Genomic DNA, 57,671 nt, shown 5'->3' on the forward strand with positions numbered 1-57,671 from the left:
ACGAGCCGAGCATAGGCGGATGCCTCGGCCAGGTCGCTGGCATTAATGGCCCCACACCCGCCCAACCCGGCGAAGGTATGCGGTCAGAGCACTAGCCGCATACCGATACGGCCCCACGCCCCTGACAGGGCGCTTCAGCGCGCCTCTTTCTCCAAAGCCGCCGAATCCGCAGCCGCAGTCGCCGCAGCCGCAGTCGCCGAATCCGCAGCCGCAGCCGAACCCGCAGCCGCCGAACCCGCAGTCGCCGCGTCCAACGCCCCCGTCAGCTGGTCCAGCCGGGCCTTCAGGTTCCGGATCTCATCGACGTCGAAGCCCGTCGCGGCCATGATCCGTCGCGGTACCTCGAACGCCCGCTCCCGCAGCTCGGCGCCCTGCTCCGTCAGCCGTACCTCCACCGAGCGCTCGTCGCGGGCGCTGCGCTCCCGGTGGACGAGGCCTGCCGCCTCCAGCCGCTTGAGCAGGGGCGACAGCGTGCCGGAGTCCAGGCGCAGGTGTTCGCCGAGCTTCTTGACCGGCAGGTCGCCCTGTTCCCACAGCACCAGCATCACGAGGTACTGCGGGTAGGTGAGCCCGAGGTCCTTGAGGATCACGCGGTAGACGCTGTTGAAGGCGCGGGACGCGGCATGCAGGGAGAAGCAGATCTGGCGGTCCAGGCGCAGCCACTCTGCCTCGGGGGCGGGGGTCGGGGTCGTCGCGGTCATGGCTCGATCGTACCTCTTGTGAGTCATTTAGTTGTGCGCAATTTAATTGTGTGCTCTACTTGGCGTCGTGAGGGCGGTGGAACGGAAGCCGCCGGAACACCGAACTTCGAGAGGGATGGTCTTCCATGGACGCGATCTACACCGCAGCCGCCACCGCCACCGGCCGGGAGGGACGGGCGGTCAGCTCGGACGGGCAGCTGGACCTCGCGCTCGCGTTCCCGCCCGCGCTCGGCGGCAACGGCCAGGGCACCAACCCCGAGCAGCTCTTCGCCGCCGGTTACGCCGCCTGTTTCGCCAGCGCCCTGGGCGCCATCGGCCGCCAGGCCAAGGTCGACACCGGCGAGATCTCCGTCACCGCCGAGGTCGGCATCGGCAAGGACGAGTCCGACGGCGGCTTCGCGCTCAAGGTCACCCTGCGCGTCGAGCTGCCCGAGGAGCTCTCCAACGAGACCGGCGAGAAGCTCGTCCACCAGGCTCACGACTACTGCCCCTACTCCAAGGCCACCCGGGGCAACATCCCGGTCGAGCTCATCGTCGAGTAGTCAGCCGAGCAGGTGGCCGAGTGGCCACCGGTACGTCCCTGGTCCGGGTGAGCCGCGCGAGCACCTCCCCGGTCCGCCGGCTCCAGTCCACGGCCACCGCGTCTCCGGGCAGTCGCTCCCACCGGGTCAGCAGCAGCCAGCGCACCCGGGGGCGGTGGTCGTGGGCGTCGGCCAGTTCGATGCCGTATCCGGGGAGCAGGCGGACGGCGTAGTAGGCGTCCGTGATCACCGGTTCCCCGGGGCCGATGTGCCGGGCCGCCCAGTCGTACGACGGCCAGCGCGGCGGCTGGACGAAGCCGACCGGATCCAGTGAACGCGGTACCACCGCTCCGGCCTGCGCGGCCAGAAAGCCCAGGCAGGCCCCGCCGGCCGCGGCCCAGCCGAGCGCCCGCCGCCGGCCCGGCCAGGGCCGCTCCGCCGCCAGCTCCACCGCGAGCGCGCACTGCGGTGCCAGGAGGGCAGGACCGAGCAGTTCGCCGAAGCCGTGGCGGCCGCCGTATCCCGCCAGCAGGGACTCCAGGACGAACAGCAGCACGAGCGGGTCGCGCCACCCCTCGGCCCGACCCGCGGCCCAAGCCATGCCCCGACCCGTGACCCGAGTCGCCTGCCCGGACGCCTGCCGCGCCCGCAGCCACAGCGCCGGCACCCCGAGCAGCGCCAGCCAACACCGCCCGACCACCCCGTCGTGGACCCCGTACGTCCCGTACACCCCGTACCCCTGGGGCAGCACCCGCGCGTGCGTCCCGAAGACGATCAACCCGGTCGCCACCGCGCACATCAGCCCCCACCGCCCCCACACCGCGCCCCGCCACACCCGCTGCCACCCCGCCACGAATGCCACCGCCCCGGCCGCCGCCGCCACGCCGATCACCGGGTCGACCAGCGCCACCACCCCGTACAGCACCCCGAGCGCCGCGTATCCGGAGAGGCTGCGCAGGCCGCTCGGACCGACATAGCGCACCCGGCGCAGATCGCGGGCGCGGGTGCCGGTCAGGGCCCAGGCCCAGAGGGTGAGGCCGAGGGCGAACGCGGACGGGTAGCCGAGGCTGCCGGTCAGGGGCAACAGGGCCAGCGAGCCGCTGCCCCAGCCCGGTCGAGTGCCCCACAGCACGGACATGAAGGCAAGCGCCAGTACCGGCGCCCAGGGACGCGGGGTGAGTGCGCGGACCAGCCGGCCCAGGCCGGTCAGCAGCACCAGCAGGTTCAGCGGGCCGCACACCCGCAGCAGCTGCCACCCGCCGAGCCCGGTCAGCCGTGCCAGCGTGTCCTGGGCGAGCACGTACGGCGACGCGGTGACGTCCGCCAGGGCCGCCCTTAGCCGTTCCACCGCCGCCGCGTGCTGCGCGGCCTCGCAGCACGGCGGCACCCGCCAGTACGCCAGGGTCATCAGCAGCCAGAACAGCAGGCCGAAGACCTGGTAGGGGGTGAGTCTCCGGTCGCGGCCGCCGTGCAGGGCGGTGGAGCCGCGCGCGGCGCGCCGGACCAGGGCGCCGGTGCTCACCGGAGAGAACGGACAGGGTGGACCATCTGCCGAGTGTTCCCGCGCGTCTTGCTGGTGTCCCGGCGGCTCTGCCGCCCGTCACCTCATCGAGTGAGTCTCCGGCAGGTCCCCGCCGCTCACCTCGTCGAGTGACCCCTGCACGGGAACGGGAACCACCCGGCGCACCAGCGGCTCCAACAGCAACGGCAGCCCCACCACCGGCAGCAGCCAGGCCAGCACGATCAGCCGGTCGCCCCAGATGTTGATGTCCGGATGCCCGGCCTGGGTCAGGAACCCGGTGGACGCGGCCGCCAGCAGGAAGACCCCGAAGGCCGGGCGCCGACGCGCTCCCCACACCCCGGCCGCCAGCGCCGCCGGGAACAACGGAGCCAGCAGCTGCCGGCGCAGCCACTCCACCCAGAAGTTCCACTCCAGATGGAGGAACTCCAGCCAGGGACGGACCCGGTCCGGGTGGGTGTAGTGGTTGGTCAGCAGGTCCTGCATGCTCTCCGCCTCGGAGGGATAGCGCAGCAGCCGGGCCAGGAGAAGGGTGCCGGCGACCGCCACGCAGCCCGCCGCCGTGATCGCCACCACCCCGCGCCCGGCCGCCCGGCCGTGCCGTCGCCGCCACACGGCGATCGCGGCGCCCGCCCCGGCCAGGCACACCCCCAGGAACAGCGCCTGTGAGTGCTTCACGGCGAACAGCGTGAGCAGCGCGCCCGCCACCAGCGCCGTTCCCGCCCGCGCCCGCCGGGTGAGGGCCAGCGCACAGCCCCACACCGCCGTCAGGGTCAGCGCCAGCATCAGGCCCTCGGTCATCGGCCGCATCGCGGTCGTGCCCACCGGCAGGACGTAGTACAGGGCCTGCCCGGTCAGCGCGAGCGGCACCGGTACCGACAGCGTCCGCAGGACCAGGAAGGCCAGCGCCCCGCCCGCGACCGTGACCAGCACGCTCGCCAGCCAGACCCCCCAGGTCACCCCGAACACGGTGACGAACGGCAGCAGGAACACCGGATAGCCGGGGCGTACCTCGAAGATCGCCCGCAGTCGGGGGGCCACGAAGGGCACGACGTGCCCGTCCGTCTGCCCGGCCGCCAGCCGGCGCTCCACCCGCCGCAGTTCATCCTCCCGGCACTCCGCGAAGACCCGCCCCGCCGGGCTCGGCGCGTGGAAGTGCACCACGTTCACGCTCTGCGCGCGCTCCGCCGCCGACGCCTTGCCGGCGCACGCCCAGTCGACCGTCCTGCCCGCCGCCTGCCGTTGATCCGCCCCGCCCAGGGTCAGCGCGTAGGACACGTAGTTCTTGGAGTCGGGGGTGTCCCGGCCGGTGACGTTGGCGAGTTGCAGCACCGCGAACACGGCGGCCAGGACCAGCACCCAGGTGCGCGGTCTCATGTCGACGCCAGCAGGTCGTGACCCGCGGCAGGTTCCGGCACCCGCGCACCGGCAACCGGCATCGACTCGCCGAGCAGCAGCGTCCGTACGACCCGTTCGGCGGCCCTTCCGTCGTCGAACTCGCAGAAACGGGACCGGAAGTCGGCCCGCAGCCGCGCCGACTCCTCGTCCTGCCAGCCGCCCGAGGCGAACAGCCACGCCAACTCCCGGTAGGAGTACGACACATGGCCCGGTGCCTCGGCGGTGATGTCGAGATAGGCGCCCCGGCTCGCGGTGTACGCGGCCCAGTCGTCGGCGTGCACGACGATCGGGCGGTCCAGGTTGGCGTAGTCGAACATGACCGATGAGTAGTCGGTCACCAGCGCGTCCGCCGCCAGCAGCACCTGCTCTGCGTGCGGTTCGCCGGTCGCGTCGACCACGATCCCGCGCCGGTGCAGCTCGGCCAGGCCCATCCCGCGCGCCGGACCGGTCGCCAGCGTCGGATGCAGCCGGACCACCAGGGTGTGCCCCTCACCGAGGTCGGCGGCGAACCGGGCCAGGTCGATCCGGTCGACATGACCGCCCCGGACGTAGTCCCGGCGGGTCGGGGCGTAGAGCACGACCGTGTGGTCGGCCGGAATGCCGTACCGGGCCCGGAAGTCCGTGTGACCGCCCTCGACCAGCACGTCGTTGCGCGGGCTGCCCGTGCGGGCCGACGCGAAGTGGCAGGGGTAGGCCCGCTCCCACACCAGTTCGGAGTGGCGGTTGGCGACCAGGCTGTGGTCCCAGCGGTCGGCCCGGCGCAGCATCTGCGGTACGTCGAGGCCGAGCCGGGCGCCGGGCTTGCCCAGCAGGTCGGCGCCCAGGTACTTGAGCGGGGTGCCCTGGTGAGTGTGGATGTGCACGCTGCCGGGCCGCTTCACCAGCGTGCCCGGCCAGTTGACGTCGTTCACGAAGAACTTCGCGCGGGCGGTGAGCCGCCGGTACTCCGGGGAGTCCAGCAGCACATGCTCCACATCGGCGGGCAGCCCCGCCGCCACCTCCTCGTCCTTCACCACCCAGACGCCCCGCAGCCCCGGCGCGATCTCCCGGGCCTTGCGGTAGACGGCCGCCGGGTCGCCCAGCAGGCCCTGGTGCGCGGACGCCGAGTACAGGACCAACTGCTCGTCCGGCGCGCGGTGGCCGCTCAGCCCGGTCAGCGCGCGCCGGGCCCGGGCGCCCGCCGCCCGCCGCACCCGCAGCGCCTGCCGCCCCCCCTCCCGGCCGATCCGCGCGGCCTGCTGCCGCAGCCGGTACGACGCGTAGGAGCCGCCCAGCAGCCCGAGGTCGGCACCCTCGGGCCGGTACGCCCGGTACAGCTCCGCCGTGCGCCGGAAGAACTCACCCTTGGCGGCGGGCGGCAGCCGGTCCGGCTTGGCGAGGATGTCCAGGCAGTGCTCGCCCATCCTCCGGTGCAGATACGGCCGCCAACTCGCCAGATCCGGGCGCGAGTCGACGTAAGCGAACACCCTCTTGTACTGGTCGTGGATGTCGAAGTGCTTGCGGCTGGTGGTGGAGAGGATGTTGCCCTGCCGGCGCTGGCGGTAGTTCAGGCAGATCCGGTCGAGGGTGGCGATCCGGCCGGCGCCGAGCAGGACCGGGAAGGTCCAGGGGGTGTCCTCGTAGTAGCCCGGCGGGAACCGGAAGCCGTTCTCCTCGACGAAGTCACGCCGGTAGACCTTGTTCCACACCACCATCAACAGGTCAAGGATCTCGGGGTGTTCGGCCGCCGTGAACACGTCCGACCTCGCGCTGAGGACCTCGGCGAGGGCGTTGCGCCGTGTCCCGCCCCACCAGTAGGTGCGGGCGTAGTCGAAGACCAGCACGTCCGGGTCGCCGGTCTCGGTCAGCCGGTCGGCGATCGCGCTCAGCGCGCCCGGGGTGAGGGTGTCGTCGCTGTCGAGGAAGAGGAGGAAGTCGCCGGTGGCGTGGGGGAGTCCGGCGTTGCGGGCGCGGCCGAGGCCGACGTTCTCGGGCAGGTGCAGGACGCGTAGGCGCGGGTCGCGGGCCGCGTACTCGTCGAGGATGGCGCCGGAACCGTCCGGGGAGCGGTCGTCGACGGCGATCACCTCGATGTCGTGGAAGGACTGCTCCAGGACCGAGTCGAGGCACTCGCGCAGAAAGCCCTGCACTTTGAAACAGGGCACGATCAGACTGAATCGGGGCACGGGTCAGCTCCTCACTGAGTCACGGAGTCACGGAGTCACGGAGTCACGAGTGACGCGGCGGCCGGGGCGGGCAGGCGTTCCGCGAGGGGGATCAGCGGCGGGAGCGCGTCCGGCGACTGACCGAGGAACACCCGTCGTACGACCCGTTCGGCGGCCAGACCGTCGTCGAACTGGCAGAAACGGGCCCGGAACTCGGCCCGCAGCCGCTTGGACTCCGGGCCCCGGTAGGAACCCTCGCGGAAGATCCGGGCCAGTTCCTCCGGGGTGTGGGCGACCGGGCCCGGGGGCTCGGCCATCAGGTCGAAGTAGACGCCCCGGGTCTGCCGGTAGACCTCCCAGTCGTCGGCGTAGACGACGATCGGCCGGTCCAGGTTGGCGTAGTCGAACATGATGGAGGAGTAGTCGGTGATCAGCGCGTCCGCCGCGAGACACACGTCCTCGGCGGAGCGGTGCGCGGTGACGTCGATGATCCGGCCGGTGCCCTGGCAGGCCCCCCGGTCGTAGAAGTAGTGCGCGCGCAGGAGGACGACGACGTCCTCTCCGGCCGCCTCACAGAACGCCTCCAGGTCGAGGCCGGGCTCGAAGCCGGTGCGGTGGTCGCGGTGGGTGGGGGCGTACAGCACGGCCGTCCTGCCGTCCGGGACACCCAGCCTGCGGCGGACCCGGATCACGTCGTGGGCGGACGCCGTGTAGTAGACGTCGTTGCGCGGATAGCCGTACTCCAGCGCCTCGTACGAGCCCGGGAAGGCGCGCTCCCAGGTCTGGGTGGAGTGGCGGTTGGCGGAGAGGTTGAAGTCCCAGCGGTCGACGCGGCCGAGCAGCTTGGTGAAGCTGCCGGTCCGGGCGGCGACCACCGGGTACGCCGCCTGGTCGACGCCCATCTTCTTCAGCGGGGTGCCGTGCTGCGTCTGGAGATGCACGCTGCCGGGCCGCTTGACGACTCCCTCGGCGAAGTTGGCGTTGTTGACCAGGTACTTGGCGCGGGCCAGCACCTGCCAGTAGCGGCGGCTGCCAATCACCGCGTACTCGACGTCCTTCGGCACGGTGTGTTCCTGACCGGCCTCGACCAGGAACACCGAGCGCAGCCACGGGGCGAGTTGGCGGGCCGCGGCGTGGATGGCGGCCGGGTTGCAGGCGTAACCGCGCCCCCAGTAGGCGCAGTACACGGCGAGGTTCTGGTCGAGCGGGCGGCGCAGGTCGAGGGCGTAACGCAGCCGGGTGAGCGGCAGACGCGGTCGGGGCAGCCGCTCGGCCGCCCCGACCGCCGCGCGGTTGGTCCCGCGCAGCGCCCGGAACGCGGTGTACGCGCCCGCTGCGAGGAGCCGGTGCTGCACCCCGAGACTCCCGCCCGGCATCCGGAACCCGGCCGGGCGGTACGTACGGTGCAGCCACCCCGCCCGCCGGAAGAAGGCCCGGTGTCCGGACGGCAGCCGCTGCGGGCGTGCGGCCGTCCTCAGTACGGCCTCGAAGACCTGCTCGAACAGCGGCCGCGCCCGCTCGCCCGGGAGCCCCGCCGCCAACGACCGCGCCAGCACCAGCTCCACCTGGTCGAGGAGGTCCCCCTGATGCGGGCCCGGCAGGTTCAGCCGGCTGCCCTGCCGGCGCAGCCGGTGCCGTACGACCACCGAACGCAGCACCGCGACGCGGTCGGCGGCGATGCCGGTCAGGCCGGCCCAGCCGAGGTCCGTGAAGTGACCGTCGGGGAACCGCAGCCGGCGGTCGGCGAGGAAGGTGCGGTGGTAGGCCGCGCTCCACGCCGGCAGCGTCACTCCGGTCAGCGCGGGTGCCTCGTCCGGGGGGAAGGCGCCCTGCGGGGCGACCGCCAGCAGCGGCGCCGCCGGGTTGGCCGGCTCGCCCTCCCACCAGGGCGTCCGCTCGTGCTCGAAGTACAGCACGTCCACGTCACCGGTCCCGGCCAGCCGTGCGTCGAGGAGCGCCAGCGCGCCCGGGACCAGTACGTCGTCGCCGTCGAGGAACAGCAGATACGTGCCGTTCGCCGCCCGCATCCCGGTGTTGCGGGCCCCGCTGAGCCCGGCGGACGGCGGTGAGTGCACCGGGGCCACCCGGGAGTCCCGCTCGGCGTATCCGTCGGCGACCGCGGCGGCCGGGGTGTCCGGCGCGTCGCAGACCGGGATCAGCTCCAGGTCGCCGAAGGACTGGGCGAGGACCGAGTCCAGCGCCTGGGACAGCCGGCCGGCGACCCCGTGGGACGGGACGATGATGCTGAAGCGGGGCATGCTGCTCTTTCTCAGGTGTCCATGCGACCCGGCCTCCCCGTGGGTCGCCAGGGGGACGGCCGCGACGGAGTGGGCCGCGAGGTGTTCGGGGGCATGAAAGAACTCCCTGAAAGGCAAACGGCGTTCAGCGGCTCTAGGTGACGGGCAGATGACCAGAAGGTTGCGGAACGGTGGCCAGCGGGGAGTGGGCGAGCCCTGAAGCCGCCGACGGCACGGGATGCCGCGCGTCCAGCGGGATGAACTCCGGCAGCCCGGCCGTCTCGCCGAGCACCACATGCCGTACGACCCGCTCGGCGGCGCGTCCGTCGTCGTGCCGGCAGAACCGCTCGCGGAACGCGGCGCGCAGCTGCGCGGAACGGGAGCCGCGCCAGTGGCCGCTGGCGAAGATGTCGATCAGCTCGTCCTCGGTGCGGGCGACCGCGCCGGGTGGGGCCGAGCGCAGGTCGAAGTAGGTGCCGCGGGCCGCGTGGTAGGCGTCCCAGTCCTCGGTGTGCACGACGATCGGGCGGTCCAGGTTGGCGTAGTCGAACATGATCGACGAGTAGTCGGTGATCAGCGCGTCCGAGGCGAGGCAGAGGGACTCCACGCTCGGGTGGTCGCTGACGTCGATCACCCGCCCTCCGGCCGCGAGCGGGCCGCCGTGCCAGTAGTGGGCGCGGGCCAGGATCACGAAGCGCGGGCCGAGCCGGTGCACGATCCGGTCCAGGTCGAGCGCGGGGCGCTGGGTGCGCCGGTAGTCGCGGTGGGTGGGCGCGTACAGCAGCGCGACCGTGCCCTCGGGGACGCCGAGCGACTCACGGATCCGGGTCACGTCGGCCGAGGTGGCCTGCTGGAAGACGTCGTTGCGCGGATAGCCGTATTCGAGGGTGGTGTAGCCGCCCGGGTAGACGCGTTCCCAGGTCAGGGTGGTGTGGCGGTTGGCGGACAGGACGTAGTCCCACTTGTCGACGCCCCGCAGGAGTTCGTCGAAGTCCGTGTCGGCGGCGGCCGCCGGGTGTTCCTGGAGGTCGAGGCCCATGTGCTTGAGCGGGGTGCCGTGCTGGGTCTGCACGAAGACCTGGCCGGGGCGCTTGCGCAGCCGCCGGTCGAAGTTGACGTTGTTGACCAGGTACTTGGAGCGGGCCAGCGCGGTCCAGTAGCCGAAGGTGCCCGGACGCAGCCGGCGCGGGCCCGGCGGGACGGTGTGCTGGTATTCGGGGCGGGCGATCCAGGCGGTGCGGATGTGCGGGGCGTGGCTGCGGAACGCCGCCTCCAGGGCGCCCGGGTTGCAGCCGTGGCCGCGGTTCCAGTAGGCGGCGAAGACCGCGCGGTCGGCGCGCAGCGGCAGCCGCAGCTGGACGCGGTAGTGCAGCTGGAGGAGGGCCGAGCGCAGGCCGCGGGCGGACTTGACGGCGGCCTTGGCCGTGCGGCGGCCGGCGTACTGCGCCAGCTGGAGAGCGCGGTAGGTGCGGTGCAGACCGTAGTGGACGAGGCCGTGGCGGAGCCGGGTGGGCAACGGGACGGGCGCGCCCTTGGCCCGGTAACGGCGGCAGTGGGCGCGGGCCCTGCGCAGGAACTCGGCCCGGGTGCCGCGGGGCAGCCGCTCCCGCCTGGTGAACACGGTCGAGAAGTGGTCGATCATCCGCCGGAACAGCACGGGCCGCCAGTGGGCCAGTTCGGGGCGCTCCTCGATGAACGCGAAGACCCGGTCGTACTGTTCGAAGATGTCGAAGTGACCGCGGCTGGTGGTGCCGAGGATGCTGCCCTGCCGTCGCTGCCGGTAGTGCACACAGACCCGGTCCAGGGTCGCGAGGGACCCGGCGGTCATCAGGACCGGGTAGGTCCAGGGGGTGTCCTCGTAGTAGCCGGGCGGGAAGGCGAAGGCGTGCTCCTCCACGAACTCCCGCCGGTACGCCTTGTTCCAGGCCACCATGAGGACGCGGAGAAGACCCGGCCGGTCCTCGAGCCGGAAGGGTGCGGGGCCCTGCTCGGTCAGCTGCGAGGCGGCCTTGTTGCGCTCCGCCCGGCCCGTCCAGAAGGTCCGCGCGTAGTCGTACACCAGCACGTCCGGCTCGCCGGTCTCCTTGATCCGGTCGGCGACCGCCCGCAGCGCGTCGGGGGTGAGCGTGTCGTCACCGTCCAGGAAGAGCAGGTAGTCGCCGCGCGCATGCTCCATCCCCGCGTTGCGGGCGGCGCCCAGACCCTGGTTCTCCGGCAGATGGACGGGCCGTACGCGCGCGTCGCGGGCCGCGTACTCGTCGATGATCGTGCCGCAGGCGTCCGGCGAGCAGTCGTCGACGGCGATCAGTTCGAGATCGGGGTACGACTGCGAGAGCACCGAGTCCAGGCACTCGGGCAGATACGCCTGGACCTTGTACGCGGGGACAATGACACTGAACCTGGGCAAGGGGCATCCATGGGTCGGTCGGCGCGGGCGTTCTGCCCGGGAACGGCCAATGGAGTGATTTGGTTACGGTTCGCTACGTCATGTGGGGGAACTTCCGTGAACGGCGAAGGGCGACCCGGTGACCGACTCGCCCTCCTTTGGTATGTCTCGTACGGTTATTTGACCGCGCCGGCCATCACCCCGGTCACGAACTGCCGCTGGAACGCGAAGAAGACGGCCAGTGGGATCACCATCGAGATGAAGGCGCCGGGCGCGAGCACGTCGACGTTGTTGCCGAACTGACGTACCTGGGTCTGGAGCGCCACCGTGATCGGCTGGGTGCCCGACTTGGTGAACACCAGCGCGACCAGCATGTCGTTCCACACCCACAGGAACTGGAAGATGCCCAGGCTCGCGATCGCCGGCCCGCCGAGCGGCATCACCACCCTGGTGAAGAGCCGCAGTTCACCTGCGCCGTCGAGGCGGGCCGCCTCCAGCAACTCCCGCGGGATCTCCGCGAAGAAGTTCCGCAGCAGGAACACCGCGAACGGCAGACCGAAGCCGACATGGAAGAGGACCACGCCGAGGATCGTCCCGAACAGACCGATCTTGCCGAAGAGTTCGGCGATCGGGATCAGCGCCACCTGGACGGGGACCACCAGCAGGCTGACCACGATCAGGAACCACCAGTCCCGGCCCGGGAACTCCATCCACGCGAAGGCGTAACCGGCCAGCGCGCCGATGATCACGACCAGGACCGTCGCCGGGACGGTGATCAGGACCGTGTTCCACAGCGAGTGGGTGATGTCGCTGTTCGCCAGAAGGTTCTGGTAGCTGTCGAAGGTGAGTTGGGACGGCTTGGCGAACACGTTCCACCAGCCGCTCGCGCTCATGTCCTCCGGGGAACGGAGGGAGGAGGCGAGGAGTCCGATCGTCGGCACCAGCCAGAACAGGGCGACGACGATCAGGAAGACGCGGACCAGACCGCCGTTGATCTTCTCCAGCAGCCAGCTCATCGCCGCTCCTCCCGTCGCAGTCTGCGGACGTTACTGCGCCATCCCGGGGGATAACCCCCGGACCCCCAGCCGAAGGACAGGCGGTGCGTGCTCATCGCCGCTCCTCCCGTCGCAGTCTGCGGACGTTGAACCACATCACCGGGATCACGAGCAGCAGCAGGAACACCGCGATCGCGCTCGCGATGCCCGGCTGGCCCTCCGAGAAGCCCTTGCGGTACAGCTCCAGGGCGAGCACGTTCGCGTCGTCCTGCGAGGAGCCCGGCGCGATGATGTACACGAGGTCGAAGACCTTCAGCACATTGATCATCAGGGTGACGGTGACCACCGCGAGGACCGGCGCAAGCAGCGGCACGGTGACCTTGCGGAACACCTGCCACTCGGTCGCCCCGTCGACCCGCGCCGCCTCGAGGAGCTCGCGGGGCACGCCTGCCAGTCCGGCCGCGATCAGCACCATCGCGAAACCCGCCCACATCCAGATGTACGACCCGATGATGGCGGGCGTGACCAGGGACGGGCCGAGCCAGTCGATGCCGTTGTACGGCTGCTTGAAGTTGCTCGCGGGGAGCCGCAGCAGGGCCCCGTCGGCCGCGGCGGGGAGGGTGAAGGTGCCGTCGGCGGCGGCCTTGGCCGATGCCACCACCTTGCCGTTCTTCACCGCCTCGATGCGCATCCCGTCGTAGCCGAGCTCGGACGGATCGGGGGCGCCGAGCCTGCCGACGCCCTTGCCGCGGGTGAAGTCCTGCCAGGCGGTGCCGGTGATCTTCCCGGGGTCGGGCTTGGCCGCCACGGCCTTCCTCGCGCCGCCGGGCATCTGGTCGGGTGCCACACCGACCAGGGGAAGGGTGACGGTCTGCCCGGTGTGGACGGCGGCCGTGGTGACGAAGCCGCCCTGGTCCGGCTTCAGGGGCGACTCGCGGCCCGGGTGGGCGTTCGGGAACGCGGAGGACTGGGCGAAGGTGTCGTGGATACCGACCCAGACGGCGTTGGCGACGCCCTTGCCCGGGTCCTGGTCGTAGACGAGCCGGAAGATGATCCCGGCGGCCAGCATCGAGATCGCCATCGGCATGAAGACGACCAGCTTGAACGCCGTCCCCCAGCGGATCCGTTCGGTCAGCACCGCGAAGATCAGACCGAGGGCGGTGGAGACCGTCGGCGCGAACACCACCCAGATGATGTTGTTCTTCAGGGCGGTACGGATGCCGTCGTCCGTGAAGATCGCCTTGTAGTTGTCGAAGCCGGCGAAACCGTCGCCGGAGGCGTTGTAGAAGCTGCGGATCAGCGAGTACCCGATCGGATAGACCACCAGCGCGCCGAGCAGCACCAGGGCGGGGAGGAGAAAGAGGAACGCCACGCTCCTGCGGGTGCCGGTCACGCTCTTGCGGCGGCCGGGGGGAGCGGGGGCCGTGGTTGCGGGTGCGGCCATCGCCGGGTCAGCTTCCGCTGCCGTAGGCGGCCGCCGCGTCCTTCTCCAGCTGCGCCTGGGTGCCCGCGACGTCCTTCGGGTTCTTCAGGAAGTCCTGCAGGTCCTTCCACTCGCCCTTGCCCGGGGTACCGCCGAACGCCTGCGGGGCCTGGTCGGACATGTCGAAGCGGAAGTCGTCACCGGAGGCGATCAGGGACTGGGCGATCTTGCGCTGCACATCGTTCGGATACGCCGAGTTCGGCACGTTCTTGTTCGGCGAGAGATAGCCGCCGAGCTTCGCCTGGATCGTCGCCGCGTCCGGGGAGGCCAGGAAGGTGGCCAGCGCCTGCGCCCCCTTGGAGTCCTTCAGGATGACAGCCGCGTCACCGCCGGAGACCACGGGCGCGGCGGAGCCGACCGCCGGGAACGGGAACACCTTGGCGTCGGTGCCCACCTTCGCTTTGGTCTCGCCGATGTTGACCTGCACGAAGTCGCCTTCGAAGACCATCGCCGCCTTCGGCTGGTCGCTGCCGGTGAAGGTCTGGGTGACCGAGGCCGGGAACTCCGTCTGCAGCGCACCGTCCGCGTCGCCCGCGATGTACCCCTTCTTGCCCCAGATCTGGGCGAGCGTGGTCAGCGCCTGTTTCACGGACGGGTCGGTCCACTTGATCTTGTGCTGGGCGAGCTGGTCGTACTTCTCCGGGCCCGCCTGGGAGAGATAGACGTTCTCGAACCAGTCGGTCAGCGTCCAGCCGTCGGCGCCGCCGACCGAGAACGGGGTGACGCCCGAGTCGTACACCGCCTGCGCGGTCGTCTGCAGGTCCTGCCAGGTCTTGGGATCCTTGGCGCCCGCGTTCTCGAAGACCGTGGCGTTGTACCAGATCAGCGACTTGTTGGCGGCCTTGTAGTAGACGCCGTACTGCTTGCCGCCCACCTTTCCGATGTCCTGCCAGCCCTGCGAGTAGTTTTTCTGCACTTCCTTGATCGCATCCGCGTTCAGCGGCTTCGCCCAGCCCTTCTGTACGGCCTGCTTGATCGCGCCGGGCTGTGGCAGCAGCGCGATGTCCGGCGGCTGACCGCCCGCGATCTTCGAACCGAGAAAGTTGATGATCGGGTCCTGGGCGGGCACGAAGGTGACCTTCGCGCCGGTGCGCTTCTCGAACTCCGCGAGCACTTGCTTGAAGTTCTTCTGCTCCTGCCCGGTCCAGACGGCGGCCACCTCAAGCGTGGTGCCGTTCAGTTTGGGGAGGGTGAGGGTGGAGCCGGACGTACTGGCACTGCTCTGGGAGCCGTTGTCGTTCTTCTTGTCGTTGCTGCCTCCGCACGCGGCGAGCGTAAGGGCTCCCGCGAGGAGTGCGGCAAGTGTGGTGAGGGCCCTGCCTGTCCGGATGGCGTTGCTCATGGTGCGCATCACTTCCCCGTTCGTCGTTCCTCGTTGAACGTCAGGACTCTGTCCCGTGCGCTCCGGTGTACGCGGGGGCCGCCTGCGCGGCAAGGGTGCGTACAGGTGACGGACGGGGATCGTGATCGCCTCGTGATCAACGACCCGGGGTACGTGGGTGCCACCGGGGGTCGCCGACTACAGAAGCGAGGGGACCTCCGCCGCCGAGACCTCTCTTGCCGCCCTCTCCACCGCGCTTGCCAGCAGCGCCAGGTCCGTCGGGCCGTTGCCCAACTCCCGTACCGGGCGGCGGGTCGGGGGGTCGCCCATGCGGGGCCAGTCGAGGGGGACGACCGTGGGGCGCTGGGTTGCCGTGCGGGGGATGCGGCCTGTGACGCGGCCCGTCTGGAACGCCGTGGTGCGGCCGTCAGGTGTGCTCAGGCGGCCGCGGCCGGGAGCCGGTTCGTCGGGGCCTGCGGCCGGTGGGTCCAGCGTGATGCGCAGGGTGGCCTGCCGGGCCGGTTCCGTCTCCGCGGTACGGCCGCCCGTGCCGGCCGCCGCGATCAGGTGGACGCCGAGCCGCTCGCCCTCCTTCGCCACCGCCTCCAGCGCCCGCATCACGGAACCGGCGGCCGGGCGGCCCGGTGAGCCGAGGGCGGGGGAGACCAGGGCGTCCAGGTCGTCGACCACGACGACCAGGCGCGGCAACGGCGGCGGCGCCTCCGTGCGTTGACGGGCGGCGGCGGCCCCGGCCGACGGGCGCAGCCGGAGCGTCGAACTCGGCGGTGCCTCTATGTCGGCGGCGCCCGAGGCGGCGGGGTGGCCACGCTGGGCGACGATACGGCCCGAGATCTCCCGCTGGGCGTGCCAGTCGGTGAAGTCGGAGCGGCCCAACAGCTCGGCCCGCCGTTTCAGCTCGGCGCTCAGCGACTGCGCCAACTCGCGCATCCGTACGGGGTCGTTGGCGGTGAGGTGGGTGGTGACATGCGGTATGTCGGTGCACACCCGCAGGCCCTCGCCGGCACCGGCGCCGGTTCCGACGCCGTCGCGGCCGTCGATCAGGACGATCCCGAGCCGGTCGGGGCGCTCGGCGGCGGCCAGCGAGGCGACCATCGCCCGCAGCAGCTCCGTACGGCCGCTGCCGGGCGGGCCCTCGACCAGCACATGCGGTCCCTCGGTCACCAGGTCGGCGCCGAGCGGGCCGCGCGGTCCGGCACCGAGCACTGCACGGGCCCGGCCGCCCAGCGACTCGGCGTCATCGGCCGCGTCCGCCCAACGGGCCATCAGCGACGCCGGGGTGGCCCGCGCCAGCCCCAACTCGTCCAGCAGACGGGCGGACTGGGGGAGCGGGGCGGCCACGCGCGTGTGCCGGTCGCCGACCGGGCCGTCGGGGCGGAGCGGGGCCAGCGCCCTCGCGAACCGCTCGGCCCAGGCGGCGGACACCGCGTCCACCGCGGCGAGGGTGCCGGGGCCGACGGGACCCGTCGCGTCGGTACGGGCCACCCGCAGCAGATGCAGGGCCGTCGCCACGTCCCCGCTGAGCAGGGCCACGGCCCCGCACTCCCGGAACGTCGGCGTCACCGCGCATGCCGCCTCGTAGGTCTGGGTGACCGGCGAGACGGGCGAGGTGGGCGCCGTCTCCGCCAGGCAGATCACATGCACTCCGGCGCGCGGTCCGGCGACGGTCAGCCGCGCCACCGCGTCGCGCAGCGCGGAACCACCGGGGTCGCCGTCCACGACGACGACCGTGTACGGCCCCGGGAAGCGGCCCTTGCCGCCCTTGTCGTCGTCGCCGTCGTAGTCGGCGCCGAGGTCCTCGCGGGCCCAGGAGGGGCGGTGCGCGGCATCGGCGGGCGGGGCGTCCGCGGTCGTACCGGCCAAGCTCGGGCGGTCGGACGGGGCGGCCGGCCGTCGGGGCGCGGACAGGTCCTCCACCCTGCGGAGCAGTTCCTCCACGCGGGCCGCGGCCTGTTCACGGTCGTAGGCCAGCAGGAGGCGGCAGTCCTGGCCGTGCCCGGGACGGACGTGCGGGAGCCAGCCGAGCCAGGCCCACTCGGCCGTCCGCTCCTCCACGGGGCGGGCCCGGTCCGCGCTGATCAGCACGATCTCCAGCAGGTCGGGGGAGTGCAGCGCGGCGAGCTGCGCCAGTACCGCACGGGCGAGACCGGCGAGGCGGGTGCGCGGGCCCGCGAGGCCGAGGGCGCCGGCCTCGCGCAGGTCGGCGGTGACCGGCACGGCGGGGAGCAGCCCCGGGCCGTCGGGCGCGGCGCGGTCCGCCGTGCCGAGCCGGACCGTGAGCGTCTCCGGGTGGCCGGGGGCGCGCTCCCAGAGGCGGGGGCCGGGGCCGAGCGCGGTCAGCAGCAGGGCGGCGGGATCCGGCCAGGTCTCGGCCTGGGCGGGGACACCGGCCGGCGTCGGGCCGCCGTCCTCGGCCGCGGGCTCGCCGTCGGCGGCCGACGGGGGCTCACCACGCCCGCCGGCCAGCCGCCGCGCCCAGGCGCCGAGGCCGCCGCGCCTGCGGGCGCCGGGCAGCGCGGGGGCGTCGGTGCCGCGGAGGGGGGTGCCTTTGCGTCTGCCGGAGCCGGCCCCTGAGGCGGCGGGGCCGTCGGACGCGTCGCCGATCGGCGGGGCGCTGTCCGGTGAGGGGCGGTGGTGCGCTGCCGCCGGGTCGGTGGTCGCAGGCGCGGCGGGTTCGCTTCGGCCGTCAAGGCCGCTGGTGGGCGTGGTGGGGCCGGTTCGGGCGCCGGAGCCGGTCGCGGGCCAGGGAGGGCCGCTTTGGGCGCCGGGGCCGGCGAGGACTCCGGAGCGGCCGGCGTGGGTGTCGCCGTGGCGTTGAGCGGCGGTGGAGCGGTCCGTGGCGGCAGAACGTTCCGTGACGGCAGAGCGGTCTGTGGCGGCGGAACCGTTGCGTGGGCCGGGGAGCCCACCGCGACTTCCGGCCGGCGGCGGCTCCGGCCAGGGTCCGGGCGCCTGTGATCCGTCCCTCCGCCCGGCTTCGGCCGCGAGCCCGCTGCCCTGCCCGGCCCCCTTCGGGAGTCCGCTTCCCCGCCCGGCCTGCGGCGACCCGCCGCCCTGATCGGCCGTCGGCAGCCCACCCCGGCTCTCGATCCTCGGCGCGTCCCCCTGTGCGGGAACGACCGGTGGTTCCACCGGCCCGTGCTCCTGGCCCCCCGCCGCTCCACCCGAGGCTCCCCAACCCGCCGTGCCGTAGGCGTGATGGGTGCGGCCCGCGGGGCCGGTCGAGCCGTCGGCCGCAGCCGCCCCGCGCGCGTGGCCCGCGAAACCGCCGACGCCGCTGGTGTCGGAGCCGCCCTTCTCCCCGTCCTCACCTCCGGGCAGCACCCGCAGGCACCCCTCCCCGTCCGGTGCCGTGCCCACGCGGGCTCCCGGTCCCCCGGACGGCGTAAGCCGCAGGGCCGATTCCCCGATGCGCAGGAGCGCTCCCGGGGCGAGGCGGACCGGGCGGTCGGTGACGCGGGTGCCGTCCAGGGCCGTGCCGTTGGTGGAGTTCAGGTCGGCGACCGAGACGTGGCCGTCGGCGGCGACCGTGACCGCGCAGTGCAGCCGGGAGACGTCCGGGTCGTCGAGCGGGATGTCGGCGCCGGCGGAGCGGCCGATGGTGATCTGGCCGCCGTGCAGCAGGTGGACCCCGCCCGCGTCGGGACCGGCGATCACATGCAGCTGGGCCGGGGCGTCGTCCAGCTCGGGATGCGGCTCGGGGGCGGCGGGCGCGCCCAGGGACAGCACGGCGCCGTCGACCAGCGGGGGCTCGCCCAGGATGCGGCGGCGGGCGTCCAGCCGCTCCGCCCCCGCGTACAGCACGACCGGGGCGCCGCTCGCCTCCCGGCCTCCCACGCTGCCGTCACCGGTGACCGCCGAGGCAAGCGCGGAGGCCACCGCGGCCAGATCCGTGCCCGCGGGCGCAGTCACCAGCACGTCCCGGCTCACGGCCCGGCCCCGCTGCGCGGCAGGGCCCAGCGGGTCTACGACGGTCAGCCGGATCTGCATCGCCGTCAGCGGTCCCTTCTGCGCGGGCGCGGAATTCCCCCCACCGCCACGAGCACGTCGGCCAGTTCTGCTGTCGCACGCATCCTCGCACCTGCCACTGACAACGCGCCCACGGCCCGATGGTAAGTGATCTTGATTGGTCAGCTCTGCCCCCAAAAGTGCCTGACCAATACCGCGCGGGCGATCACTTGAGATCGGTCACGTCCGAGCCCGGCAACCACCGGACCGAAGCGAGCGTCTTTCCATCGAACAAGTACGGGAACGCCTACGTATGGGGATACGTCCGGAACGCTTATCGGCTGCCTACCGGACAGGGGAAAGCACAGTCGGACGACAGCCCGGTGCCAGGGACGACGGCACTACAGTGGGTCGGACACAAGGCCCGGACACACAGCAAGCAGCAGGGAGCGATGACGTGCGGCCGGTAGGCAGCAAGTACCTCCTGGAGGAGCCGCTCGGACGCGGCGCCACCGGTACCGTCTGGCGTGCCCGCCAGCGGGAGACCGCGGGCGCCGAGGCGGCCGTGCCCGGCCAGCCCGGGGAGACCGTCGCGATCAAGGTCCTCAAGGAGGAGCTCGCCAGCGACGCCGATGTCGTGATGCGCTTCCTGCGGGAGCGCTCCGTCCTGCTCAGGCTGACCCACCCGAACATCGTCCGGGTCCGCGACCTGGTCGTCGAGGGCGATCTGCTGGCCCTGGTCATGGACCTCGTCGAGGGCCCCGACCTGCACCGCTACCTGCGCGAGAACGGCCCCTTCACACCCGTCGCCGCCGCCCTGCTGACGGCCCAGATCGCCGACGCGCTGGCCGCCAGCCACGCCGACGGCGTCGTGCACCGCGACCTGAAGCCCGCCAACGTGCTGCTCCAGCAGTACCAGGGCCGGATGCACCCGTTGCTGACCGACTTCGGCATCGCCCGCCTCGCCGACTCCCCGGGCCTGACCCGCACCCACGAGTTCGTCGGCACGCCCGCGTATGTGGCGCCGGAGTCCGCCGAGGGCCGCCCGCAGACCTCCGCCGTCGACATCTACGGCGCCGGCATCCTGCTGTACGAGCTGGTCACCGGCCGCCCGCCGTTCTCCGGCGGCAGCGCCCTCGAAGTCCTCCACCAGCATCTCAGCGCCGAGCCGCGCCGCCCGTCCACCGTCCCCGACCCGCTGTGGACGGTCATAGAACGCTGTCTGCGCAAGAACCCCGACGACCGGCCCAGCGCCGAGAACCTCGCGCGCGGCCTGCGCGTCGTCGCCGAGGGCATCGGGGTGCACGCGAACTCCGCGCAGATCGCCGCCGCCGAGGGGGTGGGCGCGCTGCTGGCCCCCGACCCCTCGCCGACCGCCGTACCGGGGGCGGCCGACCCCACGCAGGTGCTGCCGAACACCGGCGCACCCGGGTCGTACGACCCGAACGCGGCGACCAGCGTGCTCCCGCACACCGGGGGCCCGGTGGGCGCCGCCGACCCGACCGCCGTGCTGCCGAACACCGGCGCGGCGGACCCGACGGCCGTCATGCCGCCGATGTCCCAGGGGCAGCCGGGCCAGCAGCAGCCGGAACAGCCGCACCCCTGGCAGACCCAGCTCCGCGCGGCCCGCGACCGCAACGAGCAGACGCAGGTCCAGTACCTCGACCCGAACGAGGACCCGCTGCGCCACCGCCCGCAGCGCCAGGTGGCCCGGCCGCAGCAGCAGCCGCGCCAGGCCCCGCAGCAGCAGCCGGTACGACGGCCGCAGCCGCGCGGGCAGCAGGGCGGCGGGTACGCACAGCAGGGCGGGTACGGGCAGCAGCCTGCCGGGTACGGCCACCAGCCGCAGCAGTACGCCCCGCCGCCCCAGCAACCCCAGCGGCGCTATGCGCCCCCGGCCGCCCCCGCCGAGCCGCAGCGGGCCCCGCGCGAGCCGCGGCAGCGCAGCGCCAACCCGATGAGGATCCCCGGGCTGGGCTGCCTCAAGGGCTGCCTGTTCATGGTCGTCATCCTCTTCGTCGCGGGCTGGCTGATCTGGGACCTGACCCCGTTGCACACGTGGGTGGGGCAGGGCAGGGGCTACTGGACCCAGCTGAGCGACTGGGTGGGATCGGTCAGCCACTGGGTCAGGGGCCTGGGTGGCCCCTCCGGCTCCGGCAACTGAACCGCTCGCCGACTCTGGGGATTTGTCGACACCTGGCGGGTGATTTCCGCCTCCGTGGTGAAGGTTGGCTCTTCGGACGCGTACTTTTGTCGGCAACACGCGTCTGTAGGAGCAGCCTTGGCACGGAAGATCGGCAGCCGGTACACCGCCAACCAGGTCCTGGGGCGGGGCAGCGCCGGCACGGTGTGGCTGGGCGAGGGGCCGGAAGGGCCCGTCGCCATCAAGCTGCTGCGCGAGGATCTCGCGTCCGACGAGGAGCTGGTGGGCCGCTTCGTACAGGAGCGCACGGCCCTGCTGGGCCTTGAGCACCCCAACGTGGTGTCCGTCCGCGACCTCGTCGTCGACGGCAACGACCTCGCCCTCGTCATGGACCTGGTCCGCGGCACCGATCTGCGCACCCGCCTGGAACGGGAGCGGCGCCTCGCGCCCGAGGCCGCGGTGGCGATCGTCGCGGACGTCGCGGACGGGTTGGCCGCGGCACACGCGGCGGGCGTGGTCCACCGGGACGTCAAGCCGGAGAACGTCCTGCTCGACATGCAGGGTCCGCTCGGGCCCGGCGGCTCACACCCCGCCCTTCTGACCGATTTCGGCGTGGCGAAGCTGATCGACTCCCCGAAGCGGACGCGCGCCACGAAGATCATCGGCACGCCGGACTACCTGGCCCCGGAGATCGTCGAGGGCCTGCCGCCCCGCGCCTCGGTGGACATCTACGCCCTGGCGACCGTTCTGTACGAGCTCCTTGCGGGCTTCACCCCGTTCGGCGGCGGCCACCCCGGGGCGGTCCTCCGCCGCCATGTCACCGAGACGGTGGTCCCCCTCCCCGGCATCCCCGAGGAGCTCTGGCAGCTGCTCGTGCAGTGCCTGGCGAAGGCGCCGGCCTCCCGGCTGCGGGCGTCCGAGCTGGCCGCGCGGCTGCGGGAGCAGCTGCCGACGCTGGCGGGCATGCCGCCGCTGGACGTCGACGAGCCGGAGACGGAGGCGGCGGCGGAGGCCGCGGAGGAGACGGCCGCCGCTCCGGCGGCGGAGGAGCAGCGGGTACGGCGACGCGGGGCCGTCTCCCTGGTGCCGGGCGCGAAGCCGGACTCCAACCGGGACACGCACACGTCGATGAGGGTGCCGGGGCCGGACGAGCTGGCGGGCGGCGCGCGGGGCACGGCCAGGGCACCGCGGGCGTCGGGGGCACCGCGACCGGGCTCGGCCCGGCACAGGGCGGCGGCGCGGCGACGGAGGGTGACACTGGGCGTGGCCGGGGTCGTACTGGCGGCCGTGGTGGGCGTCGGCGCGTGGCTGGCGACGTCGAACGACGACTCCCCACCGCAGGACACCCACAGCACGTCGACACCATGACGAACCCCATCACGGGGCGGGCCCCGGGCCGGCGGGACGGCCGTCCCGGGCGCGGAACGGCCGCCCTGGGCTCCGGGTAGTCCACGGATCCCGCCCCTTATGCCCCGCCCCCCTGCATTTTCGCCCGCTCCTCGCCCTGCCGAGTCCGGTGGGTGGGTGGGCAGGCGCTGTGTGCGCGGCGGAGCCGTTACGCTGGGAGGCGTGGCAGTCGTCGATGTATCCGAAGAGCTCAAGTCCCTCTCCTCGACCATGGAGTCGATCGAGGCCGTTCTGGACCTCGACAAGCTGAGGGCAGACATCGCCGTGCTCGAGGAGCAGGCGGCCGCGCCGTCCCTGTGGGACAACCCGGACGAGGCGCAGAAGATCACCAGCAAGCTCTCCCACCTCCAGGCCGAGGTCAGGAAGGCGGAGGCGCTGCGCGGGCGGATCGACGATCTTGCCGTGCTGTTCGAGATGGCGGAGGAGGAGAACGACCCGGACACCCGCGCCGAGGCCGACTCCGAGCTTGCCGCCGTCAAGAAGGCGCTGGACGAAATGGAAGTGCGGACGCTGCTCAGCGGGGAGTACGACTCCCGTGAGGCGCTCGTGAACATCCGCGCCGAGGCCGGCGGCGTCGACGCCGCCGACTTCGCCGAGAAGCTGCAGCGGATGTACCTGCGCTGGGCGGAGCAGAAGGGCTACAAGACCGAGGTCTACGAGACGTCGTACGCGGAAGAGGCCGGCATCAAGTCGACCACCTTCGCCGTGCAGGTGCCGTACGCCTACGGGACGCTCTCGGTCGAGCAGGGCACCCACCGGCTGGTGCGGATCTCGCCCTACGACAACCAGGGGCGCCGCCAGACCTCCTTCGCGGGTGTGGAGATCCTCCCTGTGGTCGAGACGACCGACCACATCGAGATCGACGAGTCCGAGCTGCGGGTGGACGTGTACCGGTCCTCCGGGCCCGGCGGCCAGGGCGTCAACACCACCGACTCCGCGGTGCGCCTCACCCACATCCCCACCGGAATCGTCGTCTCCTGCCAGAACGAGCGGTCGCAGATCCAGAACAAGGCGACCGCGATGAACGTCCTCCAGGCCAAGCTCCTCGAGCGGCGCCGGCAGGAGGAGCAGGCCAAGATGGACGCCCTCAAGGGCGACGGCGGCAACTCCTGGGGCAACCAGATGCGTTCGTACGTCCTGCACCCGTACCAGATGGTCAAGGACCTGCGCACGGAGTACGAGGTCGGCAACCCCGAGGCCGTCTTCAATGGCGAGATCGACGGCTTCCTGGAGGCCGGAATTCGCTGGCGCAAGCAGCAGGAGAAGTAACTTTGTCGACTTGCCCATGGTGAGTCGGCCGACCCGGAACTGCCGCCCCCGTGGCGGCAGTTCTCGTATTTCCTGGCCCGTGTCAGGGCTATGTCTGGGTTTTACATCACACTCACAGGCTTCAACTCCTCGCATTCGGCGCGCAACTGGACATCGCGCCCGCAACGGCCTTGACGTTGCTTTGAAAAATGGGAAGGGTGAAGCGTGGCGTGCGTATGTTTGGGGCGCATGAGAACCGGGGGGCTTGCGCATCCGTAGCTATCTCCGTAGAGCACAGCCCCAGCGCCGCCAACCTGACATTCAGCTACTGGGGGTAGCAACCAGATGACCAAGAAGACACGGATCCGGGCCGCGCAGATAGCCGCCGCCGCCGTGATCGCCGCCGGTGCCTCGCTGACTGCGGCCGGCGCGGCCTCCGCCCTCTCCATCGGCGTCGAGGCCGACCAGAACGGTCTGACCGCCACAGTGACCACCGGCGACGACCCGACCGGGATCCCGACCGGCCCGGCCACCAGCGAGCCGCCGAGCAGCGAGCCGCCGTCCAGCGAGCCGCCGTCCAGCGAGCCGCCGAGCAGTGAGCCGCCCTCCGAGTCGTCGCAGCCCTCGGACGAGCCCACCCAGCCGACCGAGGAGCCCACCGAGCCGACCGAGGCGCCGACCAGCGCCACCCCGACCGACGGCAGCGGCACGGGCAGCGGCAACAACAACACCGGCACCGACGGCAACTCGGGCACCTCCGCGCAGGAGGCGGGCACCTCCGCCCTCACCGACACCGGCTCTTCTGACACCCAGGCCCAGGGTGCCGGCGGCCAGCTCGCCGAGACCGGTGCCGCGCAGACGACCTTCCTGGTCGTCGGAGCCGCCACGATGATCGCCGGCGGTATCGGCTTCCGCATCCTGCCGCGCCTCATGGGCGGCCGCGGCGGCGCCGCCGCCTGACGGTAGGCACCCGCTCGCAGAGCGTATGCATGACAGAAGGCGAAGGGCCCGGAGCAGCAGCTCCGGGCCCTTCGGTCGCTTTTCTGTGCCTGTGAGCTTCGCTACGCGGTCTGGTGCGCCAGCAGCGCCACCGCGGCGATCAGTACCGCCAGCAGCCCGATCAACGCCATCGGGTTCAGACCACCCAGGAAGTTTTCCTGCTGGAGACGCTCGCGGTTGGCGCGGCACACGGGGCACCGGCCTTCGTTCACGGGCGCCGCGCAGTTCGCGCACACCAACCGGTCGTACGTCATGCGCTCGCCCTCCTTGCACCGGCCATTACCTACACAACGCTCCGCAGAACGAGAACGTTCCCCTCTCACTGTGCCAGGTTCCCCAGGAAAGAGCGCGGCCGTCCGCAGACCTCGCCCCTGCGCTCCGGAGACACTGCCCCGGAATAAAACCCCACAAGCCTCCCCAACCGTGACCGGCGCCTGCGCTTCCTCACCCGACTCGCGTATGGTCACGCTCATCTACCCCCGGCGACCCGTGGTGCATCCGTGATCCGATTCGACAATGTCTCCAAGGTCTACCCCAAGCAGACCCGCCCCGCACTCAGGGATGTGTCCCTGGAAGTGGAGAAGGGCGAGTTCGTGTTCCTCGTGGGGTCCTCCGGCTCCGGAAAGTCCACCTTCCTGCGGCTCGTCCTCCGCGAGGAGCGATGCAGCCACGGCCAGGTGCACGTGCTGGGCAAGGACCTCGCCCGTCTCTCCAACTGGAAGGTGCCGCAGATGCGCCGCCAGCTCGGGACGGTCTTCCAGGACTTCCGTCTGCTGCCCAACAAGACGGTCGCCGAGAACGTGGCCTTCGCCCAGGAGGTCATCGGCAAGTCCAAGGGCGAGATCCGCAAGTCCGTGCCCCAGGTGCTCGACCTCGTCGGGCTCGGCGGCAAGGAGGACCGGATGCCGGGCGAGCTCTCCGGTGGTGAGCAGCAGCGCGTGGCCATCGCGCGCGCCTTCGTGAACCGGCCCAAGCTGCTGATCGCGGACGAGCCCACGGGCAACCTCGACCCGCAGACCTCGGTCGGCATCATGAAGCTGCTCGACCGCATCAACCGCACCGGCACCACCGTGGTGATGGCCACCCACGACCAGAACATCGTGGACCAGATGCGCAAGCGCGTCATCGAGTTGGAGAAGGGCCGCCTCGTCCGCGACCAGGCCCGCGGCGTCTACGGCTACCAGCACTGACACCGATCCACACGTTCCCGACGCTTCACGCGGTCCACGACGGAAAGGCATAACCCGACGCCATGCGCGCCCAGTTCGTACTGTCGGAGATCGGAGTCGGTCTCCGCCGCAACCTGACGATGACCTTCGCGGTCGTCGTCTCGGTCGCCCTGTCCCTGGCGCTCTTCGGTGGCTCGCTCCTGATGAGCGACCAGGTCACCACGATGAAGGGCTACTGGTACGACAAGGTCAACGTCTCGATCTTCCTCTGCAACAAGAGCGACGCCGAGTCGGACCCCAACTGTGCCAAGGGTGCGGTCACCGAGGACCAGAAGAAGCAGATCCAGGCGGACCTCGGCAAGATGTCGGTGGTCGAGAAGGTCACCTACGAGTCGCAGGACGAGGCGTACAAGCACTACAAGGAGCAGTTCGGCGACTCACCCCTGGCCGACTCCCTCACGCCGGACCAGATGCAGGAGTCGTACCGGATCAAGCTGAAGGACCCGCAGAAGTACCAGGTGGTCGCGACGGCCTTCGACGGCCGTGACGGTGTCCAGTCCGTACAGGACCAAAAGGGCATTCTGGACAATCTCTTCGGGCTGCTGAACGGTATGAACTGGGCGGCACGCGCGGTGATGGCGATGATGCTCATCGTCGCCCTGATGCTGATCGTCAACACCGTGCGCGTCTCTGCGTTCAGCCGTCGGCGCGAGACCGGCATCATGCGCCTGGTCGGCGCTTCCGGCTTCTACATCCAGGCCCCGTTCATCGCGGAGGCCGCCGTCGCCGGCCTGATCGGCGGCACGGTCGCGTGCGGATTCCTGGTGATCGCCCGCTACTTCATCATCGACCACGGCCTGGCCCTCTCCCAGAAGCTGAACCTGATCAACTTCATCGGCTGGGACGCGGTGTTGACCAAGCTCCCGCTCATCCTCGCAACGAGCCTCCTGATGCCCGCGCTTGCGGCGTTCTTCGCGCTGCGCAAGTACCTGAAGGTGTGACGCATGCCAAGAGGGCCGCACGGGCAACCGCCCGTGCGGCCCTCTTGCGTTGTCCTAGACTCACCGACATGTCGGGCCGAGAGGTGTTCTGTCAGCCCCGCCGGGTTCGCCGGGGGGCGGCTCTGACGTTGGTGTTCGCAGGGCTGTTGGTGACCGGGGCGGCCACCGGGGCGTTTCCCGACCCCGGGCAGACCGACCGGAAGACGCCCACCGGAGCCGCCCGTGCGGCCGACGGGCACGAGGACGTCGCCGGGGCCGCCGCCGAGGCGATGGCCGACGGCAAGTCGCCCATGGAGGCGGCGGAACGGGCCGTGAGCCGCAGCGGGGACCGGTGGGCCGCGGTCTACTCCGAGGGCGAGTACCAGGAGTTCGAGGACGCACTCGACGGCCAGTACACCGGTGTCGGGCTGTGGGCCCGGCGGGAGCGGGACGGCCGGATCGAGGTGACCAGGGTGCAGGCCGGGTCGCCCGCGGCCACCGCCGGCATCAGGAAGGGCGACCGGCTGCGCAGTGTCGACGGGGCGGACGTCGACGGGCGGCCCGTCACCGACGTCGTCTCGTTACTGCGCGGTGACGCCACCGACGCCCGCGCCGGTACGACCGTCACTCTCGGCCTCGAACGCGGCACGCACGCGTGGACCGAGACCCTGCGCCGGGCGCTGCTGTCCACCGACTCGGTGACCGTGCACAAGCTGTCCGCCGGCATTACCGTCATCAAGATCTCCGCCTTCACCAGGGGCTCGGGGGAGCTCGTCCGCGACGCCGTACGGCGGGCCCCCGCCGGCGGCGGGATCATTCTCGACCTGCGCGGCAACTCCGGCGGCCTGGTCAGCGAGGCCGTCACCGCCGCCTCCGCCTTCCTCGACGGCGGCCTGGTCGCCACCTACGACGTCGACGGCGCCCAGCGCGCCCTGCGCGCCGACGCCGGCGGTGACACCGCCAGACCCCTGGTCGCGCTCGTCGACGGCGGCACGATGAGCGCGGCCGAGATGCTCACCGGCGCCCTCCAGGACCGCGGCCGTGCGGTCGTCCTCGGCTCCCGCACCTTCGGCAAGGGCTCCATCCAGATGCCCACCCGCCTCCCCGACGGCTCGGTCGCCGAGCTCACCGTCGGCCATTACCGCACCCCCTCGGGCCACACCGTCGACGGCCGGGGCATCACGCCCGACCTGGAGGTGGGCACCGGGGCACTGGAGCGGGCGGAGACGGTCCTCAGCGGCCTCGGCGACCCGTCGTAGGCCGTCGCAGGTCTCGCGGGACCCCCTGCTAATCCGCTTCCCCCGCACCCCCTCCGTAGTGCGAAAATGGAGAGCACTATGGCCAAGGGAATGTACGTACCGAAAGAGTCCCAGCAGAAGCAGCAGGGGACGGCCGCCAAAGCCAGGGACGGCGAGAAGGGCGGCAAGCGCAAGATCGTCGCGCAGAACAAGAAGGCGCGGCACGATTACGCGATCATCGACACCTACGAGGCCGGCATCGTCCTGTCCGGCACCGAGGTGAAGTCGCTCCGCCAGGGCCGCACCTCGCTGACCGACGGCTTCGTGCAGATCGACGGGAACGAGGCGTGGCTGCACAACGCCCACATCCCCGAGTACAGCCAGGGCACCTGGACCAACCACTCGGTGCGCCGCAAGCGCAAGCTGCTGCTGCACCGGGAGGAGATCGACAAGCTGGAGGCCAAGTCCCAGGAGACGGGCCACACGATCGTGCCCCTCGCCATCTACTTCAAGGACGGCCGCGCGAAGGCGGAGATCGCCCTGGCGCGAGGCAAGAAGGAGTACGACAAGCGGCAGACCCTGCGCGAGCAGCAGGACCGGCGGGAGTCGGACCGGGCGATCGCGGCGGCGAAGCGGAAGCAGCGGGGCCAGTAGGGCGAAGCGCCGGGAATACGGTGGCATCGGTGTGCGTTGGTCACGTAGGATGGCACCAACACCAGGGGAAGCCCGGGTGTGCGCATTGAAAAATCAACATGGGGATGATCGGTTTCGACAGCGGATGTTGAAACAGGGGAAGCGTGTCGAGGAAGCGGCAATGATCTCGTAAACCATATGTCGCAACCAATAATCGCCAATTCCAAGAGCGATTCCCGCGCCTTCGCCCTCGCTGCCTAATAAGCAGTGAGTGAAGGCCCTAACGGGTGTCAGCCCGGGGATGTTCCCGACCCGGACCCTGGCATAATCTAGGGGACTAAACCATCGAGCCCGGTCACGGGGTTCGATGGGAAATCAAACAGTGACTGGGCCCGTCGGCGACTTGTTCGCGAGATCACCGGGGCCGAGAAAATCACAGCGGACTGCACACGGAGAAGCCCTGTTTTTGCACCGTTGGACGCGGGTTCGATTCCCGCCATCTCCACAGTCTCCATGTTGCGAGGGTCCGGTGGTCGTAGACCACCGGGCCCTCGTCGTGTTCGCGGGGCCCGGCGCTCATGTGAATGTTGATCCCGTTCAGTCAAAACCTCTTCACAGGTAGCCCACAAGTTGACTAAAGTGCGGTGCGCGCAGGGCTGATCTGACCATTCAGCCGCCGCGCACGTTCATCAGCGACCGGGGGAACACCGTCGCCACGGGGGAGGGGTACATCGTCATGCTGACGTATCCGCAGAGACACACGCATCCGCGCCGTACGCAGGCTTGACCGCCGCCACGGCACCTCACCTCTTCGAGCCGGGCCCCCGTCTGCCCTCTTCACGAAGAACGGATGTTCTTTTGCGTTCCAGACCGGGGACTGTGACTCCCCTTGCGCGAAAATCCCGCAGTCTCAGCCGACTTGTCCCCTCCGTGCTCGCCCTAGCCGTGCTCGCCACGGTCGCCGGCCAGCCTGACCTGCCCCAGGACCGGGCCGTCGACCTCAGCCCGGTGGCCGACAGTTACGACGGTTTCGACGCCAAGGCCGCCGAGCAACTCCGCCAGGACCAGTGCCTGATGGCCGAGGTACTGCGCACGGGCGGCTCGGCCATGTACAGCACCGCGCAGGACGGGGTCGACCAGACCCCGGACAAGCTGCATGTCGCGGCGAACCGCGAGTACTGGAACACCACCCCGCTCTCGACGGCGTACGACAAGGACAAGGACACCGCCGACAAGGCGGGCGACGCCCTCAACGCGTACGTCGACGTCTGGAAGAAGCCGCTCGACGGCCTGAGCACCCCGGGCGGATTCACCGAGACCGGATTCCACTGGCCGCCGGGGACCACCGGCACCGGCCCGAGCTTCTTCGCGCAGACCGGCCTGAGCCAGTGGATCACGGCCCAGTTCTGGAAGGCCGAGGACGACTTTTACAAGGATCCGACCCCGAAGGCCGACGACGCCACGGTGCAGGCGGTCAAGGACCTCGGCACCCCGCTCTACGGCGGTGACCCGGACCCCTCGCTCCCCACCCCGCAGTGGCAGCAGGCCTACGCCGAACACCAGGCGTGGGACGGCCTGGTGAACTCGTCCATGCAGCCGACGGGCGCCGACGACGCCCGTGTCTTCCTCTCCTCCGGCGGTTTCCCGCGCACCGCGCCCGAGCCGGGCAGCGTCGAGTACCGGATCGCCGTGGAGGACCTGAAGACCCGGTTCGCCTCCTGCGACTGGCGCGGCCCCGTCGACCCGGACAAGGTCCTCGGCAAGGAGGCCGCGGACGCGTCCGCCGAGTGGCAGCGGGAGATCGCCGGCCAGACCACCCAGCGCGACCAGGTCCTCAACGCGAACCGCGACGCCACCAAGGCCCTCGCCACCGGCTCCAAGGCGCTGGGCGAACTGCTGGGCCAGTCGTGGATCGCCGACCGCCTCGCCCGCTGGCAGGACTACTGGTCCGCCGGCGGCCCCGGCTGGATCGGCGACAGCCCGATGATCGTGCACGCGCACGGCGCCGCCGACAAGTGCCTCGAAGTGGGCGGCGGCAAGAAGGACAACGGCACGCCGGTGCAGATCTACACCTGCAACGGCTCGGTCGGGCAGAAGTGGGCTATCAGCGGCGACGCGCTGGTCAACGTCAACTCCGGCAAGTGCCTGGAGGTGAAGGGCGGCGGCACCGCGAACGGGGCCGTGGTGCAGATCTCGACCTGCGACACCAAGAGCGCGGCCCAGAAGTGGGAGTACGACACCCACGCGACCAGCCGCCTGTACAACCCCGGTACCGGCAACTGCCTGGACCTCGCGACCTACGACAACGGCCGTGACGCCCGCATGTGGGACTGCAAGGGCACCGACCCGCAGAAGTTCGACTTCGCCCCGTCCGGCCACAACGGCACCGACAAGCTGGACTATCCGACCAAGGCCCAGTTCGACAAGGCGAAGAAGGGCGTCACCGACGCCCAGGCCGCGGCGAAGACCCAGCTCGACCTCCTCAAGGCCCAGGCCACCGCGGTGAAGAAGTCCGCCACCGACACGGACACCGCCACCCAGGCCGCCTACGCCATCGCCGACCGGGCGGGCGCCCCGCGCGGCCGAGGCCTGCTCGTCGGCCGGCAGAAGGCCCAGGTCACCAAGGCGTCGGCGGCGGCGCTCGACGCCCTGTCCAAGGCCGGCGACACGGCCTACGCGGCGACCAAGGCATCCGCCGGGGACAGCGCGACCATCGCCGCCCGCGCGGTGACGCAGGCGGCACAGTCGAAGGCCGCGTTCCGTACGGCCGCCGCACAGGAGGCCAACGCGCAGGCGAAGGCCGCCGCCGACGCAGCCGCCGTACAGGCGCAGACCGCCAAGGCCGCGCGCGACACGGCGAAGGCGAAGCTCGGCGAGACCCAGCAGGCGGAGGCGGACGCGAAGGCGGCCGCCGCCACCGCGCACGCCAAGCGGCTCGACGCGGAGGCCGAGGAGGCGACGGCCAAGGCGGAGAAGGCGACAGCCGCGCAGAAGCAGGCCGAGGCCGCGCAGCACAAGACGAACGCCGAGGGGTACGCGAAGACCGCCGCCGAGGCCAAGGGCCGGGCGGAGACCGCCGAGTCCACCGCCCGCACCAAGCGCCAGGACGCGGAGGCCGCGCGGGATCGGGCCAAGGGCAAGTCGGACGACGCGTGGGACGAGAAGAGCAAGGCGAACGCGGCCCGCGCGAAGGCCGACGCCAAGGACGCCTACGCCGACGCGCACGACTCGGACGCCGACGCGAAGGACTCACGGGCGGCGGCCGACGAGGCGGACCAGGCGGCCGACGACGCGGAGGCGGCGGCGGGTTCGGCCCGTACCGAGGCCGACGCGGCGAGCCAGGCCGCAGCGGACGCCGACGCCGCGGCGACGCGCGCCGAGGCGGCGGCGAAGCGGGCCCGTTCCGACGCGGACGACGCCCAGGCGGCCAAGCTGAAGGCGGACGCGGCGGTGCGCACCGCGACCAGCGCGGCGGCGGACGCCATCAAGGCATCCCAGGCCTCGGCCGCCGCGGCCCGCGCCGCGGTCAAGCTGGCCGACGAGGCGGAGCAGCACGCGGCCGACTCCAAGAAGCAGGCGGACGCGGCCAAGGCCGAGGCCGCCAAGGCGGTCGTGGGTGCGGCCGACGCGGTCGGTCACGCGTACACGACCGCGCAGGCGGCCGAGGACGCCGGAGCCTCCGCGCAGCAGGTCGCCGCACCGGCCAACGACGCGATCCAGCTCGGTTCGCCCTACGTGGACACCGACTCCGCAGCAGGGCTCGTCGTCCTGACCGGCCAGTCGTCGAAGACGATCGCCGAACAGCAGCAGGCGGTCGCCGAGGCGCACGCCGCCAACGCGCAGAAGAACGCCGCCCAGGCGCAGAGCCTTGCCAACGCGGCGACCGGCGACGCCAAGGCCGCGTACACGATCGCCGCCGAGGCGGCCGGTCACGCGGCGGACGCCCGCAGGTCGTCGAAGGAGGCGCTGGGGTACGCCGCCGAGGCGGCGCAGTACGCGGCGGACGCGCAGAAGTCACTGGCGCGCACCATCGAGTACGACCAGCAGGCCACCGCGGACGCGGCAGCCGCCGACCAGGCGGCCGGCAACGCCGAAAGTTACGCCAAGGACGCCCGGGACTCCGCCGACCAGGCGGCCCTGGACGCCGACGCGGCCCGTACGGCGGCCGCCGAGGCAGAGCAGTCGGCGAAGGACGCCCGCGCCGCGGCCGACCGCGCCGACGCCGAGGCCACCGCGGCCGAGGAGGCGGCGAAGGACGCCCAGAAGTACGCCGAGTCGGCGCAGCAGGCGGCCGACCAGGCGGCAGCCGCCGACGCGAACAAGCAGGTGCAGACCGGCGCCGGGACCGGAACCGGGATCGGCGGGGTGTTCTCCGTCATCGACGACATCAAACAGCAGGGCGACCCGCAGCGCCTTCCTGACGACTGCTCCCGCCTGCCCTGCGACCTGGTGTTCGAAGTGCACTTCGACGCGGTCGTCAGCTACTACTACTGCGAGAACCCCGACGTCCCGGCCACCGAGTCCGGCTGCCCCGCCGAGGACACGTACTTCCTCACCACCAAGTCGTTCAAGGACCTGAAGAAGACGGTCAAGATCTCCTCCTGGGAGGCGACCAAGGACCTGTGGAAAGGCCTCTACGACTCGATCATCAAGGACTTCACCGGCTGCTACCACAAGGCCACCGGCAGCGGTGACGGGAGCTACGGCGACTGTGCCTGGGCCGCCACCTGGCTCCCGCTCGGCGGGCCGATCGGGAAGATCACCGACGCGATCCGCGCCGTCGACGCCGCCCTGCGCACCGGCATCGGCGTCGACGATGCTCTGAAGGCGCTGCGCGCGCTGGACATCGACGCGGAGGCGTTGGCGAGCATCGAGCGGTCGGTGAACGCCTACGAGGAATTCCGCTTGGCATGCCGGCCCAACAGCTTCCCCGGCGCCACGCACGTGTTGATGGCCGATGGCACGACCAAGGAGATCAAGGACGTCAGTATCGGTGACGCGGTCCTCGCCACCGATCCCCGAAGCGGCCAGACCGCAGGCCGCACTGTCACCGACACCATCTACACGCCGGACGACACCGACTTCGCCGACATCACGATCGACGCCGGCCGGTCACGGATCACCGCCACACAGCACCACCCGTTCTGGTCGCCCAGCGCCCACCGCTGGATCGACGCCGGCGATCTCAGCCCCGGCCAGACGCTGCGCACCAGCAGCGGCGAAACCGTCACCGTCGTAGGCGTCCACCGCTACCAGCGGCTCCATTCCGCCTACAACCTCAGCGTCGCCGACATTCACACCTACTACGTGCTGGCGGGGGCCACGCCGGTTCTCGTGCACAACACGTTCTGCCCGGTCGGTTTCGTCGACCTGGGCGGCGGCAGGCTCCAATCGCCCGGCGGGCTGATCTATGGTTTCGACAGGAAGTTCGGCAACAAGATCGACCATGTGCTCGCCCACACGGTGCCCGACGCCTCCAGAGCGACACACACGGTGTTCATCGAGAAGGACCCCGGCAAGGTTCTCGCCCTGGTGGACGAGGCGTGGGCCATGCAGAGCAAGGCGATAAAGGATCCCGCGGACGCTTTCAAGTTCGTCTTCCCCATGGGAAGAACAATCGGAACCAGGGGAGAGAAGTACCTGCAGATTGCGGTCAATCCGCAGACTAAGGAGATTCTGAGCGCCTATCCGGTGGCGTCGCCTTAGCGGTCCGCGCCGCGTCGTAGAAGAAGCAGAAGAACGGGATTCGGCCGACGCTGTACGGCGTCGGCCGAATCCCAACTTGACGAGCGTGAGGCAAAGAGATTCCACCATGCACAGCGACATGACTCAACGGATCAAAGAACTGCTGGACCGTGGCTTCTCAGCTGCGTCCGCACTTGGTGAAGAGATCCAGCACAGGGTTTCGTCCGGAGACTTCGAGTGGGCGACGCTGCTCGGCGCGGAGCTCGCCCGGCGGGCCGCTCATGAAGGCGAGGATTCATCTGAACACGCCTTCCTGCTCGACCGGTTGCAGACCGCTCTTGCCACAACGGCGGGGCAGCAGAGCCTGCGCGTTTTGATGTGCCTGCCAAGCAGCCTGCAGGCCGGAGAGTCGGCACAGACCAGGGCCGAGCGACGTCTGGCCCAGATGGTGGCCCTGGGGCATCGGCCTGCGGACATCGTCCCGGTCGTCTACGGCGAGCAGCTCGGCACTGCGGCGTCGGACGAGTTCAAAGCCTGCCTGCTGCAGGAGCTGGTACTCGAAGGCGTCGCAGTCCCGGAGTACCCCCTTCTGCGGTCCTTCGGCGAAGCGCTCGTGACGGAGGAGCATCCGCTTGCACCCCTGCCGCTCCACCTGCTGCCGACGGAGCGTGCGCTGCTCAGGCCGACGCACGCTCCGCACGACTGGACGTGGGCCTTGCCCCCGGCAACGGTGGCGAAGCACAGCGACCGACCCGAACTCCGTGTCTCGCCGGAGATGCGCCGGCGCAGTGTCGCGGTCGATCCGGCAGACACCACCGTTCCGGAGGTGGCCGAGGCCATGAGCGCTGCGGTGCGGCACTGGCTTGAGGAGTCCAACGGCATGGTCGCCGCGCAGGAGTTCTGGTCCGCGTCCCCTGTCTCACCGGACGACTTCGCAGCCGTCTTCGAGCGGCTGCCACTCACAGCATGGCCGACGGGAGAGAACAGGCCCCGGCTGTACCCGGCCACCTCCGACAGGGTGCTGCAGGTGCTGCTCACCACGGCGGTGCGCAGCCCCGCCTACGGCAACGGCATGTTCGGTGCGTATGGGCGGCTCGCTGCCTGGCGCTCCTTTGGCGGCCTGGTCGGCGCCGCCCCGGACGCGCCGATCAGTCACACGGCCATGCTGGTCGAACAGGCACACTGGTTCATCGCCGACCCCTCATCGGATTGGTTCTACCAAGTGGCCTGGGACCTCGCTGTGGCCGCCTTGCGACCAGGCGGGCAGGAGATCGCAGTCCTCACTGCCACGGACACCGACTGATTCCCGGTGACCACAGCACCGCCCGGGACGGCTCCGGACGCTTGCCAGTGCCGACTCCCATGGGCGTGGTCGTCCTCGCGTGCTCCGACAGCCGGGGCGCGAGCCACGTGGGGCGACAACGGATACGTGATCGGAGCGAACATCGCATGACGTCCGAAGGACCACGGAGCCTGCTCGTGCAGGCGCGGGGCGAGCCGTCTCCGCTGTACGAGCCGGAAGATCCTGCGGCCCATGACGACCTGGGCGCCTTCACCCGCACCGTCCCGGTGGACGACGACCGGCTGGCCCTCCCGGCGGAGCTGGCGGACGATCTGCGCTCCTGGTCGCTGTGCCGCCGGTCGGGGGGCTTCGCCTCCCGCTCCGACCTGCGCAAGCACGTCAAGCGAGGGCTGGAGACCGCCCAGCGCCTGGCCGGGCGGCTCGGACCGGCGTGGTCCGTGCGCTATTGGGACGAGCGGCACCGGACGGCGAAGTGGCTGTGCTGGGGCTGCGACCGCCTGCACTGGGACGACCGCGACGAACACGGCACACCGCCGCACCCGCTCGACCTCACGGTCGAGGGCGAGTACCAGTACGGTCCGCTGCGGGCCGACGACTTTGGGGACTTCTTCCCCGACGATCCCGCCGCCGGACTGGCCCTGTCCGACCACCTCGTCGCGGATCTGTACACCTGGGCCAAGGCCATCGACACCACCCTGAACCTGTATCTGAGGGACCGGGACGAGGCCAGGTACGAAGACGAATGGCAGCGGCTGTTCCGCGAAGGGGCGGAGCTGGCGAGACGAGTCGCCCACGAGGCCGGCCCCGCCCGGAGAGTGACCTACAAGGGTGTGGCACACGGAGGCCTGCGCACACTCACGTCGGTCACCTGGCAAGGGGACCGGCAACCCCAGGGTCCAGGTGCCCACGGCGTTCCCGGCCTGGTTCCCGATCCAGGAGGCGACGACAGGTGCACGGAACAGACGAGTTCGACTTCGGCGTGACATGGCTGATGAGCCAGTTCCACGAGGACTGGTCGCACAACGGGCCCACGGCCGTCGCGGCGGCCGAGTACCACTTGTGGGACGAGCTGGCCCCGGATGCCGTTCTCGCGGTCCGGCACGACGCACGGTTGCTGCGGCGCCTTCCCTCGGCGACGATCGAGGCGCTGTGGCAGGCCGGGACGGCGACGGGACCGGCCTTCTTCTCCGGAGGGCCCACCGGTGTCACATCGGGGGCTCAGTGGGTGGAGACGCTCATCGCGCTGTGCGACGCCTGGCTGGCCAGGAACGCGGGGGACGGCGTTCACACGTCCACCGTCCCTGGCGTGGGCGACGGCGAGGAGCTGGCGGACGCGGTGCTCGCCGAGATCGCAGAGGCCCGGTTCGTGCCGGACCCGGTCCGGCGCGACCTGGCCGAGTGCGCCCGTCACTGCACCCCTGACCTCGCCTTCCGGCTGTTGCTGCGGGCGATGGCGCAAGCCGGCACCGGACGCGACGCAGCGCTCTCGCCGGAGCACTACGCGCGGCTGGAGGAACTGGGGTCGGCCCTGCACTACGGCGAGTTCGTGGTGTCCGAGGTACGCCATCTGGTGACCGGCGACTAGCCGAGCAACCCAGGGGGCCGGGGGCCGGGAACGGGGCGACACACGCCGCCGTGCCGGTCCCCGACCCGTCGCATACGTTCACCCGGCACCCGGTCGGTGACCGTCACGCCGGCCGGGGTGCCGTGCTCGCGCGATCCGTCAGCCGGGGCGGCAGCAGCGTCGCCTCGGGGACGTCCGGGTCGCCGTCGAGCTTGCGCATCAGCAACTCCGCCGCCCGCTCCCCGAGTTCCGCGGCCGGCAGGGCGACCGAGGTCACCGGGACGCGGAGCCCCGCCGCCAGTTCGTCCGGGCAGATCGCGGTGAGCGACAGGTCGGTGGGGACACGGAGGCCGAGCTGTTCGAAGGCCTCGATGAGGGGCTCCAGGATCGCCTCGTTGTGGACGACGACCCCCGTCAACGCTGGCTGCTCCCGCAGCAGTTGCTCCGCGACCCGGCGCGCCGCCGCCGGCGTCGCCTCGCACGGGTGGACGGAGGACGCCATGACGTTGCGGTCGGCGGCGGCCGTGAAGCCCTGGACGACGCGCTGGGCGAACGCCGTCTCCCGCACGTACACCTCAGGCGGCGAGCCGACCAGCGCGACCACCCGATGCCCCAGCCCCGCCAGCCGCTCCACGCACAGCTCACCGGCCGCCCGGAAGTCCAGGTCGACGCAGGTCAGGCCCTCGGGAGAGGCGGGGAAGCCGATCAGTACCGACGGCCGTTCCAGCGCGCGCAGCAGCGGCAGCCGGGGGTCGTGGAGCTGGACGTCCATCACGATCAGGGCGTCGACCAGTGCCGTGTCGGCGACCCGGTGCAGCCCCTCCTCGCCCTCCTCCTGGGTCAGAAGCAGCACGTCGTGGTCGTGGCGCCGGGCCGTCGTCACCACCGACACCGCGAACTGCATGACGACCGGGACGTGGATGCCGGTGCGCAGCGGGATGACCAGGGCGACGACGTTGGAGCGGCTGCTGGCAAGGGCGCGGGCGCCGGCGTGCGGGCGGTAGCCCAGCTCGCGGATGGACGCCTCGATACGGCGCCGGGTCTCGTCGGAGATCGGGCGTTTGCCGCTGAGCGCGTAGGACACCGTGCTGGGGGAGACCCCGGCGTGCCGGGCCACGTCGGTGATCTTCACCATCACACCAGCTCCAGCGAGAGAAACCCGGAGCCGGCCGCCGCCCGCGCCGTCCGCTCCCCGGCCGCCAGATTCCAGGGTGCCGCCGGGGCGCTGCAGGAGGCCCGCAGGGTGCCCCCTTCGCATACGACGGTGAAGGTGACGTCCCCGACCGGGACCGTGACCTGGGAGCCGCGGTCCAGGCCGAAGGCCCGCAGGGTCACCCCGTCGGCGTGGTCGTAGTCGGGGCGGTCGGCCACCGCGCCGACCGGGATCACCGCGCCGGGACGGACCAGGAGCGGGACGCTGCGGAAGTCGTGGTGCTCGCGGACCCAGCCGGGGCCGGTGACCGTCCGGCCGGTAAGGAAATGAGTCCAGGTGCCTCGCGGACAGTAATATGTCACATACCCCTCGTCGTCGAAGACCGGCGCCACCAGCAGATCCGCTCCCAGCATGTACTGCCGCTCCAGATGCGCACACCCCGGATCGTCCGGGAACTCCAGCACCATCGCCCGCATCACCGGCACCCCCTCCGCCGAGGCGGTGCGCGCGGCCTCGTACAGGTACGGCATCAGGCTCAGCTTCAGCCGCGTGAAGTGCCGCAGCACGTCCACCGACTCCTCGTCGAACAGCCACGGCACCCGGTACGACGACGACCCGTGCAGCCTGCTGTGCGAGGACAGCAGCCCGAAGGCCACCCACCGCTTGAACAGCGCCGGCGTCGGAGTGCCCTCGAAGCCGCCGATGTCGTGGCTCCAGAACCCGAAGCCGGACAGGCCCAGCGAGAGCCCGCCGCGCAGCGACTCGGCCATCGACTCGTACGTCGCCTCGCAGTCGCCGCCCCAGTGCACGGGGAACTTCTGGCTCCCGGCCGTCGCCGACCGCGCGAAGACGACCGCCTCGCCCTCGCCCCGGTGCTTGCGCAGCACCTCGAAGACGGTCCGGTTGTAGAGGTAGGTGTAGTAGTTGTGCATCCGCTCCGGGTCCGAGCCGTCGGACCAGGCCACGTCCACCGGTACCCGCTCCCCGAAGTCGGTCTTGAAGCAGTCGACACCCTGCGCCAGCAGGGCCTCCAGCTTGCCCGCGTACCAGTCCCGGGCCGCCGCCGACGTGAAGTCCACCAGCGCCATCCCCGGCTGCCACAGATCCCACTGCCACACGCTCCCGTCCGGTCGTCGCAGCAGGTGCCCCAGCTCCTTCCCCTCGGCGAACAGCGGCGACCGCTGCGCGATGTAGGGATTGATCCAGACGCACACCCGCAGCCCGCGCTCGTGCAGCCGCCCCAGCATCCCCTCCGGATCCGGGAACACCCGCGGATCCCACCGGAAGTCGCACCAGTTGAACTCCCGCATCCAGAAGCAGTCGAAGTGGAAGACGGAGAGCGGGAGTTCGCGCTCCCGCATGCCCTCGATGAAGGACGTGACCGTCTTCTCGTCGTACGACGTCGTGAAGGAGGTGGAGAGCCACAGCCCGAAGGACCAGGCGGGCGGGAGCGCCGGGCGGCCGGTCAGGGCCGTGTACTTGCGCAGGATGTCCTTCGGGGTCGGGCCGTGGATGACGTAGTACGTCAACTGCTGTGACTCCACGCTGAACTGGACCCGGGACACCGCCTCCGAACCGACCTCGAAGGAGACCTTCCCCGGGTGGTCGACGAAGACGCCGTAGCCCGCGTCGGTCAGATAGAAGGGTGTGTTCTTGTAGGCCTGTTCGGTGGCCGTGCCGCCGTCGGCGTTCCAGATGTCGACGACCTGGCCGTTCTTGACCAGCGGGCCGAAGCGCTCGCCGAGGCCGTAGACGGACGTGCCGACCCCGAGGCCCAGCTGTTCCCGCAGGTAGTGGGCGCCCGTGGCGGCGTCCCGCATGATGCCCATGCCCTTGGGGCCGCTGGAGGTGAGGGTGCGGCCGCCGGAGAGGAAGTCGAGCCGCCAGGGGGCGGTACGGCTCAGCCGCAGCGTCAGCGAGCCGGAGGTCAGGGTCGCGTACTCGTCGTCGTACGACACCTGTGACGCGAAGTCGGACCGATGCAGCTCGAACTGCGGGCCGCGTGGCCGCTCGCCCTCGAAGTGGGTGAAGGTGACGCCGATGACGTCGGGCATCGGGGTGTGCGCGCTGATCGTCAGGACCGGTCCCTTCAGCAGGTCTCCGCGGTGGCGGATGGGCTGGGTCGGCGCGTGGATCTCCAGGGCGCCTTCCGTGGCCGTGACGTCGAGGACCTCGACCGGGTGGGCCGCGGTGACGCCGTCGCGCAGCAGCCAGTAGCCGTCGGTGAACTTCACGCACGAACCTCCTATTTGACGGCTCCCACGGCGATCCCCCGGGTGAGCGTCCGCTGGAAGACGAGGAAGAAGACGATGGCCGGGAGCACGCCGAGCAGCGCGGCCGCGTTGGTCATCGTGGCGTCCATCAGGCGCTGGCCCTGGAGGACGCCGAGGGCGACGGACACTGTCTGGTTGTCGTTCGAGACGAGCATGACCAGCGGGAGCAGGAACTCGTTCCAGGTCCAGATGAAGAAGAAGACCAGGAGCACGCCGAGGGTCGGGCGGCTGACCGGGACGACGATCCGGACCAGGATCTGCCACTTGTTCGCGCCGTCGATCCGGGCCGCCTCGACGATCTCGCGCGGGAACTGGCCGAGGACGGCGGAGAGGAGGTACGTCCCGAACGCCGACTGGATCACCGTGAACACGATGATCACGCTGAGCCGGGTGTCGTAGAGGCCCGCCTCCTTGCTCAGGTAGTAGAGCGGGTAGACCAGCGCCTCCTGCGGCAGCAGGTTGGCGAGGACGAAGAAGGCCAGCACCCACGTGCGGCCCCGGATCCGGCCGATGCCGATCGCATAGGCGTTCAGGACGGAGAGGGCGGTCGCGAGCAGGGCGACCGAGCCGCTGATGAGGGTGGAGTTGACGAGTTTCTGCGTGTAGTCGACGCGCTGCCAGAAGTCCTTGAGGCCGTCCAGGTAGAGACCGTGGGGGAGGCTCAGCGGGCCGTTCCGGGAGTACTCCGCCGGGGACTTCACCGCGTTGACCGCCACGATCAGGAACGGGACGACCATGAAGAGGGCGGCGAGGCAGAGGGCGAGGAGGACGGGGTAACGGCGTAGAGCGGTCATTCAGAGATCTCCGTCCTCCGCGCGGTTCTGCAGCTTCAGGCCGGTCAGGGACAGGGTCAGGATGATCACCGTGAGGACCGTGGAGATCGCCGAGCCGTAGCCGACCTGGGTCTTCTCGAAGAACGTGGTGAAGGAGAAGTAGGAGGGCACGTCGGTGGCGCCGCCCGGGCCGCCCTTGGTCAGGACGTACACCGCGCCGAAGACCTTCAGCGCGGCGATCGTGCACCAGGTCAGGACGACGTACACCTCGGGCCGGATCTGCGGCAGCGTGATGTGCCAGAAGCGGCGCCACCAGCCGGCGCCGTCCAGCTCGGCCGCCTCGTACAACTGCGGGTCGACGCGCCCGAGCCCGGCCATGAAGACGACCAGTGGAAAGCCGATCTGCACCCAGACCAGCACGCCCATCACGGTGTAGAGGGCGAGATCGGGGTCGCCGAGCCAGTCCTGCTGCCATCCACTCAGGCCGATGGCCTTGAGGAGCGCGTTGAGGGTGCCGTTGTCCGGGGCCAGGATCCAGCTCCAGACGATGCCGGCCACCGCGACCGGCAGCACCTGCGGGAGGTAGAAGCAGGCGCGCAGGACGGCCGCGATCCGGGTGCCGAAGTGCTTGCCGACGTAGTCGAACAGGGCGGCGGCCAGGACCAGTCCGAGCGCCGTCGGGAGCACTGCCATGGCGACGACCATGAAGAGGCTGTGCCGGAAGGAAGCCCAGAACTCGGCATCGTGCAGTAGCTCACGGTAGTTGGCGAGCCCGGACCACTTCGGACTGCCCACGCCCTGCCAGTCGGTGAAGCTCACGCCCGTGTTCATCAGGAACGGGACGACGACGACCGCGAGGAAGGCGAGGGCGCCGGGGAGGAGGAAGAGGGCGTAGGAGTCGCGCGGGCGGCGGGGGTGGGCTGCGGGGCGGGGGCGGCGCGCGTGGTCCGTGGCGCGCCGCCCTTCGAAGGTCACCGTCACTTCGAGCCCTTGTCGTACGCCGTCTGGAGGTTGCTCAGGTAGGCGTCCGGTTTCTCGCTGCCGGTGATCAGTTTCTGGGTCTCGGAGACGAGGGTGTCGTAGAAGCCGGCGACCGGCCAGTCGGGGTAGAAGGCGAGGCCGTCGCGCTTGCTGACGGTGTTGAAATTGGCGATGAGTTGCTTCGACTTGGGGTCGGTGATGGCGCTCGCGTCGGCGGCGACCGGGACTCCGCCCTTGTTGCCGAGCAGGTTCTGGATCTTCTTCGACATGGTGATGTCGATGAAGTCGTAGGCGAGATCCTTGTTCTTGGAGTTCTTCGGTACGACCCAGAGGTTGCCGCCGGAGCCGAGGGTGAGGTTCGAGCCGGGCCACAGGAAGCTGCCCCAGTCGAACTTGGCCTCCGACTGGAAGCGGCCGTACCACCAGCTGCCGGAGAACAGGATCGGCGACTTGCCCTGGATGAAGGAGACCCCGGCCTGCTCGGCGGTCGTACCGGACGACGTCTTCGCGATATACCCCTTCTTCACCCAGTCGGCGAAGGTGGTGGCCGCGTATGTCCAGGCGGTGTCATGGAAGTCGACCTTGCCTTTGTACAGCTCGTAGGCGTCGACCCACGAGCGGTCGGCCTTCGACAGCGCCAGCTGGTACAGGTACTGCTGCGCCGGATACTCGGAGCCCGCGTTGGCCAGCGGGGCGACCTTGTGCTCGACGAAGGTGCCCATGGCCGCCGTCAGGTCGTCGAACGTCTTCGGCTCGGCGATCCCGTACTTCCTGAACAGGTCCTTGTTGTAGTAGACCATCGTGTACTCGGCATAGTTGGGCACTCCGTACCACTTACCGGAGCCCATCACGCCGTCCGCGTCGTACTGGCTGGTGGTGCGCACACCCGAGCTGAGCTTCTTGTCCCAGCCGCGCTTGGCCGCCTCGGCGGTCAGATCGGTGAGCAGTCCCTGCTTGGAGAGGAGTCCCGCCGTCGCGTTCCCCTTGTTGTACTCCATCAGGTCGGGGGCGTCGGAGGAGTTGAGGACCATCTGCGCGGTCTTCTGGATCTGCTCGAAGCTCTTCTCCTCGTACTTCACCTTCACGCCCGGGTGGGACGCCTCGAACTCCTTGATCGCCTCGTTCCAGGCGATGCCCATCGCGCTGTTCGGGGCCTCGTAGTGCCACAGCCGCAGCGTCTTCGCGTCGGACGTGCTGCCGCCCGAGCCGCCGCAGGAGGTGAGCAGCAGCGATCCGGCGAGAATCGCCGCCGCGGTCGTGGTTCGCCTTCGTGCCGTCAACATCCAATGCCTCCGGGGGAGTCGGATGGATGGTGCTCGTCCCGCGTCGAATCGGTTCGATGGTGGACGTCGAAGCGCTTCGACGGAGGACGGTAGGTGCGGGCTGTGAGGGCGTCAATGGGTGCGGCGGGAATTGGGCGAAGCGATTCGACTGGCTGCGTTGACGGCCAGGGCTGCGACGGCCGCCGCGGCCGGGGTGACGAAGGCGGCCGTCGGTGGGACGTGGTCCGCCGCCCAGCCGCCCAGCGCGGAGCCGCAGGCGATGCCGGTCAGCAGGGCGGTGACGACCAGGCTCATCCCCTCGTTGAGACGGTCCGCGGGGGCCCGGTCCTGGACCAGGGTCATCGCGGTCACCATGGTCGGGGCGGTCGCCATGCCGGCCGCGAGCAGGGCCGGGGCCAGGGCCCAGAGGCTGTCGAACGCGCGCGCGGCGAGCAGCGGCAGGGACATCAGGGCCGCCATCGACAACAGGCAGAGCGTGAGCCTGCGTTCGGCCGGTCCGGTCGGCCGGAGCGCCCCGTACAGCAGGCCCGCCGCGCAGGAGCCGGCGGCCTGGAGGGCGAGCACGGCACCGGCAGCCGAGCGGTGGCCCTGGGCGTCGGCGTAGGCGATGGTGACGACCTCCATCGAGCCGAACACCGCTCCTGTCGCGACGAAGCAGACCAGGAGGGGGCCGATGCGCAGCGGTGTCCGTGCGGTCGCCGACCCGGTCCGGGGCGGTGGCTCGGTGGCCCGCTGGGCGGCGAACAGCAGCGCGCCGGTGAGCAGCAGCACCGCACCGACCAGCGTGCCGGCCTCCGGGAAGAACGTGCCGGTCAGGAAGGAGGCGAGGACCGGCCCGAGCATGAAGCACAACTCGTCGGCGGCCTGTTCGAAGGAGTTCGCGGTGTGCAGGGCGCCCGGGTCGCCGCGCAGCAGGTGCGCCCAGCGGGCCCGGGACATGCCGCCGAGGTTGGGGGTGGTGGCGGTGGCCGCGTAGGCGGCGAACAGGGTCCAGTCCGGGGCGCCGTAGCGGACGCAGAGCAGCAGGGCGAGGCTGCCGAGCACGGCGGTGACGGTCGCGGGTACGGCGACCCGGGCCTGCCCGTACCGGTCGACGAGCCGTGCGATCCAGGGCCCGGCGAGACCGGTGGCGGCGAGGCCGGTCGCCGTGACGGCACCGGCGAGGGCGTACGAGCCGCGCGACCCGGCGATCATCACGACCGCGCTGACGCTGAACATGCCCATGGGGAGCCGGGCCAGCAGGTTCCCGGCGGTGAAGGCCCGGGTGCCGGGGAGGGCGAAGAGGCGGCGGTAGGGGCCGGGTGGGTGGCGGCGGGAGCGGGGACCGGGACGGGGGCTGGAGTGGCCGTCGAACCGGGGGCTGAAGTCGACGATGACGAGGGAGTCGGCGGTGACGGTGTGGACGGTGTGGGCGCCGTGGACGGGCTCGTGGGGGCTCGGCTGGGTCGGTTGCGGCATGGACACCACCGTCGCCCCGGGACGATCAAGGGGTCCAACACCTGCTCGGCGCCGATTCACGCACCTGTGTTGTAAGTTCGCGTGATGTCAGCGCCTGCCTCGCCCGCCCACATCGACCCCCGCCTGCTGCGCGTCTTCGTGACCGTCGCCGAGGAACTGCACTTCACCCGCGCCGCCGCCCGGCTGTACGTCGCCCAGCAGGCGCTCAGCCGTGATGTACGGCGGCTGGAGCGGGAGTTGGGCGTCGAGCTGTTCCTCCGCAGCACGCGGCAGGTCAGTCTCACGGCCGACGGCACCCGGCTGCTGCCGTACGCCCGCCGGGTGCTGGCCGCCCAGGACGCGCTGCTCGCCGCGTTCGGGCAGGCCCGGCCGCTGCTGGTGGACCTCAACTCCCCGGGCCTGGAGACCGCCCGCCGCGTCCTGTACCGGGCCCGCGAACTCGCCCCCGACTGCGAGCTGATGGCCCGCTACGAGAGCGGGCTCACCGGAGCGGCGGCCGAACTCCTCGCGGGGCGGCTCGACGCGTCCTTCGGACGGTTCGCGGGACTGGACCCGGCGCTGCGCTCCGGACTCGAACACCAGCCCGTGCGGTTCGAACCCATGGCCGTAATTCTCCCCTCCGATCACCGGCTCGCGGCCCTGGACGCGGTGCCGCTGGCCGCGCTCGCGGGCGAGACGGTGTACGCCGGCGCCGGGAACGAACGCACCCTGGAATGGACTGACCTGGCCTTTCGCCTCTTCGAGGGACACGGCACCGCGGTCGCGCCGCCGCTGCCGCTGGCCGTCGGGGAGGAGGAGTTCCAGCGAGTCATGGCCAAGGACCGGTATCCCATCCTCGCGGTAGTGGGATTTCCGGCCATACCTGGAAGCGTGTCGCGGCCGCTGGTCGATCCGGTCCCGTTGTCGCCTGTGTCGCTCGTGTGGCGAAAGGGGCTGGTCCATCCGGGGGTGGACGCGCTGCGGCGGGCGGCCGCCGAGATCGGACGGGCTGAAGGCTGGCTTCAGCGCCCGGCCGGGGGATGGATTCCAGCCAGTGATCAAGATGTGATGGACGACCACAAATGACACATCGAGAACACGGCATCCGCTCGTGCGCTAGCTTCATGGCCTCGAGCACGGAGAGCTGGATGGGGGCGTTCGGAACCGGGTGGGGGCCCGGGTCCGGTGACGTGCGCTCGGGTTCGTCAGCGCGCCCGGAACAGTCCCGTGGGGGGATGTATGCGCGTGAAAAATTGGCGAGAAGAAACCCAACCGGAATTGTCCCAGGCGGCCTTGGACGCCCGGGATGTGCCGCTGGCGGGAGGAGACGAGCCGGCGGAGACCGCCCAGGGCGCCGACGGTTCCTCGCTGACCACCGGGATAGCCGGGACGACCCGGGACGACCGGGACCACCGGGATAGCCGGGACGACCGGGATAGCCGGGACGACCGAGGTGACCGAGGTGACCGAGGTGCTGCGGGTCGGTGCGCTGCGGGATCCGTGGGGCGGGGCCCCCGGCGATGCGGCGGGCGCGGTCCCTGCCGGTGCGGAGGCTCCCTTCTCTGTCCGGGAGCCGTCCGCTGTCTCGGACCCGGACCGGGCGCCCGTCCCGAACGACGTCGGTGCCGTGCGTATACGGCCGACCGGTGCGCCGGATGCCTCCGACGCGCCGGTCTTCGTGGACGAGTCGGGGCGCCGCAGCCGCCGGTTCCGCAGGATTGGGATGGCCGTCGGCCTCGCCTGCGCGGTCTACGCGGTCGTCATCGTCGTAACCCTGCTGTCCGGCAGTTCCGACGCACCCTGGCTGCCGGTCCCCGGGCAGGACCACGACCGGCCGGCCGGCAAGGTCGACCACTCTCCGCAGCCCGCACGGTCCGCCCGGTCCTCGGGCGACGGCGCCTCGGTGGCCGGTCCGCCGGTCGGGAGCGACGGTACGAGCCCGACGGTCCGCGCCTCTTCCCGGGCGCCCGGAGCGGGGAAGAAGGAGGCCGGCCGACCGAGCGCGTCGGCGTCCGCGCAGCCGACGCGACCCGCCGGGACGACGGGCTCCTCGCCGAAACCGGGGTCGTCGTCCGTGGCGCCCTCGCCGTCCTCGTCGGCACCCACGTCGGACGCCCCGACCCCGCCCGCGTCGTCGCCCCCGGCCTCGCCCAGCGATTCGGCCGCCCCGACCGGCGGCCCGGTCGCGGAGGGCGCGGCCCCCCGGACCGGCACCGGCACCGGCACCGCCGCCTCTGCCGACCCCGTCCTGTGATGCCACCCCGCACCCGCAGCCGTACCCGTCGTCACGGGACCGACCCCGGCCCCACCGACGGCTCCCGGCGCCGCCGCCTGCCCATGCGTCTGACGCTGCCCGTGCTGGTCCTGGTCGCCGTGATGGCGATGCTGATGCTGCGCGGCTACGTCCACAGCGAGATCCTCGCCGACCACCGCGTCCGCCCCGAGGCCTCCTCCGACCAGGTCCCGGAGAAGATCCTGGACGGCGGCGCGGTCATTGACACGCGAGGCGGCCGTACGACGTCGCTCCGCATCCCCGACCACCACCTGGTCCTCACCTTCGACGACGGCCCCGACCCGACCTGGATCCCCGGCGAGACGGGCAACGCGGTGACGGACTTCGCGGTGTACGGCGGCTGCTGGACCCTGGGCTTCGCCCACCAGGAGGGCGCACTGGCACGCGTCCCCCGCTATGCGGCGGTCTCGCTGTCCTGCCTGGTGATGGCGGTGGGCCTGTGGTGGGCGTCGGGCCACCAGGGTCCCGACGGCTGGGACCTGAACGACATCCCGCTCGCACAGGCGTGCTGGTCGTTCGGGGCCGTGCTGATCCTGCTGCAGTACTCCCCGTCCTGGCGTGAGCCGCCGGGCGGCCTGCGCTGCTGGGACAGACTCATCACCCTCTCCAACAACCGCGCGGTGACCATCTACCTCTGGCACAACATGCTGATCATGGCCACGGTCCCGATCATCGACCAGGCGTACAACCTCCCGTTCATGGAGTCGGACCGGGCGGCGGGGTTGCTGGACTCCACCTACGGCTTCTGGATGTTCGTGGTGGTCTGGCCCCTGCTCGCGGCGGCGGTGGTCGCCTTCGGGTGGGTGGAGGACGTGGCGGCGGCCCGGAGACCGCGGTGGTGGCCGGACGGGGGACGGCGGGGAAGACCTCGCCGTCGATCGTGAAGGAACCCCCCTGACTCTGTGCAGAGGCCCGAGGCCCCGCCCGGCCCGTGATCAGTGCAGAGCTTCCGGGCGGATCGGTCTGGTGAGCCTTTCGACGGCTTCGTCGGGCGTGGCGGCCCACAGCGAGACCGTATCCATGCCCATGTAGACCGCGCCGTCCTCCGCCATGGCCAGGTACCGGTTCCGGCGGTCGACCATGCCGAGCGGGTAGAGATCGGTTCCGGCCTGCTCACCGAGGTCGTCAAGGATCTCGGCGTCCCACATCGCCAGGAGCGGGTCCAGCCGGAAGTCCGTCCACGGCATGGTGTTCAGGGGAGAGCGGTAGGGAATCCCGACCTGACCGAACTCCGCGAGGAACCGGCGCGCGGCATCGTGCATCTCGTACTCGCCGGTCTCCAGCAGGATGCTCTCCCAGGTCGTCACGGGGACCGACCGTCCCGGGAACCAGCCACCCGCCCGCAGCACCCGATCCGTCAGGGCGGGCCAGCGCCCCTCAGCCGCACTGGCATCGGGCGACACGGTGTCCAACCGTGCCCAGAACGCCGCGCCGCCACCCGGGGACACGTCGGCGGTCCGGGGGAGGGGCCGGGCACCCTGCGTCGTGACCAGCCGGTCCAGAGCCTGGCCCACGGTCGCGCCGAGCAGTTCCAGGTGGTTCCCGGCAGCGATGTAGAGCCGCCCGTCTTCGGCGATACCCAGGCGGCTGCTCCCTTCGTCCGCGCTGCCCACGGGGTACAGAGGAGTCCCGGCCTGTCGGCTCATCCAGGCGTACGTCTCGTCCTCCCACTCGGCCTGGAGGGGGTCGAACCGGATGGCCGACCGGGTTGTGACCGGGTCGGTCGGCCATCCGTACGTCACCAGCCCGCCGAAGGCGCGGAGGAAGCGTCGGGCGGCCTCGTGGGGCACGAAGGAGCCGCGCTCCCGCAAAATCCACTCCCATGTGTCCGTCGGCACCGCACGATCCGGCCGCCAGCCCGCCCGGCGAAGCACACCGTCGGTCTCAGGGGACCAGGTCAGGTCGTTCTCCACTCACACCACCGCTCTCACACCCAGTTGATCAAGAACATGCTGACAGGACGCGCAGGGCGGCTTCGGAGTGTTGTGCATGGGGTTGCCCGGCGCGCGAACGTTCACGGCCGCGCTCACCCCGCCCCGGGGATCCACCCCCGCCTTCATGGCGTCCGACAGCGCCTCGGCCTCACCGCACTTCGAGTGCGCTCCGCCGACGCTGTCCTTGATGGCTTGCGGGACCCGATCGTATGCGGCCTGTACGTCGGGATGGAGATTGTGGCTGCCGCCGCCCTTGAGGCTCGCACCGTGGAACACCTGGTCGTGCCCCGGCACCGACAGCCCGGCCGTGCTCGTCGGCCTGGTCTTCTTGCTGGCTCCCGGACGCTGCTGCTCCTGGTCGGCGCGCCGCCGGGCGGCGTCCCGCGCCGCGTCCTCGCACGAGGGCGCCAGTCCGAAGGGGTCCACGGCCGTGAAGGGATCGGCCACGTAGGCACGCGGGTTCGGCCCGGGCGCCAGCCCCAACGGGTCGACGGAGGCGTACTGGCCGGTTTCAGGGTCGTAGTGGCGGTGGTAGTTGTAGTTGAGCGCCGATTCGGGATCGTGGTACTGGCCCGGGAAGCGCAGCGGACAGTCCGCGCCGCCGGTCCCCCGGTCGTCGAGCGGCACGCCCCATACCGTGGCCCGCGCCCGCCAGGCCAACTCCCCCGCTTCGTCGAACAGTTCGGTGGGGGTGCCGACCACGTCGGTGACGATGGAGTAGAAGCGGTCGTCCACCCACTCCTGGGATCGTTCCCCGGCCCGCACCCTGTCCACCTGGGTGACCGGGCTGAAACGGTCCCGCTCCCAGTCCCACACCGTGCATACGGGCGCGTCGTCCCCCGTTCTGGCGACCTGCTCCGCCGGAACGAATCCGTCCCAGGCGAAGGTCACCTCCTCCACCACGGTCACGCCGTCGGAGGCGAACCGCCGCTTCGCGACGCGACGGCCGAAGGGGTCGTACTCATAGGCCCACTCGGTACCGTCCGGAGTGGTCACGCCGATCAGGCGGTCCTGGCTGTCCCAGCGGTACCGCCACACGTCCGGCTTGCGGGACAGGCGTTTCCTCCGCCTGACCACCACCCGGCCCTGGGCGTCGTACTCGTAGGCGATGTCCCCGGCCCTGCGGACGGTCGGTCCCGTCGCACCCTGGACGAGACCGGCCGGGAGGTCGTTCGACCACTCACCGTCGTTCAGGTTTCCGGCCGCGTCGTACGCGTAGCGTTCGGACCATGTCGCCGCACGTACGCCGGTGACGCGCCCCGAAGCGTCGTGGTCGACGCGGCGGTCGCCGTTGAGGAGATCGCCGATCGCGGCGATCGTCCCGTCCGGCCGGTAGCGGTACGAACGGTCCTGAACGCGCCGGGCTCCGCCCGTCCCCCTCGGATCGGCGTCCGTCCCGACGGTGGCGGTCTGCGAACTCAGTCTGCCGGCCGGGTCCCAGGTCTGCCTCAGGAGGACGTCGCCCGCACGGCGTTCGATCTCCCTGCCCGCCGAGTCGTACCCGAACGTGACGGTCCGGCCCGCCGTCCGGAGCGACACCGGCCGGTCGCGTCCGTCGTACTCCCACACGCTCTCGGCGTTCGACGGCGTCACACGGCGGACGCGCCTGCCCAGCAGGTCGTACTCCGAGCGCACCGTCGCCCCGTTGCACGTCTCGGCGAGGACCCTGCCGCGGGCGTCCCGCTCGTACGTGAGTTCCATACGCCCGCTGACCACACGGCGTACCTGGCCGATGGCGTCGTACGCGTACGTGGTGACGCCCTCCGGCGTCCGCTGCTCCGTGACCTTGCCGGAGTGGTCACGGACGTACTCGATCGGCTCGCCCGCGCCATTGGTCTGACCGACGAGGCGGCCGGCTGCGTCGAACCGGTAGCTCTGTTCACGTCCGCCGAAGTCCCGCTCCCGGACCAGCCGGCCCGCCTGGTCGTAGAAGTAACTCCACGCGGCGCCCTGCTGGTTGATCACCGAGGTGACGCGCAGTTCGCCGTCGTGGACGAACTCCAGACGCGAGCCGTCGGGGTCGGTACGGGCCGCCAGGAGGTCGAACCCGCCGTACTCGAAGCGGGTCACCCGGCCCTGGGGATCCGTGTGCTCGACGAGGTTGCCCTCCCCGTCGTACACCCGCAGTTCCGTGGTGCCGTCCGGCCGCACGAGCCGGGTCGGCCGGCCTTCCGGCGTCCAGCTCATCCGGGTGACCGACCCGTCCGGGTCGGTCTGGGCGACGACCCTGCCGAACGCGTCCCGCACATATCGTGTGGTCGAGCCCTCGGCGTCGGTGGACGCGACGATCAGGCCCGCCGCGTCGGTCTCCAGGAGGGCGGTTCGGCCGAGGGCGTCGGTGACCGCGGCGAGCGCGCCGTTCTCCCGGTACCGGTAGGTGACACGGGCCCCGGCGGGATCCGTTTCGGCGATCAAATTCCCACTGGTGTCGTATTCCATGCGCCAGACGTGGCCGTCGGCCTGGGTGACCGAGACGGGCTGTCCGAACGCGTTGTTCTCAGCGGCCTCCCGACTGCCGTCGGGCCTGGTCACGGAGATCGGCACGCCCAGTTCGTCGTATGCGAAACGACTCGTCCCGCCGAGGGCGTCCGTCCGGGAGAGCAGTCGGTCATGGCGGTCCCACTCGGAGTACGTGGTGTGACCGAGCGGATCGGTCACCGCGACGAGCTGGTACAGCTCGTTGTACCGGTACGTCGTGGTGTTGCCGAGCGCGTCGGTGTAGTGGGTCTCTCTGCCCTCGGTGTCGTATGCGAGGGAGCAGGAGAGGCGTCCGTCCGCGCCCTCGCCGTGCACACAGCGGTCCTGGTCGTCGTAGGTGAAGCGGTACCAGGAACCGTTGCGGTCGGTCCAAGCCGTGATGCGCGCACGATCGTCGTAGGTGAGCTTCAGGGGGAGACCGCTGGAGTTGTAGACCTCGGTGAGGTCACCGTCGGGGCTATAGCCGAAGCGCCTCAGAAGGGCGCCTCGGGGACCGTCCTCCGGACTACGCAGGCGCAGACCGGTGACGCGCTCGCCTTCGGTGTCCACATGGAGGTGACGGCCGCCCGAGTCTCGGACGGCGACCGGTGTGCCGTCGGCATCACGGTCGAAGTCGACCCGAAACCCGTTGCGGTCCGTGATCGTGACGAGGTCCAGCGTGAACGGCTCGTCGGCCGCCGCCGGCCGCTGCCGAGGAGCGAAATGGCGTGTGACGCCACTGACCGGATCGGCGATACGCAGAGGTGCGCCGGGCTCGCCGTCCATGTCCAGCGGCCAGCGCGGACCCTCCACTGGCAGCACCGATGCGCCGGACTCGGGTACCGGGTAGAGAAGGATCATGCCGTCTTCGGTGGCGAAGGCGGCTCCCTGCTCGTCCAACTCCAGGCGTTCGTCCAAGGTGGAGGCCCAGGACGAACCGAAGAACCTCCCCGACTCGTACGTCGATAGGTGAGTCCGCCGCAGGACCAACGGAAGCAGCCCGGGCAATTCGACGTCGGTCTCGGTCATGAACATCTCGCCGGAGACCATGTCGATGGGGTCGCCGTTGAGGCACCGGCTCTTGCCGGGCTTGCTCTTGGCGAGGACGTCGTCGGCCTCCTTGCGCAACCCCTTCTCGGCCAGGCTCTTCGCCATGACTTTGAGGCCGCCCTTGCCGAGCGTCTTCAGGCCCTTGGCGAGCTTGCCGAGGCTGGTGATGCCCTTGCCGCCGGGTATGCAGTCCATGGCGGCGAACGCCACATCCCATAGCGAGGCTTGGCCCTTTGAGTATTTGTAGAGCGTGTCCGCGAGGACGACGAGGGCGGCTATGAGCACGATCGCGCCGAGGATCGGCCCGCCGATGATCATTGCGATGATGCCTACCACCGTCACGACGACCTTGCAGACCGTGACGATGGTGTCCCAGTTGTCCTCGAACCAGTGGCCGACGTCCTGCCACCAGTGCCGGTTCGGGATGCCCGCGTCGGAGGCCTCGTCGATCTTCTGCTTCGCCTCACCGGCCGCGTCGTCGCGCATCTTGCGGGCGTCCTCGGCCATCTTCTTCGCGGCGTCGAGGGCGTTCTGCGCGGTGGTGACGTCCGACTGGGCCGTGGTGTGAGCGGATTTGGCGCTCTGTACGTCCCGGGTGGCGGCGCGGACCTTCGCCTCGTCCGGCTTGTCAGCACTGGATTTGCTGCCGGTGGGGTCGTCCTTGTACTTGTCGGCTTCTTTGGTGGCGCGGGTGACCCAGGAATCGGCGGAGGAGAGCCGGGACTTGGCGGAGGAGAGGTCTGACTGGGCTTCCTTCGCCTTGGCGAGGGCCTTGTCGGCCAGGGCCTGGGCGCGCTCCAGCTTCGGCCAGTAGTCCGCGAGGGCGTCGCCGCACATCTCGTAGGACTTCTTCAGCTTCTTCAGGTTCTTCGGGACGTCCTTGAACTGCTCCTTGAAGACATCCGCGGACTTGCCCGCCCATTGCAGGAGGGTGTCCTCGCCGGCCATGCCCTTGACCAGACGCAGCGCGTCGGAGACGTCGTCGGCGAAGTCATGGAGTTGGGTGGCGAGGGAGCGGACGCGTTGCGGGTCTCCGGGGGTGGGGTCCTTGTCGAGGTCGAGTGGATGCCAGTCCGCCGGCCGATACCCCGCCATGTCCCCGCAACCCCCGTCGCGTCTGTCCCATCAACAAACCTGTGCACAAGTGAAGTTACAGGGCCTGCCGGTTTGAGGTGAAGGCCGTTCCGTGATCGCCCGACGGGAGCCGCCACTGCCTTCGGGTGGTAGCCCTTTGCGTCGGCCAACTGAGGGTCGCGTCGATGTCACGGGACGGCACCAAAGCCGAGGCGGGGGAGACGAGTTGTCCGACTATGATCTGGCGTGAACGCTTCGTTCGACCGGGTCGCAGCAAATCGCTCTGGTGCATTCCGGATGGACCCCGATACCGTATTCGCTGCTTCGCAGACCCCAACCGCCCCACCAGGAGCCCACCGTGACCCGCCGTTCCCGCCTGCTCACGACAGCCACCGCCGGTGTGACGGCCGCACTGCTGCTTGCCGGCTGCGGCGGAGGCGACGGAGACAAGTCCAACTCGAACGGCAAGATCGCGGGCGCGGACACGGGGGCGTCGGCTTCGGCTTCGCCGAGTGCGTCGGCGTCGTCCGAGGCGGGCGACCGCCCGGGGATCACGCTGCCGTCGGACGTGAAGCTCACGTTCACCCCGGAAACCACGGGTGATGCCGTGAAGGATGCGATCCTGAAGGACAACGCCGAGTTCATCCGTGCCATCAACGCCGCGATCGTCGCTCAGAATCCTCGTCTCCCCGCTCTGGAGTACTACACGGAGGGCGAGGGCGCCGTGGCGGCCCAGGATTGGGTTCAGTCGTTCAAGAAGGCCGGTTGGACCGTTACTGGGACCGTGCGTTACGTCGACCGTCAGGTCAGTGTCGAGTCCAAGGACAAGGCTTCGCTGACGTACTGCGGGGATGAGAGCAAGGGCTACACCAAGGTCATCAAGACCGGAGTGATCGAGCAAACGAAGGTTGACAAGAATAGCTACGTTGCATACGGCGCTCAGGTTGAGAAGAACGACAAGGGGGTCTGGGAGCTCGTGAAGATCGCTTCTACTCGGGGGGCGGCCAAGTGCCAGCCCTGAATGGACTAGCTCGCGTTGTTGCCTTCCTCGCTGTGGGATCGATCTGCCTTACCCTCGCTCCTTCCGCACAGGCTTCCCAAGGAGCACCGACGGGCGGAGCAGTCGGAAGCGGCTCGGACACGACTACAACTGGCAACTCGTCCGGTGACGGCACTCTTTCCTCGACCGTCGGCGTGATCCGGTACGACCTTTCCAAGAACGGCTCGGGCGATTCTGTCGGTCCCGTCACCTCCACCACGTCCTGGACGCCGCCGGCGTGCTGGTACGCCCCCAAGTACAGTCCCGCCGCGCTGCAGGCGTACCTGGAGCCGATCTGGGAGGCCGGTTCGACGGGTGACGCGTGGGACGCGACCCAGCGTGACCGGTACGTCAACGGTCACCCCTACAAGGACTTCAACAAGGACGAGACCGGCAAGGGCTACTGGTGGGACTCGTACGTCAACGAGTCCTTCCCGCCCGGCTGGGACAAGTGTGACGAGCCCTACTTCTGGGTGGCCACGGGCGATGCGCCGCCGGCCAACATCAAGAACGCCGTCACGCCACAGATCCTCGCCGAACTCGCCTACAACGAGATCCGGGTGCCCTCCAAGGACGTGAGCCTGGCCCCGGCGGACAAGACGAAGGTCAACCTTCCCACATGGGCGTGGCTGGACAAGACGACGTTCAAGCGGGTCTCGGTCACCGCGCGCATCGACGCCCTGGGCATGTGGGCCACGACCACCGCCAAACCCGTCTCCCTCAAGATCGAGCCGGGCACCTCCGACGCGGTCACCTATCCGGCCTCGGGGGTCTGCGAGTTCAACAACGGCAGTGTCGGGGAGGAGTACGCCGCGGGCGACTCCGGTAAGACGCCACCCTGTGGGGTGAAGTACCTCCGGTCGTCCGGCAACGGCTCCTACCAGCTCAGGGCCACGATCACCTGGCAGATCACCTGGTCCGGCAGCGACGGCACCAAGGACCGCCAGCTGCTCGACGGCTCCTTCGGCCGGTCGCAGGACGTCACCGTGCAGGAGATCCAGTCCGTCAACAGGTGAGATGTGCCGTCCGATGACGACCGGGACCTGGCCATGTACCCGAGGGCACCTGGCCAGGTCCGCTTTTCCGCGCGTGGGCGGTTGTGGCGGCAGCGGTGGCTCCACAGGTGACGACAACGCGGCGGCCGGTACGGGAAAGGTCAGCAGCGGGCACCACCCGTTACTTCGCCCCCAAGGTCACCCTGGCCCCCGGAAAGACCACGGCGACGGTCCTCTACTGCTCCGACGAGAGCAAGGGCTTCAACAAGAACCGCAAGACCGGCAAGGTCGACCGGACGCCCTCGGACCAGAGCCCGTACGTGTTGTACAACACTCGCGTCGACAAGAACGACTCAGGCGTGTGGCAGACCACCGCTCTGACCTCGCACCGCGGCGACAAGGCCTGCGTCGGCTATTGCCGGTTCCGTCCAGTCGATCGCCCTCGCCTCCGGCCAGGTCAGCCAGATCTCCGCGAAGGCGGAGGCCGCCCAGGTGGCGTGGTCCTTGCGGACCTCGGGGGAGGTGTCCGGCGGTAGGCCTCGGTCCGCTGCCACCGGGCGCCAGGTGGCGTCGAAGTCACGTACGCCGAAGAGGCACGCGAAGCCGACGTAGTCCCTCGGCATGCCCAGCATCGACAGGCTGATGGCCGGGGACCATGCCGTCTCGGCGTGGTTCAGGCCCTCCCGCCAGGTGCGGCACTCGATCCAGCCGTGGATGTCCGTTCCCATGCGGTCACTGTGGCCGGGGCTGTGCCACGCGGGATACGAAGTGGGCCCAGGTGGAGGACCCGACCGTGAGGTGGAGGCCTGCCGGGTTCTTCGAGTCGCGGATGTGGACGGCCGCGGGGGTGGTGGCCACCTCGACGCAGTTCGAGCTGTCGCCGCTGTACGTCGACTTCCGCCAGTGAAGTATGTGCACGGTCGCTCTCTCAGATGTCCTGGATGAGGCTCTGGACGAAGTCGTGCGACTCGGCGGGGCCGAGCGCGCAGGACTCCATGTGGTCCAGCACGGCACGGTACTTGCTCAACTGTGCCTCCCCGTCGAGAAATCCGCACCCGCCGTGGTGGGTGTCGAGTTGCACCGTGTCGAGCTGCGGGACCGGGCCCTCGACGTAGTCGAAGGACTGACCTGTGCTCGGGTAGTACTCCGCGTCGAAGGGGATCACGCGCACGGTCACGTTCGGCAGTTCCCCCATGTCGAGAAGATGCTTGAGCTGACCGCGTCTGACGTCGGAGCCGCCGAACCGGATGCGAAGAGCCGACTCGTGAATGATCGCGGTATATGGAAGCGGCCTCTCGCGGTGGAGGATCCCCTGCCGTTTCATGCGGTGCGTGAGGCGGTGCTCGATCTCGTACTGCCGCATGGGCGGCACCACGGCCCTGAAGAGGGCACGGGCATGGTCGGCGGTCTGCAGCAATGCGGGAATGTGCATCGCGAGGGCCACCCGCAACCCGGTCGCGTGGTGCTCCAGTTCGGCCAGGTCGACCAACGCGGCCGGGAGGTGTTCGCGGTACTCCTCCCACCAGCCGCCCGTCCGGCGTCCGGTCATCGCGGCCAAGGCGTCGACCACAGCCCCGTCCGAGCAGTCGTACGCCGATGCAAGTGAGCGGACGCGGTCAGCGCTGAGGGAGCTGCGGCCTGTCTCGATCATGCTGACACGCCCCTGGTTGACGCCCAGAAGCGCAGCGGCCTGGGTGACGGTGAGGCCGGATCGCTCGCGGAGTTTGCGCAGCTCAGTACCGAGACGCCGTTGACGCAGAGTGGGGTTGCTGGTGGGCGGCAAGGCGTGTCCTTCCCGGCCGATGTGCGGCTCTCTTGTAACCCACAGGAGGTAAACGCGGGCACATCTCCCTGATTGTGGAGATGTATCTCCCGTTCGCGGCCTACTG

At 70.7% G+C, this 57,671-nt stretch carries 39 protein-coding genes, 1 other RNA gene and 1 pseudogene; 19 read left to right on the top strand and 22 right to left on the bottom strand.

The window, feature by feature from the left end:
* Positions 1–134: 134 nt before the first annotated feature.
* On the bottom strand, positions 135–701 hold the full coding sequence (locus ACZ7OO_RS30955) for a MarR family winged helix-turn-helix transcriptional regulator (protein ID WP_471509784.1): 567 nt from the start codon (positions 699–701) through the stop codon (positions 135–137).
* 125 nt (positions 702–826) lie between these two features.
* On the opposite strand from ACZ7OO_RS30955, the gene ACZ7OO_RS30960 reads away from it, so the two are divergent.
* Positions 827–1,243, top strand: coding sequence for an organic hydroperoxide resistance protein (locus ACZ7OO_RS30960; RefSeq protein WP_471509786.1), 417 nt, complete (start codon positions 827–829; stop codon positions 1,241–1,243).
* Here ACZ7OO_RS30960 and ACZ7OO_RS30965 read toward each other — a convergent pair.
* From ACZ7OO_RS30965 to ACZ7OO_RS31005, 9 genes are all read right to left on the bottom strand, one after another.
* Positions 1,230–2,744 (bottom strand): hypothetical protein, encoded by a 1,515-nt coding sequence (locus ACZ7OO_RS30965; protein ID WP_471509788.1) that lies wholly within the window; start codon positions 2,742–2,744, stop codon positions 1,230–1,232. The genes ACZ7OO_RS30960 and ACZ7OO_RS30965 overlap by 14 nt on opposite strands.
* Before the next feature lie 78 nt (positions 2,745–2,822).
* A complete protein-coding gene (locus ACZ7OO_RS30970) occupies positions 2,823–4,118 on the bottom strand; it encodes a hypothetical protein (RefSeq protein ID WP_471509790.1) in 1,296 nt (431 codons plus the stop codon).
* A complete protein-coding gene (locus ACZ7OO_RS30975; RefSeq protein ID WP_471509792.1) occupies positions 4,115–6,304 on the bottom strand; it encodes a bifunctional glycosyltransferase/CDP-glycerol:glycerophosphate glycerophosphotransferase in 2,190 nt (729 codons plus the stop codon). Before ACZ7OO_RS30975 ends, ACZ7OO_RS30970 begins: the two co-directional genes overlap by 4 nt.
* Positions 6,305–6,339: 35 nt before the next feature.
* Positions 6,340–8,541: a bifunctional glycosyltransferase/CDP-glycerol:glycerophosphate glycerophosphotransferase gene (locus tag ACZ7OO_RS30980; RefSeq protein WP_471509794.1), complete on the bottom strand. Its 2,202-nt coding sequence runs from the start codon at positions 8,539–8,541 to the stop codon at positions 6,340–6,342.
* 133 nt (positions 8,542–8,674) lie between these two features.
* The gene (locus ACZ7OO_RS30985) at positions 8,675–10,927 is read right to left on the bottom strand and encodes a bifunctional glycosyltransferase/CDP-glycerol:glycerophosphate glycerophosphotransferase (RefSeq protein ID WP_471509796.1); all 2,253 of its coding nucleotides are present in this window, start codon (positions 10,925–10,927) and stop codon (positions 8,675–8,677) included.
* A 155-nt stretch (positions 10,928–11,082) separates the two neighbouring features.
* Complete coding sequence (locus ACZ7OO_RS30990; RefSeq protein ID WP_471509798.1) at positions 11,083–11,922, bottom strand: carbohydrate ABC transporter permease; 840 nt, start codon at positions 11,920–11,922, stop codon at positions 11,083–11,085.
* A 91-nt stretch (positions 11,923–12,013) separates the two neighbouring features.
* Entirely contained in the window at positions 12,014–13,345 is a 1,332-nt protein-coding gene (locus ACZ7OO_RS30995; RefSeq protein WP_471509800.1) for a carbohydrate ABC transporter permease, read from the bottom strand.
* A 7-nt stretch (positions 13,346–13,352) separates the two neighbouring features.
* Positions 13,353–14,735 carry an ABC transporter substrate-binding protein gene (locus tag ACZ7OO_RS31000; protein ID WP_471509802.1) on the bottom strand — a complete coding sequence of 461 codons (1,383 nt, stop codon included), beginning with the start codon at positions 14,733–14,735 and terminating at the stop codon, positions 13,353–13,355.
* Between the two features lie 168 nt (positions 14,736–14,903).
* Entirely contained in the window at positions 14,904–18,713 is a 3,810-nt protein-coding gene (locus ACZ7OO_RS31005) for an FHA domain-containing protein (protein WP_471509804.1), read from the bottom strand.
* Positions 18,714–19,128: 415 nt separating this feature from the next.
* Here ACZ7OO_RS31005 and ACZ7OO_RS31010 point away from each other — a divergent pair, with 415 nt between their 5' ends.
* The 4 genes from ACZ7OO_RS31010 (at position 19,129) to ACZ7OO_RS31025 (ending at position 24,429) form a co-directional block, all read left to right on the top strand.
* Positions 19,129–20,835, top strand: a complete 1,707-nt coding sequence (locus ACZ7OO_RS31010; RefSeq protein WP_471509806.1) for a serine/threonine-protein kinase — start codon at positions 19,129–19,131, stop codon at positions 20,833–20,835.
* Positions 20,836–20,952: 117 nt separating this feature from the next.
* Positions 20,953–22,182 carry a serine/threonine-protein kinase gene (locus ACZ7OO_RS31015; protein WP_471509808.1) on the top strand — a complete coding sequence of 410 codons (1,230 nt, stop codon included), beginning with the start codon at positions 20,953–20,955 and terminating at the stop codon, positions 22,180–22,182.
* Between the two features lie 201 nt (positions 22,183–22,383).
* Positions 22,384–23,490, top strand: a complete 1,107-nt coding sequence (gene prfB / locus ACZ7OO_RS31020; RefSeq protein WP_471509810.1) for a peptide chain release factor 2 — start codon at positions 22,384–22,386, stop codon at positions 23,488–23,490.
* A 324-nt stretch (positions 23,491–23,814) separates the two neighbouring features.
* The gene (locus tag ACZ7OO_RS31025; protein WP_471509812.1) at positions 23,815–24,429 is read left to right on the top strand and encodes a hypothetical protein; all 615 of its coding nucleotides are present in this window, start codon (positions 23,815–23,817) and stop codon (positions 24,427–24,429) included.
* Between the two features lie 101 nt (positions 24,430–24,530).
* Here ACZ7OO_RS31025 and ACZ7OO_RS31030 read toward each other — a convergent pair whose 3' ends face one another.
* A complete protein-coding gene (locus tag ACZ7OO_RS31030; RefSeq protein WP_352220843.1) occupies positions 24,531–24,722 on the bottom strand; it encodes a hypothetical protein in 192 nt (63 codons plus the stop codon).
* 246 nt (positions 24,723–24,968) lie between these two features.
* On the opposite strand from ACZ7OO_RS31030, the gene ftsE reads away from it, so the two are divergent.
* The 9 genes from ftsE to ACZ7OO_RS31075 all read left to right on the top strand — a co-directional run bounded on the left by ftsE (position 24,969) and on the right by ACZ7OO_RS31075 (position 37,061).
* On the top strand, positions 24,969–25,658 hold the full coding sequence (gene ftsE / locus ACZ7OO_RS31035; protein ID WP_266438802.1) for a cell division ATP-binding protein FtsE: 690 nt from the start codon (positions 24,969–24,971) through the stop codon (positions 25,656–25,658).
* 62 nt (positions 25,659–25,720) lie between these two features.
* The gene (gene ftsX, locus ACZ7OO_RS31040) at positions 25,721–26,638 is read left to right on the top strand and encodes a permease-like cell division protein FtsX (RefSeq protein WP_471509815.1); all 918 of its coding nucleotides are present in this window, start codon (positions 25,721–25,723) and stop codon (positions 26,636–26,638) included.
* A gap of 68 nt (positions 26,639–26,706) precedes the next feature.
* Positions 26,707–27,876 (top strand): S41 family peptidase, encoded by a 1,170-nt coding sequence (locus tag ACZ7OO_RS31045; protein WP_471509817.1) that lies wholly within the window; start codon positions 26,707–26,709, stop codon positions 27,874–27,876.
* A 90-nt stretch (positions 27,877–27,966) separates the two neighbouring features.
* Complete coding sequence (gene smpB, locus ACZ7OO_RS31050) at positions 27,967–28,509, top strand: SsrA-binding protein SmpB (RefSeq protein ID WP_351701596.1); 543 nt, start codon at positions 27,967–27,969, stop codon at positions 28,507–28,509.
* 100 nt (positions 28,510–28,609) lie between these two features.
* Positions 28,610–28,996: a transfer-messenger RNA gene (ssrA, locus tag ACZ7OO_RS31055) on the top strand.
* Positions 28,997–29,346: 350 nt separating this feature from the next.
* Complete coding sequence (locus ACZ7OO_RS31060; protein WP_471509819.1) at positions 29,347–34,194, top strand: ricin-type beta-trefoil lectin domain protein; 4,848 nt, start codon at positions 29,347–29,349, stop codon at positions 34,192–34,194.
* Positions 34,195–34,300: 106 nt separating this feature from the next.
* Positions 34,301–35,476 (top strand): DUF6183 family protein, encoded by a 1,176-nt coding sequence (locus tag ACZ7OO_RS31065; RefSeq protein ID WP_471509821.1) that lies wholly within the window; start codon positions 34,301–34,303, stop codon positions 35,474–35,476.
* Positions 35,477–35,622: 146 nt separating this feature from the next.
* Positions 35,623–36,459, top strand: coding sequence for a hypothetical protein (locus ACZ7OO_RS31070; RefSeq protein ID WP_471509823.1), 837 nt, complete (start codon positions 35,623–35,625; stop codon positions 36,457–36,459).
* Positions 36,426–37,061 carry a hypothetical protein gene (locus ACZ7OO_RS31075; protein WP_471509825.1) on the top strand — a complete coding sequence of 212 codons (636 nt, stop codon included), beginning with the start codon at positions 36,426–36,428 and terminating at the stop codon, positions 37,059–37,061. The genes ACZ7OO_RS31070 and ACZ7OO_RS31075 overlap by 34 nt, the downstream gene beginning before the upstream one ends.
* 103 nt (positions 37,062–37,164) lie before the next feature.
* On the opposite strand, the gene ACZ7OO_RS31080 is transcribed toward ACZ7OO_RS31075, so the two are convergent.
* The 6 genes from ACZ7OO_RS31080 to ACZ7OO_RS31105 form a co-directional block, all read right to left on the bottom strand.
* The gene (locus ACZ7OO_RS31080; protein ID WP_471509827.1) at positions 37,165–38,175 is read right to left on the bottom strand and encodes a LacI family DNA-binding transcriptional regulator; all 1,011 of its coding nucleotides are present in this window, start codon (positions 38,173–38,175) and stop codon (positions 37,165–37,167) included.
* Entirely contained in the window at positions 38,175–40,427 is a 2,253-nt protein-coding gene (yicI, locus tag ACZ7OO_RS31085) for an alpha-xylosidase (RefSeq protein WP_471509829.1), read from the bottom strand. The genes ACZ7OO_RS31080 and yicI overlap by 1 nt, the downstream gene beginning before the upstream one ends.
* Before the next feature lie 11 nt (positions 40,428–40,438).
* Positions 40,439–41,260, bottom strand: coding sequence for a carbohydrate ABC transporter permease (locus tag ACZ7OO_RS31090; protein WP_471509831.1), 822 nt, complete (start codon positions 41,258–41,260; stop codon positions 40,439–40,441).
* Positions 41,261–42,220, bottom strand: a complete 960-nt coding sequence (locus ACZ7OO_RS31095) for a carbohydrate ABC transporter permease (RefSeq protein WP_471509833.1) — start codon at positions 42,218–42,220, stop codon at positions 41,261–41,263.
* Positions 42,217–43,503: an ABC transporter substrate-binding protein gene (locus ACZ7OO_RS31100; RefSeq protein ID WP_471509835.1), complete on the bottom strand. Its 1,287-nt coding sequence runs from the start codon at positions 43,501–43,503 to the stop codon at positions 42,217–42,219. The genes ACZ7OO_RS31095 and ACZ7OO_RS31100 overlap by 4 nt, the downstream gene beginning before the upstream one ends.
* Positions 43,504–43,614: 111 nt before the next feature.
* Positions 43,615–44,961 (bottom strand): MFS transporter, encoded by a 1,347-nt coding sequence (locus ACZ7OO_RS31105; RefSeq protein WP_471509837.1) that lies wholly within the window; start codon positions 44,959–44,961, stop codon positions 43,615–43,617.
* An 84-nt stretch (positions 44,962–45,045) separates the two neighbouring features.
* Here ACZ7OO_RS31105 and ACZ7OO_RS31110 point away from each other — a divergent pair, with 84 nt between their 5' ends.
* The 3 genes and pseudogenes from ACZ7OO_RS31110 to ACZ7OO_RS31120 form a co-directional block, all read left to right on the top strand.
* Positions 45,046–46,026, top strand: a complete 981-nt coding sequence (locus ACZ7OO_RS31110) for a LysR family transcriptional regulator (RefSeq protein WP_471509839.1) — start codon at positions 45,046–45,048, stop codon at positions 46,024–46,026.
* Between the two features lie 367 nt (positions 46,027–46,393).
* The gene (locus ACZ7OO_RS31115; protein ID WP_471509841.1) at positions 46,394–47,194 is read left to right on the top strand and encodes a hypothetical protein; all 801 of its coding nucleotides are present in this window, start codon (positions 46,394–46,396) and stop codon (positions 47,192–47,194) included.
* Positions 47,195–47,520: 326 nt separating this feature from the next.
* Positions 47,521–48,117 (top strand): annotated as a pseudogene (locus ACZ7OO_RS31120) (acyltransferase family protein); the annotation flags it as partial.
* A gap of 51 nt (positions 48,118–48,168) precedes the next feature.
* Here the strand turns inward: ACZ7OO_RS31120 and ACZ7OO_RS31125 are convergent.
* A complete protein-coding gene (locus ACZ7OO_RS31125; protein ID WP_471509843.1) occupies positions 48,169–49,146 on the bottom strand; it encodes an SUKH-3 domain-containing protein in 978 nt (325 codons plus the stop codon).
* The gene (locus ACZ7OO_RS31130) at positions 49,147–53,769 is read right to left on the bottom strand and encodes a DUF6531 domain-containing protein (RefSeq protein WP_471509845.1); all 4,623 of its coding nucleotides are present in this window, start codon (positions 53,767–53,769) and stop codon (positions 49,147–49,149) included.
* A gap of 337 nt (positions 53,770–54,106) precedes the next feature.
* On the opposite strand from ACZ7OO_RS31130, the gene ACZ7OO_RS31135 reads away from it, so the two are divergent.
* Both ACZ7OO_RS31135 and ACZ7OO_RS31140 read left to right on the top strand, forming a co-directional pair.
* Positions 54,107–54,769: a hypothetical protein gene (locus tag ACZ7OO_RS31135; protein ID WP_471509847.1), complete on the top strand. Its 663-nt coding sequence runs from the start codon at positions 54,107–54,109 to the stop codon at positions 54,767–54,769.
* Positions 54,766–55,803: a hypothetical protein gene (locus tag ACZ7OO_RS31140; protein WP_471510052.1), complete on the top strand. Its 1,038-nt coding sequence runs from the start codon at positions 54,766–54,768 to the stop codon at positions 55,801–55,803. Before ACZ7OO_RS31135 ends, ACZ7OO_RS31140 begins: the two co-directional genes overlap by 4 nt.
* Positions 55,804–56,135: 332 nt before the next feature.
* Here ACZ7OO_RS31140 and ACZ7OO_RS31145 read toward each other — a convergent pair whose 3' ends face one another.
* The 3 genes from ACZ7OO_RS31145 to ACZ7OO_RS31155 are packed head-to-tail and all read right to left on the bottom strand — an operon-like array spanning position 56,136 to position 57,565.
* Positions 56,136–56,510 carry a hypothetical protein gene (locus tag ACZ7OO_RS31145; protein WP_471509849.1) on the bottom strand — a complete coding sequence of 125 codons (375 nt, stop codon included), beginning with the start codon at positions 56,508–56,510 and terminating at the stop codon, positions 56,136–56,138.
* 4 nt (positions 56,511–56,514) lie between these two features.
* The gene (locus tag ACZ7OO_RS31150; protein ID WP_471509850.1) at positions 56,515–56,796 is read right to left on the bottom strand and encodes a DUF397 domain-containing protein; all 282 of its coding nucleotides are present in this window, start codon (positions 56,794–56,796) and stop codon (positions 56,515–56,517) included.
* On the bottom strand, positions 56,711–57,565 hold the full coding sequence (locus tag ACZ7OO_RS31155) for a helix-turn-helix domain-containing protein (protein ID WP_471509851.1): 855 nt from the start codon (positions 57,563–57,565) through the stop codon (positions 56,711–56,713). The genes ACZ7OO_RS31150 and ACZ7OO_RS31155 overlap by 86 nt, the downstream gene beginning before the upstream one ends.
* Positions 57,566–57,671: the final 106 nt, after the last annotated feature.

The sequence above is a fragment of the Streptomyces sp. NPDC111744 genome (assembly GCF_055634995.1).

Bases quoted from the DNA above. Each gene is read 5' to 3' on its own strand.
- ACZ7OO_RS30955 (WP_471509784.1), bottom strand. From the start codon at position 701: ATGACCGCGACGACCCCGACCCCCGCCCCCGAGGCAGAGTGGCTGCGC.
- ACZ7OO_RS30960 (WP_471509786.1), top strand. From the start codon at position 827: ATGGACGCGATCTACACCGCAGCCGCCACCGCCACCGGCCGGGAGGGA.
- ACZ7OO_RS30970 (WP_471509790.1), bottom strand. From the start codon at position 4,118: ATGAGACCGCGCACCTGGGTGCTGGTCCTGGCCGCCGTGTTCGCGGTG.
- ACZ7OO_RS30980 (WP_471509794.1), bottom strand. From the start codon at position 8,541: ATGCCCCGCTTCAGCATCATCGTCCCGTCCCACGGGGTCGCCGGCCGG.
- ACZ7OO_RS30990 (WP_471509798.1), bottom strand. From the start codon at position 11,922: ATGAGCTGGCTGCTGGAGAAGATCAACGGCGGTCTGGTCCGCGTCTTC.
- ACZ7OO_RS30995 (WP_471509800.1), bottom strand. From the start codon at position 13,345: ATGGCCGCACCCGCAACCACGGCCCCCGCTCCCCCCGGCCGCCGCAAG.
- ACZ7OO_RS31000 (WP_471509802.1), bottom strand. From the start codon at position 14,735: ATGCGCACCATGAGCAACGCCATCCGGACAGGCAGGGCCCTCACCACA.
- ACZ7OO_RS31005 (WP_471509804.1), bottom strand. From the start codon at position 18,713: ATGCAGATCCGGCTGACCGTCGTAGACCCGCTGGGCCCTGCCGCGCAG.
- ACZ7OO_RS31025 (WP_471509812.1), top strand. From the start codon at position 23,815: ATGACCAAGAAGACACGGATCCGGGCCGCGCAGATAGCCGCCGCCGCC.
- ACZ7OO_RS31030 (WP_352220843.1), bottom strand. From the start codon at position 24,722: ATGACGTACGACCGGTTGGTGTGCGCGAACTGCGCGGCGCCCGTGAAC.
- ftsX (WP_471509815.1), top strand. From the start codon at position 25,721: ATGCGCGCCCAGTTCGTACTGTCGGAGATCGGAGTCGGTCTCCGCCGC.
- ACZ7OO_RS31045 (WP_471509817.1), top strand. From the start codon at position 26,707: ATGTCGGGCCGAGAGGTGTTCTGTCAGCCCCGCCGGGTTCGCCGGGGG.
- smpB (WP_351701596.1), top strand. From the start codon at position 27,967: ATGTACGTACCGAAAGAGTCCCAGCAGAAGCAGCAGGGGACGGCCGCC.
- ACZ7OO_RS31065 (WP_471509821.1), top strand. From the start codon at position 34,301: ATGCACAGCGACATGACTCAACGGATCAAAGAACTGCTGGACCGTGGC.
- ACZ7OO_RS31070 (WP_471509823.1), top strand. From the start codon at position 35,623: ATGACGTCCGAAGGACCACGGAGCCTGCTCGTGCAGGCGCGGGGCGAG.
- ACZ7OO_RS31080 (WP_471509827.1), bottom strand. From the start codon at position 38,175: ATGGTGAAGATCACCGACGTGGCCCGGCACGCCGGGGTCTCCCCCAGC.
- ACZ7OO_RS31090 (WP_471509831.1), bottom strand. From the start codon at position 41,260: ATGACCGCTCTACGCCGTTACCCCGTCCTCCTCGCCCTCTGCCTCGCC.
- ACZ7OO_RS31100 (WP_471509835.1), bottom strand. From the start codon at position 43,503: ATGTTGACGGCACGAAGGCGAACCACGACCGCGGCGGCGATTCTCGCC.
- ACZ7OO_RS31105 (WP_471509837.1), bottom strand. From the start codon at position 44,961: ATGCCGCAACCGACCCAGCCGAGCCCCCACGAGCCCGTCCACGGCGCC.
- ACZ7OO_RS31110 (WP_471509839.1), top strand. From the start codon at position 45,046: ATGTCAGCGCCTGCCTCGCCCGCCCACATCGACCCCCGCCTGCTGCGC.
- ACZ7OO_RS31130 (WP_471509845.1), bottom strand. From the start codon at position 53,769: ATGGCGGGGTATCGGCCGGCGGACTGGCATCCACTCGACCTCGACAAG.
- ACZ7OO_RS31145 (WP_471509849.1), bottom strand. From the start codon at position 56,510: ATGGGAACGGACATCCACGGCTGGATCGAGTGCCGCACCTGGCGGGAG.